This is a genomic window from Bordetella tumbae (genome assembly GCF_054780995.1).
In genome coordinates this window covers 1-57,671 of the sequence record NZ_BAAGVG010000006.1, presented here as the reverse complement: position 1 = coordinate 57,671, position 57,671 = coordinate 1, and the positions used below count along the sequence as shown (strand labels likewise).

Annotated in this window: 49 protein-coding genes (1 of these 49 running past the window's edge); 36 read left to right on the top strand and 13 right to left on the bottom strand. The window is 60.2% G+C overall.

Translation table 11 applies throughout. From position 1 onward, the window contains the following. The 3 genes from ACYVI2_RS05345 to ACYVI2_RS05335 all read left to right on the top strand — a co-directional run. Nucleotides 1–741 carry the 3' portion of a D-alanyl-D-alanine carboxypeptidase family protein gene (locus ACYVI2_RS05345; protein WP_415820585.1) on the top strand. It extends 423 nt beyond the left edge of the window, so 741 of the gene's 1,164 nt are visible here — the last part of the coding sequence; its start codon lies off the left edge, out of view; the stop codon is at nt 739–741. Between the two features lie 106 nt (nt 742–847). Next, nucleotides 848–1,396, top strand: a complete 549-nt coding sequence (locus ACYVI2_RS05340; protein ID WP_415820586.1) for a hemerythrin domain-containing protein — start codon at nt 848–850, stop codon at nt 1,394–1,396. Between the two features lie 237 nt (nt 1,397–1,633). Continuing rightward, nucleotides 1,634–3,436, top strand: coding sequence for a SulP family inorganic anion transporter (locus ACYVI2_RS05335; protein ID WP_415820587.1), 1,803 nt, complete (start codon nt 1,634–1,636; stop codon nt 3,434–3,436). A gap of 140 nt (nt 3,437–3,576) precedes the next feature. On the opposite strand, the gene rpmG is transcribed toward ACYVI2_RS05335, so the two are convergent. From rpmG to ACYVI2_RS05320, 3 genes are all read right to left on the bottom strand, one after another. After that, complete coding sequence (gene rpmG / locus ACYVI2_RS05330) at nt 3,577–3,744, bottom strand: 50S ribosomal protein L33 (protein WP_003810296.1); 168 nt, start codon at nt 3,742–3,744, stop codon at nt 3,577–3,579. 30 nt (nt 3,745–3,774) lie between these two features. Continuing rightward, nucleotides 3,775–4,011 (bottom strand): 50S ribosomal protein L28, encoded by a 237-nt coding sequence (rpmB, locus tag ACYVI2_RS05325; protein ID WP_012250213.1) that lies wholly within the window; start codon nt 4,009–4,011, stop codon nt 3,775–3,777. 303 nt (nt 4,012–4,314) lie between these two features. Continuing rightward, complete coding sequence (locus ACYVI2_RS05320) at nt 4,315–5,493, bottom strand: Bcr/CflA family multidrug efflux MFS transporter (RefSeq protein WP_415820588.1); 1,179 nt, start codon at nt 5,491–5,493, stop codon at nt 4,315–4,317. A 214-nt stretch (nt 5,494–5,707) separates the two neighbouring features. Between ACYVI2_RS05320 and ACYVI2_RS05315 the strand changes: the two genes are divergently transcribed. The 4 genes from ACYVI2_RS05315 to ACYVI2_RS05300 all read left to right on the top strand — a co-directional run bounded on the left by ACYVI2_RS05315 (nt 5,708) and on the right by ACYVI2_RS05300 (nt 11,212). Then, nucleotides 5,708–6,967, top strand: coding sequence for a class I SAM-dependent methyltransferase (locus ACYVI2_RS05315; protein WP_415820589.1), 1,260 nt, complete (start codon nt 5,708–5,710; stop codon nt 6,965–6,967). 573 nt (nt 6,968–7,540) lie between these two features. After that, nucleotides 7,541–8,539, top strand: a complete 999-nt coding sequence (locus ACYVI2_RS05310) for an ABC transporter substrate-binding protein (protein WP_415820590.1) — start codon at nt 7,541–7,543, stop codon at nt 8,537–8,539. A 559-nt stretch (nt 8,540–9,098) separates the two neighbouring features. Next, nucleotides 9,099–9,956, top strand: coding sequence for an ABC transporter permease (locus ACYVI2_RS05305; RefSeq protein ID WP_415820591.1), 858 nt, complete (start codon nt 9,099–9,101; stop codon nt 9,954–9,956). Continuing rightward, complete coding sequence (locus tag ACYVI2_RS05300) at nt 9,953–11,212, top strand: quaternary amine ABC transporter ATP-binding protein (protein ID WP_415820592.1); 1,260 nt, start codon at nt 9,953–9,955, stop codon at nt 11,210–11,212. Before ACYVI2_RS05305 ends, ACYVI2_RS05300 begins: the two co-directional genes overlap by 4 nt. A gap of 206 nt (nt 11,213–11,418) precedes the next feature. On the opposite strand, the gene ACYVI2_RS05295 is transcribed toward ACYVI2_RS05300, so the two are convergent. The 3 genes from ACYVI2_RS05295 to ACYVI2_RS05285 all read right to left on the bottom strand — a co-directional run bounded on the left by ACYVI2_RS05295 (nt 11,419) and on the right by ACYVI2_RS05285 (nt 14,261). Further along, entirely contained in the window at nt 11,419–12,390 is a 972-nt protein-coding gene (locus ACYVI2_RS05295; protein ID WP_415820593.1) for a Bug family tripartite tricarboxylate transporter substrate binding protein, read from the bottom strand. Between the two features lie 150 nt (nt 12,391–12,540). After that, nucleotides 12,541–13,011: a MaoC family dehydratase gene (locus tag ACYVI2_RS05290; RefSeq protein ID WP_415820594.1), complete on the bottom strand. Its 471-nt coding sequence runs from the start codon at nt 13,009–13,011 to the stop codon at nt 12,541–12,543. Further along, nucleotides 13,008–14,261: a CaiB/BaiF CoA transferase family protein gene (locus ACYVI2_RS05285; protein WP_415820595.1), complete on the bottom strand. Its 1,254-nt coding sequence runs from the start codon at nt 14,259–14,261 to the stop codon at nt 13,008–13,010. The genes ACYVI2_RS05290 and ACYVI2_RS05285 overlap by 4 nt, the downstream gene beginning before the upstream one ends. 102 nt (nt 14,262–14,363) lie before the next feature. Between ACYVI2_RS05285 and ACYVI2_RS05280 the strand changes: the two genes are divergently transcribed. Continuing rightward, nucleotides 14,364–15,257, top strand: coding sequence for a LysR family transcriptional regulator (locus tag ACYVI2_RS05280; protein WP_415820596.1), 894 nt, complete (start codon nt 14,364–14,366; stop codon nt 15,255–15,257). 38 nt (nt 15,258–15,295) lie between these two features. Here the strand turns inward: ACYVI2_RS05280 and ACYVI2_RS05275 are convergent, their stop codons facing one another. The 3 genes from ACYVI2_RS05275 to ACYVI2_RS05265 form a co-directional block, all read right to left on the bottom strand. After that, complete coding sequence (locus ACYVI2_RS05275; protein WP_415820597.1) at nt 15,296–15,670, bottom strand: tautomerase family protein; 375 nt, start codon at nt 15,668–15,670, stop codon at nt 15,296–15,298. A gap of 87 nt (nt 15,671–15,757) precedes the next feature. Continuing rightward, entirely contained in the window at nt 15,758–16,771 is a 1,014-nt protein-coding gene (locus tag ACYVI2_RS05270; protein WP_415820598.1) for an acyl-CoA dehydrogenase family protein, read from the bottom strand. Nucleotides 16,772–16,841: 70 nt separating this feature from the next. Next, nucleotides 16,842–17,999, bottom strand: a complete 1,158-nt coding sequence (locus ACYVI2_RS05265) for an acyl-CoA dehydrogenase family protein (RefSeq protein ID WP_415820599.1) — start codon at nt 17,997–17,999, stop codon at nt 16,842–16,844. Between the two features lie 188 nt (nt 18,000–18,187). Here ACYVI2_RS05265 and bktB point away from each other — a divergent pair, with 188 nt between their 5' ends. Both bktB and ACYVI2_RS05255 read left to right on the top strand, forming a co-directional pair. Next, nucleotides 18,188–19,369 carry a beta-ketothiolase BktB gene (bktB, locus tag ACYVI2_RS05260; RefSeq protein ID WP_415820600.1) on the top strand — a complete coding sequence of 394 codons (1,182 nt, stop codon included), beginning with the start codon at nt 18,188–18,190 and terminating at the stop codon, nt 19,367–19,369. A 65-nt stretch (nt 19,370–19,434) separates the two neighbouring features. After that, the gene (locus ACYVI2_RS05255; protein WP_415820601.1) at nt 19,435–20,205 is read left to right on the top strand and encodes a spermine/spermidine synthase domain-containing protein; all 771 of its coding nucleotides are present in this window, start codon (nt 19,435–19,437) and stop codon (nt 20,203–20,205) included. A gap of 47 nt (nt 20,206–20,252) precedes the next feature. Here ACYVI2_RS05255 and ACYVI2_RS05250 read toward each other — a convergent pair whose 3' ends face one another. Next, nucleotides 20,253–20,960, bottom strand: a complete 708-nt coding sequence (locus ACYVI2_RS05250) for a VIT1/CCC1 transporter family protein (protein WP_415820602.1) — start codon at nt 20,958–20,960, stop codon at nt 20,253–20,255. Nucleotides 20,961–21,176: 216 nt separating this feature from the next. Here ACYVI2_RS05250 and ACYVI2_RS05245 point away from each other — a divergent pair, with 216 nt between their 5' ends. The 8 genes from ACYVI2_RS05245 (at nt 21,177) to ACYVI2_RS05210 (ending at nt 29,869) form a co-directional block, all read left to right on the top strand. Further along, complete coding sequence (locus tag ACYVI2_RS05245) at nt 21,177–21,959, top strand: GntR family transcriptional regulator (protein ID WP_415820603.1); 783 nt, start codon at nt 21,177–21,179, stop codon at nt 21,957–21,959. Continuing rightward, nucleotides 21,910–23,208 carry a malonyl-CoA decarboxylase domain-containing protein gene (locus ACYVI2_RS05240; RefSeq protein WP_415820604.1) on the top strand — a complete coding sequence of 433 codons (1,299 nt, stop codon included), beginning with the start codon at nt 21,910–21,912 and terminating at the stop codon, nt 23,206–23,208. Before ACYVI2_RS05245 ends, ACYVI2_RS05240 begins: the two co-directional genes overlap by 50 nt. A 15-nt stretch (nt 23,209–23,223) precedes the next feature. Further along, complete coding sequence (locus ACYVI2_RS05235) at nt 23,224–24,036, top strand: enoyl-CoA hydratase/isomerase family protein (RefSeq protein ID WP_415820605.1); 813 nt, start codon at nt 23,224–23,226, stop codon at nt 24,034–24,036. 5 nt (nt 24,037–24,041) lie between these two features. After that, nucleotides 24,042–25,583 carry a malonate--CoA ligase gene (locus ACYVI2_RS05230; protein ID WP_415820606.1) on the top strand — a complete coding sequence of 514 codons (1,542 nt, stop codon included), beginning with the start codon at nt 24,042–24,044 and terminating at the stop codon, nt 25,581–25,583. 237 nt (nt 25,584–25,820) lie between these two features. Next, the gene (locus tag ACYVI2_RS05225) at nt 25,821–26,804 is read left to right on the top strand and encodes a Bug family tripartite tricarboxylate transporter substrate binding protein (protein WP_415820607.1); all 984 of its coding nucleotides are present in this window, start codon (nt 25,821–25,823) and stop codon (nt 26,802–26,804) included. Nucleotides 26,805–27,099: 295 nt separating this feature from the next. Next, nucleotides 27,100–28,077, top strand: coding sequence for an ABC transporter substrate-binding protein (locus ACYVI2_RS05220; protein ID WP_415820608.1), 978 nt, complete (start codon nt 27,100–27,102; stop codon nt 28,075–28,077). A 104-nt stretch (nt 28,078–28,181) separates the two neighbouring features. Continuing rightward, entirely contained in the window at nt 28,182–29,072 is an 891-nt protein-coding gene (locus ACYVI2_RS05215; RefSeq protein WP_415820609.1) for an ABC transporter permease, read from the top strand. A gap of 2 nt (nt 29,073–29,074) precedes the next feature. After that, a complete protein-coding gene (locus ACYVI2_RS05210; RefSeq protein ID WP_415820610.1) occupies nt 29,075–29,869 on the top strand; it encodes an ABC transporter ATP-binding protein in 795 nt (264 codons plus the stop codon). Between the two features lie 370 nt (nt 29,870–30,239). On the opposite strand, the gene ACYVI2_RS05205 is transcribed toward ACYVI2_RS05210, so the two are convergent. Next, nucleotides 30,240–31,046, bottom strand: coding sequence for a TOBE domain-containing protein (locus tag ACYVI2_RS05205; protein WP_415820611.1), 807 nt, complete (start codon nt 31,044–31,046; stop codon nt 30,240–30,242). A gap of 164 nt (nt 31,047–31,210) precedes the next feature. Between ACYVI2_RS05205 and ACYVI2_RS05200 the strand changes: the two genes are divergently transcribed. From ACYVI2_RS05200 to ACYVI2_RS05150, 11 genes are all read left to right on the top strand, one after another. Beyond that, a complete protein-coding gene (locus ACYVI2_RS05200; RefSeq protein WP_415820612.1) occupies nt 31,211–31,807 on the top strand; it encodes a DUF4136 domain-containing protein in 597 nt (198 codons plus the stop codon). Further along, nucleotides 31,804–32,991, top strand: coding sequence for a DUF3734 domain-containing protein (locus ACYVI2_RS05195; protein ID WP_415820613.1), 1,188 nt, complete (start codon nt 31,804–31,806; stop codon nt 32,989–32,991). Before ACYVI2_RS05200 ends, ACYVI2_RS05195 begins: the two co-directional genes overlap by 4 nt. Before the next feature lie 182 nt (nt 32,992–33,173). Continuing rightward, nucleotides 33,174–34,394 (top strand): efflux RND transporter periplasmic adaptor subunit, encoded by a 1,221-nt coding sequence (locus ACYVI2_RS05190; protein WP_415820614.1) that lies wholly within the window; start codon nt 33,174–33,176, stop codon nt 34,392–34,394. Nucleotides 34,395–34,456: 62 nt separating this feature from the next. After that, the gene (locus ACYVI2_RS05185; protein ID WP_415820616.1) at nt 34,457–37,687 is read left to right on the top strand and encodes a multidrug efflux RND transporter permease subunit; all 3,231 of its coding nucleotides are present in this window, start codon (nt 34,457–34,459) and stop codon (nt 37,685–37,687) included. A 44-nt stretch (nt 37,688–37,731) separates the two neighbouring features. Further along, nucleotides 37,732–39,321, top strand: a complete 1,590-nt coding sequence (locus ACYVI2_RS05180) for an efflux transporter outer membrane subunit (protein WP_415820633.1) — start codon at nt 37,732–37,734, stop codon at nt 39,319–39,321. Between the two features lie 88 nt (nt 39,322–39,409). Then, a complete protein-coding gene (gene pdxJ / locus ACYVI2_RS05175; protein ID WP_415820617.1) occupies nt 39,410–40,150 on the top strand; it encodes a pyridoxine 5'-phosphate synthase in 741 nt (246 codons plus the stop codon). Nucleotides 40,151–40,160: 10 nt separating this feature from the next. Then, entirely contained in the window at nt 40,161–40,595 is a 435-nt protein-coding gene (gene acpS, locus ACYVI2_RS05170) for a holo-ACP synthase (RefSeq protein WP_415820619.1), read from the top strand. Nucleotides 40,596–40,640: 45 nt separating this feature from the next. After that, a complete protein-coding gene (nagZ, locus tag ACYVI2_RS05165) occupies nt 40,641–41,696 on the top strand; it encodes a beta-N-acetylhexosaminidase (RefSeq protein WP_415820620.1) in 1,056 nt (351 codons plus the stop codon). Continuing rightward, nucleotides 41,659–43,488 (top strand): excinuclease ABC subunit UvrC, encoded by a 1,830-nt coding sequence (gene uvrC / locus ACYVI2_RS05160; RefSeq protein ID WP_415820621.1) that lies wholly within the window; start codon nt 41,659–41,661, stop codon nt 43,486–43,488. The genes nagZ and uvrC overlap by 38 nt, the downstream gene beginning before the upstream one ends. An 81-nt stretch (nt 43,489–43,569) precedes the next feature. After that, nucleotides 43,570–44,142, top strand: a complete 573-nt coding sequence (gene pgsA / locus ACYVI2_RS05155; protein ID WP_415820622.1) for a CDP-diacylglycerol--glycerol-3-phosphate 3-phosphatidyltransferase — start codon at nt 43,570–43,572, stop codon at nt 44,140–44,142. Between the two features lie 144 nt (nt 44,143–44,286). Further along, on the top strand, nt 44,287–45,573 hold the full coding sequence (locus ACYVI2_RS05150) for an MFS transporter (protein WP_415820623.1): 1,287 nt from the start codon (nt 44,287–44,289) through the stop codon (nt 45,571–45,573). Between the two features lie 18 nt (nt 45,574–45,591). Here ACYVI2_RS05150 and ACYVI2_RS05145 read toward each other — a convergent pair whose 3' ends face one another. Then, nucleotides 45,592–46,515, bottom strand: coding sequence for a LysR substrate-binding domain-containing protein (locus tag ACYVI2_RS05145; protein WP_415820624.1), 924 nt, complete (start codon nt 46,513–46,515; stop codon nt 45,592–45,594). A gap of 108 nt (nt 46,516–46,623) precedes the next feature. Here ACYVI2_RS05145 and ACYVI2_RS05140 point away from each other — a divergent pair, with 108 nt between their 5' ends. The 6 genes from ACYVI2_RS05140 (at nt 46,624) to ACYVI2_RS05115 (ending at nt 54,570) form a co-directional block, all read left to right on the top strand. Beyond that, on the top strand, nt 46,624–47,211 hold the full coding sequence (locus tag ACYVI2_RS05140) for a cysteine dioxygenase family protein (protein ID WP_415820625.1): 588 nt from the start codon (nt 46,624–46,626) through the stop codon (nt 47,209–47,211). A gap of 42 nt (nt 47,212–47,253) precedes the next feature. Beyond that, the gene (locus ACYVI2_RS05135) at nt 47,254–48,831 is read left to right on the top strand and encodes a rhodanese-like domain-containing protein (protein ID WP_415820626.1); all 1,578 of its coding nucleotides are present in this window, start codon (nt 47,254–47,256) and stop codon (nt 48,829–48,831) included. A gap of 41 nt (nt 48,832–48,872) precedes the next feature. After that, the gene (gene metC / locus ACYVI2_RS05130; protein ID WP_415820627.1) at nt 48,873–50,087 is read left to right on the top strand and encodes a cystathionine beta-lyase; all 1,215 of its coding nucleotides are present in this window, start codon (nt 48,873–48,875) and stop codon (nt 50,085–50,087) included. Next, complete coding sequence (locus ACYVI2_RS05125) at nt 50,084–51,118, top strand: M14 family metallopeptidase (RefSeq protein ID WP_460490272.1); 1,035 nt, start codon at nt 50,084–50,086, stop codon at nt 51,116–51,118. The genes metC and ACYVI2_RS05125 overlap by 4 nt, the downstream gene beginning before the upstream one ends. Nucleotides 51,119–51,181: 63 nt before the next feature. Next, nucleotides 51,182–52,177 carry a tripartite tricarboxylate transporter substrate binding protein gene (locus tag ACYVI2_RS05120; protein WP_415820629.1) on the top strand — a complete coding sequence of 332 codons (996 nt, stop codon included), beginning with the start codon at nt 51,182–51,184 and terminating at the stop codon, nt 52,175–52,177. Between the two features lie 59 nt (nt 52,178–52,236). Next, on the top strand, nt 52,237–54,570 hold the full coding sequence (locus tag ACYVI2_RS05115; RefSeq protein ID WP_415820630.1) for a molybdopterin guanine dinucleotide-containing S/N-oxide reductase: 2,334 nt from the start codon (nt 52,237–52,239) through the stop codon (nt 54,568–54,570). A gap of 131 nt (nt 54,571–54,701) precedes the next feature. On the opposite strand, the gene queF is transcribed toward ACYVI2_RS05115, so the two are convergent. Continuing rightward, nucleotides 54,702–55,523, bottom strand: coding sequence for an NADPH-dependent 7-cyano-7-deazaguanine reductase QueF (queF, locus tag ACYVI2_RS05110; RefSeq protein WP_415820631.1), 822 nt, complete (start codon nt 55,521–55,523; stop codon nt 54,702–54,704). 426 nt (nt 55,524–55,949) lie between these two features. Here queF and aceA point away from each other — a divergent pair, with 426 nt between their 5' ends. After that, on the top strand, nt 55,950–57,278 hold the full coding sequence (gene aceA / locus ACYVI2_RS05105; protein ID WP_415820632.1) for an isocitrate lyase: 1,329 nt from the start codon (nt 55,950–55,952) through the stop codon (nt 57,276–57,278). The last annotated feature ends 393 nt before the right edge of the window (nt 57,279–57,671 follow it).

Here is a 57,671-nt window from a genome sequence, read left to right as displayed (position 1 = left end):
GTGCAGCGGATGAACGAGCAGGCCGGGAAAATGGGCCTGCATGGGACGCGTTTTGCGAGTCCGCACGGCTTGCCCGATCCGAACACCTACTCGACGGCGCGCGATCTGTCGGTGTTGGCACAGCGTCTGGTCAGCGATTTTCCCGATCTGTATAGGACCTATGATTCGGTGCGGACGTTTACCTATAACAATATTTCGCAGTCGAATCGCAACCGCCTGCTGTGGTTGGATCCGAGTGTAGATGGCTTGAAAACCGGCCACACGGATTCGGCGGGATATTGTTTGATAGCCTCGGCGGAGCGCCCCGATGGCCAGATGCGCCGGCGTTTGATCAGCGTGGTGCTGGGCACAGGGTCTGACAAGCTGCGTACCCAGGACAGCCAGGTGTTGCTGAACTGGGGGTTCCAGAGCTTCAAGACCGTCAAGCTGTATGCTAAAGGGGAGGCTGTAGACACCCCGCAGGTCTGGAAAGGCGAGCAGGATGCCGTGCGTATCGGACTGGCGCGCGATGCTTACGTGACGGTTCCACGGGCCTCGGAGGTCAAGCCGGTCGTGACTCAGCAGCAACCCTTGGTCGCACCTATCGCCGCTCAGGCCGAGGTAGGGTCGTTGCAAGTATTGGTTGATGGTCGGCCTGCGGGACAGTGGCCGGTCGTGGCACTGGATGCGGTGCCGCAGGCCGGGATCATGGCGCGGACCTGGGATACGGTGCGGCTGTGGTGGCGGCAGACCATGGGGTAGACGCGAGCGGTGCGGTTCGATGGTAGGAACGGCCGGGCTTGAGCGGTGCGGTGCAATGACGGAAAGGTCGTGAGCCGCACGGCGCAATAACAGGAAAGGAGTGATCATGACCGTCGATATTCCTGGATTTTCGTCGCCGGCCGTTGGGCTGGATACGCCGTTGGAACTGCTTTCCGCGTGTCATGATCGGATGGGCCGCCAATGCGCCACGCTGCGGCGGTTGGCTGCGCATGTGGCGCAGCATGGTTCCGATGCTGTCGCGCAGACGGCGGCCGCCAGCGTGCTGAAGTACTTCGATACGGCCGCCGTGCTGCATCACCGTGACGAAGAAGCCGATCTCTTTCCTGCGCTGATCGATTCCATGGCGGGTTCGGACGCGAGATGTCTGCATGAAATGGTGGACGGTTTGACGCAGGAACACCGCCAATTGGAGGCCTTGTGGCGCCGCCTGCATAGTCCCTTGGAGGCAGTCAGTGCGGGGCATCCTGTCGAGCTCGACGAGACCAGTGTCGAGCAGTTTTGCGCGCAGTATGCCGCCCATATTCAGCGCGAGGAGGATGAATTGTTGCCCATGGCTGCGCGATTGCTGGACGATCTGGCGCTGTCAGAGATGAGTCAGGCGATGCGGGCGAGGCGCGGTGGCGGGACGAGCTAGGTGCGGATATGCCGTGTCCTGCAAGGGAATCGGGCCGGTCATGGCATGGTAGCGGGCACCTGCTCATGAAAATGTCTCTGTGATTGCCATTGTGCATTGCACGCATTAATGCATGGGATTACCCTATATGCCCGCTGGTTATAAGCGGTGCGTTGTCGCTGGTCTATCGCCTGCCCATTAATATGAACTCGTGGCGCTGAATCGAGCCTGGCCGACAATCCTCATCACAATAGGAAGATGCAGCGCGTGGTTAAGTTGGCAAATCGCATATTTGGTGCATGGATTCATGATGTCGGGCCTGCCTCGCTGCGGGCCGATGCGTTTGCCGGGCTGCTGGGGGCGTTGTTGGTGCTGCCGCAAGGGGTGGCATTTGCCACCTTGGCAGGCTTGCCTCCCGAGTATGGGTTGTATTCGGCCATCGTGCCCTGTGTGGTCGCGGCGTTGTTTGGTTCCAGCCGCCATGTGATGTCGGGGCCGACGAACGCCAACTCGCTGGCGTTGTATGCCGTGCTGGCGCCGTTGGCGATGGCCGGCAGTCATGACTATATCCAGATGGCGCTGGCGGTCACGATCCTGGTGGGGATTTTGCAATCATTGGTCGGCGTGCTCCGATTGGGCGCGTTGGCAAATTTCATTTCGCCGTCAGCCTTGTTCGGTTTTACCAGCGGCGCAGCCTTGTTGATCGCGGTACATGCATTGAAAGATGCGTTGGGCCTGGATGGTATTCACGCGCATGGCGCGGGGGCGGTACTGCTGGGCGTGGCGAGAGGGCTGAGCGAGTTGCATTGGGGGGCGCTGCTGGTGGCGCTGGTCACAATAGGGGTGTCGTTACTGGCGCGCCGTTGGGATCGTCGCAAGCCGCATATGCTGATCGGCCTCGCAGCGGGAACCGCGATAGCTGCCGCACTGAATGCCTGGGTGTTTTCTGAGCCCGGCAGCAGCATTCGAGTGTTGGGCAAGCTGTCTCAGCCTGTGCCGCCGTTTCATGTGCCCGAGGTCCCGTGGAGTTCGCTACCGGATCTGCTGGGTCTGGCCTTTGCATTATCCATTGTGGCGCTGGCGCAATCGATTTCGATTGCCAAGGTCGTGGCGTCGCGGTCGGGGCAAACGATCGACGCCAATCGTGAATTCATGGGGCAGGGGCTGTCGAATATCGTGGGCGGGTTTTTCTCGTCCTATTTGTCTTGCGGCTCGCTGAATCGCTCGATTCCCAATTTCGAATCAGGGGCGCGCACCCCCATGGCGGCGGTATTCGCCGCGGTGTTGTTGATGCTGCTGGTGACGGTGAGCTCGCCTTTGTTGGCGCAGATTCCGTATGCGGCGATTGCCGGGCTGCTGCTGCTGGTGGCATGGAATCTGTTGGAGTTGCCGCACTGGCGGCGTATCGCGGGTGTGCAGCGCAACGAGTTCTTGATTGCGCTGGCGACCATGGTGGCGACGGTGACGATCCGTATGGAGATCGCTATTTTGCTGGGGACGTTGCTGTCGCTCATGACATATTTGCATCGCACCTCGCATCCCGCCATGCGCACGATGGGATTCAGGGCGAGCGATCCTGATCGTCATTTCGCCGTGCTCGAAGGGAACTCGGATGAGTTGCCCGAATGTCCGCAGTTGAAATTACTGCGCATGGAGGGCTCGGTCTATTTTGGTGCCGTGGCTCATGTCGCGGATCGGCTGCAGGCGCTGCGCAGCCAATCCAATGCGCCGCGTCATCTGCTGGTGATGACGAAAAGCATGAATTTCATCGATCATGCGGGGGCGCTGGTGTGGGAATACGAGCTGCGCAAGCGGCGCGAAATGGGCGGCGATCTGTATTTTCATCGGCCCCGGCCCGAGGTGATGCAAATGTGGCGCCGCATGGGGTTCGTCGACTATCTGGGCGAAGACCATATCTTTCCAGACAAAGCCTCCGCGATTTCGCAGATTTTCCAGCGCTTGAATCCCGATATCTGCGCAGGCTGTACGGCGCGTATTTTCCGCGAGTGCAATCAACGGCCGTTTCGGCCCAATAACGAAGCCGGCGATGACGATTCGTGATCCGCAATGAAAAAAAGCCCCCACGCTGCGCCTTCGGCTTGCTGCCCCCCCGAGGGGGCGTTTTTGTTTTGGGGCGGCCCGGCAACAAAAAAGCCTCGCAATATTGCGAGGCCTTTTTGCTACGTCGAGAACCGGCTGGATTACTTCAGCTTGGTTTCTTTGTAGTCAACGTGCTTGCGAGCGACGGGATCAAATTTCTTGATCAGCATCTTTTCGGGCATGTTGCGCTTGTTTTTGGTGGTCGTGTAAAAGTGGCCCGTGCCGGCAGTCGACTCGAGCTTGATCTTTTCGCGGATACCTTTGGCCATGTCTTGCTCCTAGATTGTGATGGGGCCGGATCAGGCCAGTTCGCCGCGGGCGCGCAGGTCTGCCAGAACAGCGTCGATGCCGTTCTTGTCGATGATGCGGATGGCCTTGGCAGAAACACGCAGGCGAACCCAGCGGTTTTCGCTCTCGACCCAGAACCGGCGCGATTGCAGGTTGGGCAGGAAGCGACGCTTGGTCTTGTTGTTAGCGTGCGAAACGTTGTTGCCCGTCATCGGGCCTTTGCCAGTTACTTGGCATACGCGTGCCATGATTTTACCTCTAAGTATTCTGGCCGCGTATGGCGAAGCTGGGGAAGGAAAGACAGGTAGATAGGCTTTACGCCTGTGCTTATACCCGCTACCCGCCGCCCGCTGTACCTATACACGGGGTGCTGGTCGAAAGTGGTAGCTACAAAGCATAGTAGGCTACTCACGGGAAAACTTCATACGAAGCTCGCTATTCTAATACGAAAAGGCGAGAAAAATCAATAACTAGGCTGATGAGTGTTGGTCAAAGGGGAAAACATCCCATTTTCCCAGCGCGCAGGGCAGGGCGTTGCGCGCTGGTTTGCCCTATAGCGAGAGGGGTGGACCCCGTCGGGCGATGCGGCCAGACAGCCAGGACAGGGTAGCGCAACAGGCCAGGACAGTGGCCAGCGGCAACGGGCCGTCTGCCTGCCAAATACTCACGACGAAGCCGGCGAGCGCGCCGCACGACATTTGCAGCGTGCCGAGCAAAGCCGATGCGGCCCCCAGGCGCATGCCTTGTTCCGATAAGGCCAGCGCGGCCGAGTTGGGATTGACGAACCCCTGGCTGAACATATAGCCGACCAGGCACGCCATCAGCAGCGGTAATGTCATCCAGCCGGTCACGGCCAGAACCAGGGCCACGAGGCTCGCGACAGCCAAGGCATTTTGGGCGACGCGCTGCAATTGCACGGGGGAACGTTTGCGCAGCAGCCGGGCGCTGATCTGCGAACCGATGATAAGCCCGGCGGCATTGGCGCCGAACAGCAGTCCGTAGTGCTCGGGCGCGATGCCGTAGTACTCGATAAATACCCGAGGCGAACAAATGATGTAGGCAAACATGCCGGCGGAGCCCAGGCCGCCGGCCAAACTGTGTGCGATAAAGCGGCGGTGCCGGATCAGGGCCAGATAATTCTCAGCGATGACGCGGGCGCGTAACGGTTGTACGCGTGCCGGGGGCAGGGATTCCTTCATGATCAACGTGGTGGCAATGATCATGGCGAGCGAGACAGCCGCCATCAGCCAAAACAAGCTGCGCCAGCCGACGAAGAAAAGCAATTGCCCGCCGGCCAGTGGCGCCAGGATCGGTGCCAGGCCCATGATCAGCATCAGCATGGACATGGCGCGTGCCGCGTCCTGGGTTTCGTAGTGATCGCGAATCACCGCGCGAGGAATAACAATGCCGGCCGCGCTGCCCAAGGCTTGCAGTACCCGGCACAGCGTCAGCATCTCGATGTCGCTGGCCAGCGCGCAGCCCAGCGACGCGACGGTGTATATGCTCAGTCCCGCCAGCATGGGGAGTTTGCGGCCGTAGCGGTCGGCGAGGGGGCCGTAGACAATTTGGGCCAGGGCCAATCCGATCAGATAGGCTGCCAACGTGCGCTCGACGTCGCCGCGCGGGACCTGCAGCCCGGCGGAGATTGCCGGAAAAGCCGGCAAATACATATCAACGGAGAATGGCCCGATGGCGGTGAGTACGCCCATCAAGATGAGCCAGCCGGGCATGCGGCGAGGTAAAGACTGCGATGGCATGAATGCGTGGGGAGGGGCTGGGCTACTGATAATGCGCGTGCCGCACAGAAACACGGCGCATGGAGAGGGAAGTTGACGTCTCGCTGAATTAGATAGCAAGCTAACTATTCTAGCACGCTGCCGGGGCTGGCAAGGAGTGGGGATTTTCGGATAGAGTTGCTCAGTTCTTTCATGTAGGGGAGAAGCTGTGAATCCTATGCTGTCTGCTGTAGAACGCAAGTTGCACGCATTGCCAGTCACCGTACAGTTAGAGTTGCCCGACGGCACTGTCGTGGGACCTGCCGATCCAAAGGTTCGGTTCGTTGCTCGGGATAAATCGGCGTTGGCTCACTTGGCCGAAGGGGCGGTCGGGGTGTTGGGCCAGGACTACGTCGAGGGCCGCATTGATATCCAAGGCAATATGCGCGATGTCATGGCCGCGGCGGCGGCGCTGTTGCCGGGATCTCCGGTCGATGCAGCTCGGGGGGGCTGGTTGACCGATCTGGTGCGCAAGGTGATCTCGGTGTGGCGCCACTCTGTCGAGCGTGACGCCAAGCAGATTGAGTTTCACTATGACTTATCCGACGAGTTTTATGCGATGTGGCTGGATCCGCGCCGTGTTTATTCCTGCGCGTATTACCGTACGCCCGAGATGAATCTGGCGCAGGCTCAAGAGGCCAAGCTGGACCACATTTGCCGCAAGCTGCGTTTGCAGACGGGTGAGCGTTTTCTGGACGTGGGAGCAGGCTGGGGCGGATTGCTGCTGTGGGCTGCGGAGAACTACGGTGTGGATGCGACAGGGATCACGCTGTCGCGCAATCAGCATGCCTATGTCAATAAACTGATCCAGGAAAAGGGCCTGTCGGGCCGGGTACGGATGGAGTTGCTGGACTACCGCAAACTCGACGAGTCCCAGCCGTACGACAAATTGGCGTCGGTCGGCATGTTCGAACACGTGGGCCGTGCGCAACTGCCAGGGTATTTTGCCAAGCTGCGCCGCCTGGTCAAGCCGGGTGGGTTGATCATGAACCACGGCATTACCGCGGCCGGTTTATACAACGGCGAGCTGGGCAGCGGGATGGGCGAGTTCATTGAAAAATATATCTTTCCGGGCGGCGAGCTGACCCACATCAGCAGCGTGATGGAGGCGATGACCAACGGCGGCCTGGAAGGTGTGGATGTGGAGAATCTGCGTCCTCATTATGCGCGAACCTTGTGGGCATGGAGCGATGCCCTGGAGGCACGTTTGCCCGAGGCAATCCAGCTCTTGCAGGGCGAGCAGGGGGCGCGTTCGCTGCGAGCATACCGGTTGTATTTGGCCGGTTGCGCGATGGCGTTCGAGCATGGCTGGATCGCGTTGCACCAGGTGCTGGCCACGATGCCGGCGACGGGGCGGCCCGACGAGCTGGATAACCCGGCCGATCTGGCCTATCCATGGCGGCGATCCTATATGTATACCGAAGCGTGAGGTGGATGCCTGTCCGTTTGTCTCAGGAGTTGCTGATACGGACGGACAGGCAATACGAGCCGGCCAGGATGGCGGCCTCGATACCTGGTTGATGAAAATTCAGTGCGTGAAATTGTCCGAAAGGCAGCAATGAGCGGCTGATTGCTGGCTCAATAATAACTGTTAGAAACTCAAAGAAACTGAATGTGTCGTTTCTATATTGCAGTGCAGCACCGCGTGGATACGGGCTTTGGGCTTGATCGATGAGTAGTTTCCCTAGCCAATTTCAGGCTATTTGTATCTAAATGATTCTGATTGGGTGTTGGTCGCATGGTCAAAATCGGCTAAGATGCTGGCTTCTTCATTTAGTTGTATTCAAAATTCTGTCATCCCGACAGGGGCTTTTTTCATAGGGCTACTGTTTGGGTTTGCTGTCTGATGAGACTGCTGCCCCTTGCGGCACCACGTCTCGCTGCTAGTGTCGGTTTGTATTGGCGGTTCTGCCCGTCTTCCGCACAACCCCCTTAGCTCCACGGCATCACGCAACCTGGTTTGGTTGGCGGGGTGTCCTTGAACCTATGGAGGCAAAAGCCAATGCGTTTCAATCCTGTAAAAACCCTGTCTGCTGCAGCGGTGTTCCTTGCGTTTGCCGGTACTGCTCAAGCGGCTGACGCGCAATGCGAAATCGACCGTCCGGTCAAGTTTGGCGGCATGAACTGGGAGTCCAATCTGGTCCTGGTCGATGTCCAACGATTCATCATGGAAAAGGGCTTTGGTTGCAAGACCGAAACTCTGCCCACGGAAACGCTGCCGGCGTTGGCCGCGCTGGAGCGCGGTGATCTGGATATCAATACCGAGATCTGGCTAAACAGCGTCGCCGAGCCTTGGGAAAAGGCCGAGAAGACCGGCAAGGTCAAGCGCATCGGTGATGTGTATATGGGCGGCGAAGCCTGGTTTATCCCGCGCTATACGGCTGAACGTCTGCCCGAGCTGAAGTCGGCGGCGGATCTGCCCAAGTTCAAGGATGAGTTCAAAGATCCGGAAGAGCCCTCCAAAGGCCGCTTCTACGGCTGCCCGGCAGGGTGGGGTTGCGAGGTTGTCAGCACGAATCTGTTCCATGCGCTGAAGCTCGATGACTCGTTCACGCTGTATTCGCCGGGGACAGGCGCCGCACAGAAGGCCGCGCTGACTTCTGCCTATAAGCGTAAGCAGAATGTGGTGTTTTATTACTGGTATCCCACGCCGCTGGTGGGGGCGCTGGATCTGGTGAAGCTGGAATTGCCGCCGTATGACGCAGAAAAGCATAAGTGCCTGACGTCGCCGCAGTGCAAGGATCCTCAGCCTAGCGCTTATCCGGAGAACCCCGTCTTTACGGCTGTGAATTCTGGTTTTGCGGAGAAAGCACCGAAGTTGACCGAGTTCTTGTCCAAGGTTTCCGTGCCGCTGCCTGAGATGGATGCGACGTTGGCCCATATGGAAGAGTCGGGAGACGAGTCGTCTGATGTCGCCCAATGGTTCCTGAAGAATAAGTCTGATGTGTGGAGCAAGTGGGTGCCTGCTGAGGTCGCGACGCGGGTCAAGGCGGCGTTGTAAGCGTCGCTTGTTGGGGCGCTAGCCTCTCGCCTTGCTGAGGCGAGGGGGCCGTGTTTCTTTCGTGAGCGTGGCTCCGCTGTTTAGCGTTGTTTTCGTGCGGTGGGGCTCTTGTTCAGTGCGGCGGGTTTCTCTGCTTGGGCGTCCCTGCTGGGTGCCGGGCAGTTGCCCGCCGGCCCTATCGCCGCGACTCGGCCCGTGAGCAGGGGCCTCGGCCTCGCTGCGCGAGGCTACATCGCGGCTCTACGGGCCGGCGGGCAACTGCCCGGCACCCAGCAGGGACTCGCAGTAGTGGCTGGCCGCGGCATTGATTGTGTTTTTCTGTGGTTCTCGTAGCTGACGTGTGCCGGGCGATATGTGCGTGCGGCGCGTGCCACGTCGGACGTGAGCGTGAAGCATGTTGTGTGAATGTTCGTACGGCATGTTCATGTGACCTAGGCCGAAGGCGATTGTGGCCGTTGGCTTGGTACGGGAGGCACGTTGCGTGATTAGGGTCATGCAGCTGATTGCTCTGTCTATTTATCGGCTGCATCGCTCTACGGCATGCCCGTAAGGAGGGTTTATGTTTCCAGAAATTATTCCGCCACGCGCTGTGCGTGGCGCTATTGATTCGTTCGTCGATCACTTGGTGACGCAGTATGCGGACACGTTGGAGTCGATGTCGCAGCCGTTCCTGAGCGCGTTGGTGTGGCTGGAGCAGGTCTTGCGCAGCACGCCATGGTGGCTGGTGGTGTTGGTCACGATCGCGATTGCTTGGGGCGTCAGCCGCCGTATTGGTCTGAGCATTGCCATGGGCGCGCTGCTGTGCGTGATCGGGTTGCTGGGGCTGTGGGATGCCGGGATGCAGACGCTGGCGCTGATGATCATGGCGGCCGGGCTGTCGGTGATTATCGGTATTCCGGTGGGCGTGCTGATGGCGCGGATTAATTGGTTGCGGTCCATCATGCTGCCGCTGTTGGACATCATGCAGACGATGCCGAGTTTTGTCTATCTGATTCCGGTGGTGATGCTGTTTGGCCTGGGCAAGATTCCCGCGATTATTGCTACAGTGATTTATGCAGTGCCGCCGCTGATTCGTTTGACTGACTTGGGTATCCGTCTGGTTGACCGCGAGGTGCTCGAGGCGTCGCGTGCGTTTGGCGCGAATGCGCGCCAACAGTTGTTCGGTGTGCAACTGCCACTGGCGCTGCCAAATATCATGGCTGGTATCAACCAGACCACGATGATGGCGCTGTCGATGGTGGTGATTGCGTCGATGATCGGCGCGCGCGGCCTGGGTTATGAAGTGCTGTTGGGTATCAATCGTCTGGAGGTCGGCCGTGGCCTGCTGGCAGGCCTGGGGATTGTGGTGCTGGCGGTGTTGTTTGACCGCATTACGCAATCTTATGGACACCGTGTACGTAAAGGAGGCCACCGATGAGCAAGATTGAAGTCAAAAACATTTATAAGGTCTTTGGCCCGCATCCGGAAAAATGGTTGTCTGCCGCACAGAGCGGCATGAGCAAGGAAGATCTGCTGGCCAAGAGTGGTCATACGCTGGGGTTGCGTGACATCAGCCTGTCGATCGAAGAAGGCAGTATCTACGTCATCATGGGTCTGTCGGGCTCGGGTAAATCGACGTTGATCCGCCATTTCAATCGTTTGATCGAGCCTAGCGCCGGCCATATTCTGGTCGATGGCGTGGACGTGGTCAGCCTGGGCAAGCGTGAGCTGGAGACGTTTCGCCAAAAGAAAATGAGCATGGTGTTCCAGCGCTTTGGTCTGTTTCCCCATCGTACGGTGCTGGATAACGCGGCGTACGGCCTGACTGTGCAAGGTGTGTCCAAGGCAGAGCGCGAAGAGCGTGCGCGGCATTGGCTGGATCAGGTGGGCCTGAATGGGTTTGAGGCGCAGTATCCGCATCAGTTGTCAGGCGGAATGCAGCAGCGTGTGGGCTTGGCTCGCGCCTTGGCGACCGATGCCGAGATTCTGTTGATGGATGAGGCGTTTTCGGCGCTGGATCCGCTGATCCGCCGTGAAATGCAGGATCATCTGTTGCAGTTGCAGGCCAAGCTGAACAAGACCATCGTGTTCATTACGCACGATCTGGACGAGGCGCTGCGTCTGGGTAACCGCATTGCGATTCTGAAGGACGGCGAGCTGGTGCAGGAAGGCACGCCGGAAGACATCTTGCTGAATCCGGCGAATGACTATGTGCAAGCGTTCCTGCAGGACGTCAACCGTACGAAGGTCCTCAATGCTGCGCATGCGGTGAATCCGCCGCGACTGACGTTGACCATGCGTTCCCGTCCGGCGCATGCCTTGGACCGTATGCATGCGTTGAGTTTCGAGTATGCGCCCGTGCTTGACGGTAAGCGGTTGGCAGGCGTGCTCACGAGCGAGGCTGCGCAGCGTGCCGTCGAAGCGGGTGTGCGCGATGTGTCAGCGTATGTCGAGGATCTGGCCTCGGTGCCTGCCACGGCTGGTTTGGATGAGGTGTTGGCTCGTCTGGTGCACAGTGATCAACCGGTCGCCGTGACGGGCGAGGATGACGAGTTCATCGGTATGTTGTCCCGCAAGAAGGTCGTGGATCTGGTCACGCCAGCATTGCAGGAGGCTGCCTCTGAGGCGACTGCATCGTCAACGGCTGACGACGAACCGAATCAGAATGCGGTCAAGACGACCGAGTCGGTTTAGCGCGGTGTGAGCCTTTGGGTGTTCCGGAATGATTCCTGAGCACCTTGCGAGTTTGGCATTAGGGGGCGGCTTGGATCGCCCCCTAATGCATCTGGTCATGTCGAGGCAACGCATCGAGGCCCATCGCTCAATGCCTGGACCTCTGCGTTTCAACATTCGACATTCACTGCGCGGATAGCTGCACGCTGAGTCGGAGTCAAAAATACTCAGTCGAGCCGTACGTTGGCGGCTTTGACGACTTCGTGCCAACGCTGGATCTCGTCGCGGATGTATTGTTTGTATTCCTGTGGTGAGGCACCCAGTGGTTGCGCGCCTTGAGCGGCTAGCTGTTTCAGGACGTCGGGCGATTGCAGGGCTTTGCGGATCTGTGCGTTGAGGCTGTTGATGATCGCTGGCGGCGTGCCTGCCGGGACGACGACGCCTTGCCATGCACCCATTTCAAAGTCGGGAACGACCGTTTCGGCCAAAGTGGGGGTATCGGGTAATTGAGGACTGCGCGTTTTGCTGCTGACGGCCAGGGCGCGTAGTTTTCCTTCGCGGATAAAACCCAATGAGTCATTCAGAGTGTTGGTCATGAACTGCACTTGGCCGCCTACCAAGTCTGTCATGGCGGGCGCACTGCCGCGATAAGGGATATGGGCGGCGTCTATGTCTACCGAGCGCAAGAATAGCAGCGCGCCCAGATGGGTGACATTGCCCGCGCCTGCTGAGGCATAAGACAGTTTGCCTGGATGGGATTTGGCATAGTCGACGAATTCCTTGACGTTGTGGACAGGCACTGAGGGATGCGTCAGCAACACGAGAGGGATCACTGCTGTCGACGAGACTGCATCGAAATCTTTGACGGGATCGAACGACAGGTTGCGGTATAGATTGGGGCTTAACGCAATGGACGAGGTGTTGTACAGCACGGTGTAGCCATCAGGTTTCGCTGCTGCCGCGTACTGCATGCCTATGTTGCCGTTGGCGCCGCCTTTGTTTTCGACGACGAAGGTCTGGCCCGTTTGATCGGATAGCTGCTTGGCCAATACCCGGGCGACCAGGTCTGTAGGGCCGCCTGGTGGAAACGGCACCACCATGGTGACTGGGCGTTCGGGCCAGGCGGCCAGTGCCGACGAGGCAAGGCCGATGCCCGCCAGAGTCATTATCGCAGTGAGTAGGCGGTGAATGCGTTTCATGCGTTTGTCTCCTTGTGTTGTTGTGGCTTTTGTTTGGCAGCGCGAACGGTGGTGTGTTGTTGTTCCTTTTGCGGCAAGACGTTGTTGTACGCGCCGCCTTGCGTTTAACGGTCACTGTTGTCCCGACGCACCTGGATGCGCCGGGGCGGTTCAATCAGGCTTGCCGGCGAGCAGTCGCGTCGCGGTGTAAGTCATCACGGGCTGCCCGTGTTGATTGCGGACTTCGATCGATGAGTTCACTACGGCGCGATTGTTTTTGGAGGTGGGGCGTATGCCCGTGACTTCCACTTCTGCCCAGACGGTGTCGCCAGCGACGACCGGGGCCAGCATTTTCTTGTGTACCTCCAGGAGCGCGAGACCCGTACCCTGGACCATGCCTTGCATCAGCAGACCCTCGATCAGGCCGTAGGTCAATGCGCCCGGGGCGGGGCGGCCGCGGATGGCGCCGTGTTCGTACGTGGCATCGATAAAGATGGTCTCCAGCATGCCGGTCACGCTGACGAAATTGACGATATCCGTTTCGGTGATGGTGCGGCGGAATGTGTGAAAGCGTTGGCCGACTTGCAGGTCTTGCCAGTAGTAGCCGCGTCCTAGCAGGGCAGGGGGTTGGGGAGTTGTCATTGCTCGACCTCGGGTGGAATGGAAAGGGAAATGGAATGGCTGCTGTCGCGAGCACTGCCGCTCGCCAGCAACTGCTCGATACGTTCGGTTGACAGTCCTGCCTGTTGCAGCACCTGACGGGTGTGTTCGCCCAGTCGAGGCGGCATGGCCGGTGGTACATGAGAGCGCTGTAGGCGGACAGGGTTGCGTGTAAAGCGATAGTGATGACCGGCAGCGCTGGTCAGTGGCACAAAGAAATCTACGCTGCGCAGATGCGGGTCTTGCTCCAGGTCTTCCAGGCGATTGACGGGCGCAGCCGGGATTTCCAGGCGCTGGCACAAGGCGAGCCAGTGGGCTGTGGGGTGGTCTGCGACGATGCGGCCCACCAGCGCATAGAGGTCCTCGATATGCTGAGTGCGTGCTGCGATGTCCGTAAAGCGTGGGTCATCGGCCAGCGCGCCATGGCCGGTTTCGTTAAAGAAGCGGCGCCAATGGGCGTCGGTGTAGGGCATCATGCACAAATAGCCATCGGTGGTCTGATAGGGACGGCGCCACGGAGCCAAGACGCGCGGATAGCCGGCGGCGCCCGGGCTGTCTTGCAGGTGGCGGCCGTAGAAGTGCTCCACCAGCAGATACGACGCCATGGATTCGAACATCGGGACTTCGAGTTGCTGTCCCAGGCCTGTGCGTTCGCGTTGAAACAGGGCTGCCAGAATGGCGTGGGCCGCCACCAGACCGCAGGTTTTGTCGGCGGCTATGGTGGGCAGATAGCGCGGTTCGCCGCTTTGCCGTTGTGTGATGTCAGCGATGCCCGTCAGGCCCTGCACGATGTCGTCATAGGCGGGTTGATCGGCATAGGCGCCGCCTGCGCCAAAGCCATACAGGCCAGCATAGATCAGCCGTGGGTTACGGGCGCACAGCGTTTGCGGGTCCAGGCCCAGCCGCGCCATTTTCGCTGGGCGCATGCTGTGCATGAGAACATCGGCACTGTCGACCAGGGTCAGCAGGGCCTCGCGCGCCTCGGCTTGTTTCAGATCCAGTACGACACTGCGCTTGTTGCGGTTGATGCCCAGGAAAATGGCGGCGAGGTCGTCTTCCTGTTTAGGCCCGGTGCGGCGGGTCGAGTCGCCCTCGGGCGGTTCGATCTTGACGACATCCGCGCCGTAGTCGGCCAGGATCTGCGAGGCATAAGGACCGAATACCACGGCAGTCAGGTCCAGGATGCGTATGCCGGCCAGGGCGCTGCGCTCAGTGGGGTTCTTTGTCGTCATGAATTGCTGCTCTGCGATAGGGACATCTGATGCATGCCATCCTAATCACCGCGCAGATAACCGTCTAATATGGCGTTGGTATGACGCGATATGGAATTTGTTATGGCTGTGGACCTGAGGCAGTTACGCCAGTTCGTCACGATCGCCGAGCTCGGCAGCTATCGGCGTGCCGCCGAGGCGCTGCATATTGCCCAGCCTGCGCTATCGGTATCGATACAAAAGCTGGAGCACAGCGTAGGCGTGTTGTTGTTGGAGCGTGGCGCAAAAGGGGTGTCATTGACCCCTGCCGGGCAGGCGTTGATGGCCGATGCCCAACGTGCCTTGTTTCATGCCGACCAGGCACGGCAGTCCGCACGGCGTGTGGCGTTGGGCGAGCTCGGGCGATTGCGTCTGGGTTTTGTCGGCTCGGCCACGTACATGCTATTGCCGCGTTGTTTGCCTGAGTTCCGGCGCCGTTATCCTGACGTCGCGTTGGAGTTGCGCGAAGACAGCACGAAGCGCTTGGCGGAAATGTTGCGTGCCAATGAGATCGATGCGGGTCTGGTGCGTGGCCCATTGGCCGAAGATGCGTCGTTATCGACGTGGGTAGTCGAGCGCGATAGCTTGATTCTGGCGTTGCCCGCTATGCATCCGTTGGCCCATGATGGGCCTGTCACGCTGCAAGCATTGCGGGCAGAGCCGTTTGTGATGTACGCGCCCGACAAGGTCCCGGGCCTGCATGGCGTTGCTCAAGCACTGTGCCACAAAGCCGGTTTTTCGCCGCTGATCAGCCAGGAGGCGATTCAGGTGCAGACGCTCGTCAGTCTGGTGGCCAGCGGTTTGGGAGTAGCCCTGGTGCCTGGCGTGACACGCGCTTATTCCACACCGCATGTGAAATTCGTGGATTTGCTGGACGCCGATGCACATGACGCGCTGGCATTGTCGTTGGTGGCGCACCGAGATACCTCGTGTGCGCCGGTATTGCGGCTGCGCGACTCCATGCTGTCGGCGCAATGATGTGCCATTGCAAACGATGGAGAGGCAGCGAGGCGGGATCAGCGTCCCGCAGCCAGGGCGCTGATCCCGCCCGCGACGCCCATGTCGGTCTTGGGCACATCGTTGACGATGACGCGCACGTCTTGTTCTGAAATATCGAGGCTGTGGTGGACGGCGCGGCTGACGGCAGCGATGAGTGCGGCTTTTTTCTCGGGAGTGCGGCCCTCGATGAGGCGTGCGATGACCAGCGCCATGGGCTTGCCGATTTCTCCTGCGACGATGACATGCTCGGCGGCGACTTCTTCCAGCACGATACGGATGGAGGGCAGGGGCGCAGCGATGCTGTCGACGACGGCTTGCGAGCAGTTCTGCAACAGTTGCGCTTTTTGAGCGGTGCTATGGCCTTGCATGATTTGCATATTCAGGACGGGCATGGCGATTCCTGGCGGGTCACGCGAGCCTTCGGCTCGCTGGGGTTGAGATGAGTCGCATCATAGCAATCTTGGCAGGCGAGGATACGATCACTCGATCACGGCAAAGAGATGCTGGCGCACATAGTCCAGCGTTGTCATAGGGCTAGACAGCGCGTCAGCGCCTATGCGGGCGTTCCAATACGCCTCGCCACCCGCTGCCCGGCGCCATTCGCGCAATCGGCGCGTGCCATACTGCAATTCGTACTCGGCGGTTACGCCGATTGCGCCATGCACGGCATGCGCTATGTCTGCAGCTCGAGTCACGGCGGCGCTGGCTCGCGCTTTGCCTAGTGCAGCCAACAAGGGAGCAGGGCGCCAGTCAGGGCTCTGATACGCTAGCTGCGCCGCCGTCCGTACTGCCCAGACCTGCTCGGCCAAGACGCTGATTTGTTGCTGCACTGCTTGAAAACGCCCGATAGGTTTACCAAACTGCGTACGTTGGTTGGCATAGTCTATGGTCAGCGCCAGGATCCGTTCCAGCGCGCCAGCGATAAGACCGGCGTAGGTCACAGCCGCCAAATCGGCCAAGCTGACGTCGGCGACGTTCAGCAAGGGGCTGTCAGACAGTACGGCGGATGGCCAATGTAAATCCGCATCGAGGCTGCCGTGGCCTCCAGAGGGGGTGACGTCGGCCTGTGCGATGGGCAGCAGGCGGACCCCTTCCGTCGTCGCCGCTAAAACCCATTGTGCAACTCGTGCGGCGCTGACGGCATGGGCCTGGATGCCGGATGCCGTAGCGTGTACTTGAAAGGGAGCCAAGGCAATGGGGCCTGACGGTGGTTGCTGGCCGGCGTGATGCAGCCAGACGCGTGCCAGTAGCGTTTGAATCACTGGCGCACCCACGGCGTGCCACCCTGCCGATTGGGCCAATGGCACGATGTCGGCCAGGCGCAGGCCGGCCCCGTTGGCGTCCTCGGGTAATAGCGCATCCAGAAAACCGGAGTCTTCCACTGCTTGCCAGGCTGCATCGGCGGATGCGCCGTGCTCGATGGCATACAGAACCTCTGTGGAATAGGCTTGTGCAAACAAGCGCTGGGCGGCGTCGCCGAATAAGGTATCCATCGTCAGTCGCTTCGAAATGCCTCGGCATCGATGCCGAGATAAAAAGAGATGCTGCAGCAAGACTGCAACGTTAATTTGACCTGAGCCCCAGCCCTCGCGCGATGATGCCGCGCAGGATCTCGCGCGTACCGCCACGCAGCGAATAGGTCGGGCTGACTTGCTCTACGTAAGCCAATGTGCGCAGCAGTTCTGGAGGTATTGCGTGGTCAGGCGTTTGGCTCAAGGTTAGTGCCAGCAGGTCGGGAATGCGCTGCTCCAGTTCTGTACCCAGGTCTTTGACCAAAGCAGCCTCGATGCTGGGGCTGCGGCCACTGGCGAGTTGCCCGGCGACGGCCAGCGACATGGCGCGTAGTGTGGCGAGCTGCGTCAGGATTTCACCGAGCGCGGCGGCGGTATGGGTGTCGTCGATCTGCATGGCACGGCAATGGGACAGCCAGCACTGCACCAGCGCCATGCTGGAATAGATGCGTTCGGGGCCGCTGCGTTCAAACGCCAGTTCTGCATTGACCTGCTGCCATCCATCGCCCTCTGTGCCGATCAGTGCTGACGCATCGAGTGCCACGTTGTCGAAGAACACTTCGGAAAAATGTGCGTCTCCCGCTAGGTCTTCGATAGGGCGTATGGTGATGCCCGGCAGCGACAGGTCGACGATCAGTTGCGACAGCCCCTGGTGCCGATCGCTTGCTGTGCCGGAGGTGCGTACCAGCGCGATCATGTAATGGGACCGATGGGCGTTGGTGGTCCAGATCTTGCTGCCATTGAGCAGCCAGCCGCCCTCTTTGGGCTCGGCTCGCGTGCGGATGCTGGCGAGATCCGAGCCTGAGTTCGGTTCGCTCATGCCGATGCAGAAAAACGCTTCGGCGCGGCAGATGCGGGGCAGATAAAACTGGCGCTGCGCTTCTGTGCCGTACTTCAGAATCAACGGGGCGCTTTGGCGATCGGCGATCCAATGGGCCGATACCGGTGCACCGGCGCACAGCAGCTCCTCGGACAGGACGAATCGCGCAAAATGCCCACGGGCGGCGCCGCCGTATTCGCGGGGCAAGGTCATGCCCAGCCAGCCGCGGGCAGCCAAGGCTTGGCTGAATGCAGCATCAAAGCCCATCCAGGATCGAGCGCGCTGATCGGCCGGCATATCCGCCAACGCGTCGGTCAGAAAGGCGCGTATGTCTGTACGCAGGGATTCGTCTTCGGTGGGAATGGTGGTCAGTTCAAGCGTGTCTATCATGTTGTGGATTAGCGGCTCCTTGGCGTTGGACTATCCCTCTGGAGGCCGATCCTTGTCTAATATTTTTTTATGGCCGCCCGATACATATTTCGTATCGGACGGCGCCAGACCTGTTTTGCCGCAGCGCAGTATGATGAGGGAGTTGCTGCCGGTATGGTGCCGGCATGTCGTGCTCCTGGAGATATTGCATGAATGAAGTCATCATTGCCGCAGCCGCCCGTACCGCTATTGGCGATTTCGGCGGTGCGTTGAAAGATGTGGCGCCCATCGATCTGGGCGCGACTGTCATCAAAGAGGCATTGGCCCGCGCGGGCGTCGGCGGCGACGAGGTGGGACATGTCGCCGTCGGGCATGTGATCAACACCGAGCCGCGCGATATGTATCTGTCGCGTGTGGCGGCCATGAATGCCGGCATCGCCAAAGAGACGCCCGCCTTTAACGTCAACCGCCTGTGCGGTTCCGGGCTGCAGGCCATTGTGTCGGCCGCGCAGACCATTCTGCTGGGCGATGCCGATATCGCCATCGGCGCGGGTGCGGAAAGCATGAGCCGTGCTCCCTATATCGCGCCAGCGCAACGCTGGGGCGCGCGGATGGGCGATGCAGCCTTGCTGGACATGATGACCGGCGCGCTGTCGGATCCGTTTGAGCGCATCCACATGGGGGTGACGGCTGAAAACGTAGCGGCGAAATTCGGCATCAACCGCGCCGACCAGGACGCGTTGGCGGCAGAATCGCACCGCCGCGCGGCGGCTGCGATCGACGCGGGCTATTTCCGCGACCAGATCGTGCCCATCGTCCAGAAAACCCGTAAAGGCGAAGTCGTGTTCGATACCGACGAGCACGTGCGGCGCGACGTGACGGTCGAAGGGTTGGCCGGGCTCAAGACCGTGTTCAAGAAAGAAAACGGGACCGTGACGGCGGGTAATGCCTCGGGCCTGAACGACGGTGCCGCTGCTGTCGTGCTGATGAACGCCTCAGTCGCGGAAAAGCGCGGTGTCAAACCGTTGGCTCGGCTCGTGGCCTATGCGCATGCAGGTGTCGATCCCTCCATCATGGGCATCGGGCCCGTGCCGGCGACTCAGGCCGTGCTCAAGCGTGCCGGCCTGACGGTGGATCAGCTGGACGTCATCGAGGCCAACGAGGCCTTTGCCGCACAGGCGTGCGCGGTATCGCGCGAGTTGGGCCTGGATCCGGCCAAGGTGAACCCGAACGGCAGCGGGATCGGCCTGGGCCATCCGATCGGCGCGACGGGCGCCATCATCACGGTCAAGGCGCTGTATGAACTGCAACGCATCCAAGGCCGCTATGCGCTGGTGACGATGTGCATTGGCGGTGGACAAGGGATTGCCGCGATATTCGAGCGCGTGTAATCCTGCGCCAACACGTCCCGGGGAAGGCTCGCTACAATCACGCGATTATTCGCTGAGACTTTCCGATGCCTGCCCGTACTCGCCCCGCTGCTGCCGATCAGCCCACGCTTTCCGAATCCGAGGGCATCCGTTATCTGCATTTCGGTACGGAATGGATCCAGGGCGCCATGCGCATCAAGGCGCCTGCGGAACTGGTGTTGGAATACACCTCGCAGATGTTGGCCTGGTTGTTGTTTCTGGAGCCGCCCAAAGAGGAATCGATCGGCCTGTTGGGACTGGGGGCGGGCTCTCTGACGCGGTTTTGCCTGAAACACACGCGCAGCCCGCTGACGGTCGTGGAATGGAATCCTCAGGTCACGGCGGTGTGCCAGATGTTTTTCCGCCTGCCGGCATCGCCGCGCCTGACGGTGCATCACGAGGATGCCGCCGTGTGGGTGGCGGACGCGCAGCATGCGGGGAATTGCCCGGTGCTGATGGTGGACTTGTACGATGCCGAGGCTCGCGGGCCGGTACGGGACTCTATTTCGTTTTATCGTGCCTGCCGCCGCGTGCTGGGCGAGGTGGGCGTTTTGTCGGTCAATCTATTCGGCCAGCACGAGAGCTTTGACCGCAATATCGAAAATATACGCCAGGCGTTTGACGACCGCATTGTGCTGTTGCCCGAGATCGACGCAGGGAATCAGATCGTGCTGGCGTTCAGCGGCCCATCGTTGGCCATTACCCCGGCGCAATTGCTAGCCCGGGCGGAAATCGTGGAAAGCCAATATGGGTTACCGGCCCGGCGCTGGGCCCGGGCGTTGACTAGGCACGCCGTTGACGGAGTGCTGTACTTTTAAGGCGGGGCTGGTATGTGGCCCCACCTTCGGTATCAAGCCCGCAAGCGTTAGGGCGGGCTGCCAAACAAGGCGCCGATGCCCGCTGTCACGGCCATGGCCAATGTGCCCCAGAAGGCCACACGCAGCGTGCTTCTGACGACGGATGCGCCACCGATCATGGCGGCAATAGCGCCGAGCAACGCCAAAAAGAAAATGCTGGTGGCCACCGTCCATGGCAGCAATGACTGTGCCGGGGCCAGCACCACCACGGCCAATGGCAGCGCCGCGCCCACCGCAAAGCTGGCGGCTGAAGCCACCGCTGCCTGCAGCGGGCGGGCGCGCAGCGTTTCCGTGATGCCAATCTCGTCGCGGGCGTGAGAGCCCAGCGCATCATGTTCCATCAATTGCGTCGCGACTTCGGCCGCCAGTTGAGGATCCAGTCCACGCCGCACGTAAATCCCTGTCAGTTCCCGGTGCTCGCCCGCCGGATTAGCCAACAATTCCCGGCGTTCTTGCGCGAGGTCGGCTTTTTCGGTATCCGCCTGCGAATAGACGGATACGAACTCGCCCGCGGCCATCGACATGGAGCCGGCGGCCAGCGCGGCGATGGCGGTGGTCAGGATGCTGGCGTGGCTGACGTTGGCCGCCGCGACCCCTGCAATCAGGCTGGCAGTGGAAATGATGCCGTCATTGGCGCCGAGCACTGAGGCACGCAGCCATCCAATACGTCCCGTACGATGGGGTTCAGCGTGAGCGCGGTAGTGAGGATGGGGCACAGGGAAGAGAAGCTTATGTGAGTTGAGGTGTAGTCTGCTTCTGGAAAGGATACGCGAAATTTCCTGACAGGATGTTGCGGGCCGCGCTGGCGGACGGGGCCGAATTCGCATGGCAAGGGATTACCCCAGGAGGAAGGGGGCTATCGCTTCAGCGCCGGAATGGCTATGATCAAGATTCCTATAATTATGAATTACAGGACTCCAAACAGGCTCGCCATGACTGCACCTATTGTTCGTCAAGCGCTGTATCTCGAGGTCGCCGACCGGTTGCGCGACATGATTCGCTCGCGGGCGCTGGCCAGCGGCGAATGGATCGACGAGGTGTACCTGACGGGCGTCCTCGGCATTTCCCGCACGCCCTTGCGCGAGGCGCTGAAGGTCTTGGCGACCGAAGGGCTGGTGCGGCTGGAGCCGCGCCGCGGGTGTTTCGTCAACGAGCTGTCGTTGCAGGACCTGGAAGACATCTTTCCCCTGATGGCCATGCTGGAGGGGCGCTGTGCGCATGAGGCGGCATTGAAAGCCTCCGATGATGAGCTCGCCGGGCTGGAATCGCTGCATCGGGCACTGCAAACGCATGCCGCGGCGGGCGAGGTCGATGCGTATTACGACACCAATGCGCAGATCCACGAGGCCGTCCAGGCGCTGGCGAACAATCGCTGGCTGTCGGACATGGTGGGGAATTTACGCAAGGTGCTGAGCCTGTTTCGCCACAAGAGCCTGACGGTGCCCGGGCGAATCACCGAGTCCTGCGCCGAACACATGGCCATCTTTGCCGCCCTGAAAGCCCGTGACCCTGAGGCAGCCGAGGCGCTGGCCCGCAAACATTTGCTGCGTCAACTGGACGCCTTGCGTCTGCTGGCCCAGCGGGCCGAGGCCGCGGCCGTGACGACAGCTGTTCATTCATCATCCCCTTCATCCTCAAATACGTCTGCTATCCAGGAGGTTCCCCATGACAGCCCTAGACTCCAGTCCGCTCGCACGCGGCGCTCGGCCGCCTGAGGGCGATACCGTGTCAGATGAAAAGGCGGTTGCAGAGAGCGCAGGGCTGATGGCCCGGCTGGGACGTCTGTGGGACAGAGACCGTCCTCCTAGCACTGCAGAAATTTTGCCGCTGTTCCAGGCACGGTTGACCGACGTCGCCGCGAACAAGTTGGCGCGCACCTGGTGCGCTGCGTATACCGCGGCGGACGGTAAGCGCCGGCGCGAATTGTTGACGGGCCTGGCGCAAGTCGATGCCGGTTTACAGCCGCGTGGCGACCGCGGGCTGGCGTTTTTCAAGCGTCTGAATGCGTTGCCCGATGGCTTGCGTTTCCTGGTGGCATTGCGTGCCGATATGCTGCGTTGGCGCAAACAGGTGGCAGGCCTGCAGGCGTTGGACAAGGATCTGGAAAGCCTGCTGTCGGCCTGGTTTGACGTGGGGTTGCTGGAGCTGCGCCCCTTGACCTGGGACTCGCCGGCATCGTTGTTGGAAAAACTGATCATCTATGAGGCCGTGCACGAGATCCGGTCATGGGATGATCTGCGCCATCGCGTCGCGCCGGATCGGCGTTGCTATGCCTATTTCCATCCGCAAATGCCGGATGTGCCGTTGATCTTTGTCGAGGTGGCTTTTGCCACGCAGATGGCCGACAACGTACAGGTCGTGCTGGATACGACCGCGCCGCCAGCGGATCTGGACAAGGCCCGCTGGGCGATTTTCTATTCCATCTCGAATACGCAGCCGGGATTGCGCGGGATCAGTTTTGGTAATTTTCTGCTCAAGCGTGTGATTGAGCGACTCGTCGAGGAACTGCCCAAGCTGCGTTTCTTTGCCACCTTGTCGCCGATTCCTGGGCTGGTCGACTGGCTGTCGCGTTTGAGTGCGGCGGAAGTCGAGAAAATTGTGCGCGACAAGGGCCGCACGAGGGCCGGCGCGCCCGATGGCGCCCGCTGGGCGGCCAGGCTGTCCAAGGCTGCGACAGGCAAACCGTCTGAGGTGGTGCAGCGTGCCGGCATGAAGCTGGTAGCGCAATATTTATTGACGATGAAAAACAATCAGCCCATTGATCCCGTCGCGCGTTTTCACCTGGGCAACGGTGCGCGTATCGAGCGGCTGAATTGGGCGGCGGATACGTCGGCCAAGGGACTGGGCCAATCCTGCGGCATGATGGTGAATTATCTGTATGACTTGGATGACCTGGACAGCAATCTCGAGCAATTGGGGCAGGGCAAACCGCGTGTGAGCCGTGGTATTGCGCGGATTGCATAGTGAATGGGCAAAACAATGAATAAGCATGACGCATCATCTGTAGAGCTTGCGCCGGACAGCGTACAGCTGACGCGCGAGGGCGGTTTGGCCTGGGTGACGTTATCGCACCCCGGACGGTTGAACGCCATTACCGTGTCGATGTGGAATCAGTTGCGCGTGGTATTCGACACGCTGTCCGCAGACGATTCTGTGCGCTGCGTGATCGTCCGTGGCGAGGGCGGTCAGTTTGCTGCGGGGGCGGACATTCGCGAGTTTCCCGCGGTACGGGGTGACTTGTCCCAAGTGCGCCACTATCACCAGCATATTCTCGCGCCGGCGCTACAGGCGGTGGCGGATTGTCCACATCCCGTCGTCGCACAGCTAGAGGGCGTCTGTGTGGGGGGCGGGCTGGAAATCGCCTGTCAGGCCGACCTGCGGATCGCGGGGGCATCGACGCGCTTCGGGGTGCCGATCAACAAATTGGGGTTCCCGATGGCGCCCGACGAAATGCGGGGCTTGCTGGCGTTGGTCGGCCGCGCGACGACCATGGCGATTCTGCTCGAGGGGCGCGTATTCGATGCCGGCGAAGCGCTTTCGCTGGGGCTATTGACCCGTGTCGTGCCGGATGCCGAGCTCGCCGATCAGACCCGTGCCTGTGCCGAGCGTATTATGCGTGGCGCGCCGTTGGCCGCACGTATCAACAAGCGGCAGTCGCGCCATTTGCAGCAAGGCGCACCGCTGGACGAATCCCATTATCAAGACTTTTTTTCTTATGCCGACAGTCACGACCATCGCGAAGGCGTCGACGCCTTTCTGGCTGGCCGGACACCGGTATTCACTGGAGACTAAATAAGGTGAGCAACGCCAATCTGTACACTGTGCTGGCTAGCGGCTTTCCCGCAGATCGCAGTCAAATCGCCCTGGAAACGCCTGAGCTGCTTTACACCTGGGACGATATCGATCACGCCAGTGCGTGCCTGGCTAATTTGTTGACCTCGTTGAATTTACCCGAGGGGTCGCGCGTCGCGGTACAAGTTGAAAAATCCCCCGAAGCGCTGTTGCTTTATCTGGCCACGTTGCGGGCCGGGCTGGTGTATTTGCCTTTGAATACGGCCTATCGCGAGTCGGAAATTTCGTATTTCCTGGGCGATGCGGAGCCTGCGGTGGTGGTGTGCTCCAGCAAAAATCTGAGCTGGGTCAGCAAGGCCGCCGCGCAGGCCGGTACCGCTCATGTCTATACGCTCGATGAGGATCGCACGGGCACCCTGCTGCATGCGGCCGCAGGCCAGAGCCGGTCGTTCAAGGACGTCGTGCGTAAGGCGGATGATTTGGCCGCGATCCTGTACACGTCGGGGACCACGGGCCGCAGCAAGGGGGCGATGTTGTCGCACGGCAACCTGGCCTCCAATGCGCAGGTGTTGCATCGGTATTGGGGCTGGCGTTCGGACGACGTGCTGCTGCATATGCTGCCGATCTTTCACGTGCACGGCTTGTTTGTGGCCTCTCACGGCGCGCTGTTGGCCGGTGCCCGCATGATTTGGCTGCCCAAGCTCGACGTCGAACAAGCATTGCATTACCTGCCGCGTTGCACGGTGATGATGGGCGTGCCGACCTATTACGTCCGTCTGTTGGCCGAGGCGCGCTTCAATCGCAAGGTATGCGCGCGCATGCGTTTGTTCATTTCCGGCTCGGCGCCGCTGTTGATGGAGACCTTCAACGATTTCCGCGAGCGCACGGGGCAGTCCATTCTCGAACGCTACGGCATGAGCGAGACGGTGATGCTGACCTCCAATCCCTACGATGCGGCCGATGGCGAACGCCGTGGCGGTACCGTGGGCAAAGCCTTGCCGGGCGTGCAGGTCCGCGTCGTCGATGACAATGGCGTCGAGCAGGGCGCGGGCGATATTGGCAATGTGCAGGTGCGTGGTCCGAATGTGTTCTCGGGCTACTGGCGCATGCCGGAAAAAACGCGCGAAGAGTTCACCTCGGACGGTTGGTTCCGTACCGGCGATGTGGGCCGTTGGGGCGGCGAATCCGGTGGTGCAGCGGTGCCCGACGATTACTTGTCTATTGTCGGCCGCAGCAAAGACCTGATCATCTCCGGCGGCTACAACGTCTATCCCAAAGAAATCGAACTGATCATTGACGAAATGCCCGGCGTGATGGAGTCGGCCGTCATCGGCGTACCCCATCCGGATTTTGGCGAAGCCGTGGTTGCCGTCGTCGTCGCACGCGAGGGTGCTGCTCTGGACGTCGCTGCGATGCAGGCCGAGCTGAAAAGCCGGATCGCCAATTTCAAAGTGCCCAAGCAATTGCATCTGATCGATCAGTTGCCGCGCAACACGATGGGCAAAGTTCAAAAGAACGTTCTGCGCGAGTCATATAAGACTGCGTGACCTTCGATTAACCGCGCCAGACAGGAGGCTCGCTCACCAGCTCATTCTTATTGGATCCGTCGTGCTGGCAGACTCACAGGCCTGGACCGGGCTCGATCCTGGTCTGCGAGGCGACGGAAATCCGAGACAGTCTCGCGGTCTTTGGAGAGAGGCGCAGGCTGTCCGGCGACACACTGATGCATTCATATAAAACCAATACGGGCAGCATTTCCGTGCTGTTTCAATCGAGGAGACGAAATGAAGCATTCCATGATTCGTGCATTGAGCTTGGCAGCCGCGCTGGGGGCCAGCGCGGCTTTGGCACCGACCGCCGCCTTGGCCGATTGGCCTGAGCATCCTATCAATTTGATCGTGCCGTTTCCCGCTGGTGGCGGCACTGACACGTTTGCACGGCCGTTGGCTCAGCAACTGAGCACACAGCTGGGGCAGACCGTCGTGGTCGATAACAAAGGCGGCGCTGGCGGAACCGTCGGCGCCTCCGTGGCCGCAAAAGCGAAAGGCGACGGCTACACATTTTTTATGGGCGGTGCGCATCATGTCGTGGCACCTGCGCTCTACAAGAACCTGACCTACAACATCCAAAAGGATTTCATCCCGGTGGCGCTGTTGGCGCAGCCGCCTCAGGTGGTCGTGATCAACACATCCAGGTTGCCCGTGAAGACCTTGCAGGAGTTCATCGAGTATGCGCGCAAACGCCCCGGCGAAATCAATTTCGGCACGGCGGGTAAGGGCAGCACGCACCATTTGGCCGGCGAACTGTTTGCCATGCAGACGGGGATCAAGCTCGTCGATGTGCCGTATCAGGGCGCGGGCCCGATGTTGTCGGCGTTGATCGGTGGACAGGTGGACCTGGCTTTTGACGGTTTAGGTTCGTCGGCAGGTCATATTCGATCCGGTACTATCAAGCCACTGGCCGTCGCTGCGGTCCAGCGATCGCCGTCGTTCCCTGATGTGCCGACCGCCGCCGAGGCAGGCGTGCCGAACTATGAAGTATCGACCTGGTACGCCTTGTGGGCACCGGCAGGTACGCCCAAGCCCATCGTCGACAAGATGATCGCCGAGGTGAGCAAAGCCTTGAATACTCCCAAGATCAAGGAAACGTGGGCAGGCAACGGTTCGGCCACGCCGGATCTCACTGGCGAAAAATTCGGCGCCTTTGTCGATAGTGAAATCGTCCGATGGGGCAAGGTCGTCAAAGATTCGGGAGTGACGCTGGATTGACGAAAGGTAAACCGCTCGCGGCACACTAGTCGTGATGCAGCGGTTTATCGGGCCTTGTGGCGAGCCGCTGCACTGACTGGATGAGTCGCGTAATAACCGGTGTCAGCGGTGTTTGGGGCATGACGTGAGGCGAACTGTCGTGGCGACAGCATTTTTCAGGGATTACCCCCGCCACCAAGTCCGCCGCGACACGTTAGACTTAGCGGTTTCACAGGCGTGTGAGCTTGGCGGTCAGTTGCCAGGCTCACACGCTGATAAGTAAACCAACACCCAAACGGTGCAAGGAGTAGACCCGATGCTGATCGGAAAAAAACATTTTCTGACGGTGGGCGCAGTGGCGGTGGCGTTGGCTATCCACGCTGTTCCTGCTGTTGCGGCGCAACAAAAATCGGTGGCCGTGACGGCTATCGTCGAGCATCCCGCCCTGGATGCCGTACGTGATGGCGTCCAGGACGCCCTGAAAAAAGCCGGCTACGAGCCCGGCAAGAATCTCAAATGGCAATATCAGAGCGCGCAGGGCAATACCGGCACGGCCGCACAGATCGCCCGCAAGTTCGTCGGCGACCGTCCTGACGCCATTGTGGCCATCGCGACGCCGTCGGCCCAGTCGGTCGTCGCTGCGACCAAGGACGTGCCAGTGGTGTACTCGGCAGTGACGGACCCTGTGGCTGCGCAACTCGTGCCCAGCATGGAGCCTTCAGGTACCAACGTGACCGGTGTGTCCGATCTGCTGGCCTTGGACAAACAGGTCGAGTTGATCAAAAAGGTCGTGCCCAACGCCAAACGCGTTGGCATGGTCTACAACCCCGGCGAGGCCAACTCGGTGGTGGTGGTCAAACGATTGCAGGAACTGCTGCCCAAGGCCGGCTTGACGCTGGTCGAGGCCGCCGCGCCTCGCACCGTTGACGTCGCCTCAGCCGCGCGCAGCCTGATCGGCAAGGTCGATGTGATCTACACCAATACCGACAATAACGTGGTGTCGGCCTACGAGGCTCTGGTGAAAGTCGGCAACGACGCCAAGATTCCCCTGGTGGCCTCGGACACCGATAGCGTAAAGCGCGGTGCCATCGCGGCGCTGGGGATCGACTATCACGATCTGGGCGTGCAAACGGGCAAGATCGTGGTGCGTATTCTCAAGGGCGAAAAACCGGGCGCGATCGCCTCGGAAACCAGTTCGAACCTCCGCCTGTTTGTGAACCCGGGCGCGGCCACCAAACAAGGTGTTACGCTGTCGGATGCGTTGGTGAAGTCGGCGGCAGAGATCATCAAATAATTCCGCCACTGCTGGCCCGACGGGCCAGCAGTTTGTTTTTAACTGAACATAATTCAAGGTAATGCCAGCTGGGTTCACGAGACCTGGCGGGTCAGATTCTATTCATGTCCTTATTCTCTTTGCTGGGCGCACTGGAAATTGGCCTGATTTTCAGCTTGGTCGCGCTAGGCGTCTTTATTTCCTTTCGGCTGCTGCGTTTTCCCGATCTGACCGTGGATGGCAGCTTTCCCTTAGGCGGCGCAGTCGCCGCGACATTGATTTCCGGGGGCGTGGATCCCTTTACCGCTACGTTGGCCGCCACAGCGGCTGGGGCCGTGGCCGGGCTCATCACCGGTTGGCTGAACGTCAAACTGCGCATCATGGATCTGCTGGCCAGCATCCTGATGATGATCGCCTTGTACTCCGTGAACCTGCGCATCATGGGCAAGCCCAATGTGCCACTCATCACCGAGCCGACCGTCTTTACTATCTTGCAGCCCGAATGGCTAAGCGATTATGTAGCGCGTCCGCTGATCCTGGTCGGCGTCGTCCTGATCGTCAAGCTGCTGCTCGACTGGTTCCTGTCCACCCAATCGGGCCTGGCCATGCGCGCGACTGGCTCCAACGGCCGCATGGCGCGCGCCCAGGGGGTGAACACCGGCGGCATGATCCTGGCCGGCATGGCCCTGTCCAACGCCCTCGTCGGCCTGGCCGGCGCCTTGTTCGCGCAAACACAAGGAGGCTCGGATATCTCTATGGGGATCGGGACCATCGTGATCGGCTTGGCGGCCGTGATTGTCGGCGAAAGCATCCTGCCGTCTCGCAAACTCGTATTGGCCACCTTGGCGGTCATCATCGGCGCGTTGGTGTACCGGCTCTTTATCGCTTTGGCGCTGAATAGCGATTTCATTGGCCTGCAGGCCCAAGACCTGAATCTCGTCACTGCCGTATTGGTCACCATTGCTCTGGTGATCCCGATGTTGAAGCGCCGCTTGATCGGCAAGAAAGGAGCCTGATCATGTTGCGTGCACAAGATTTGAAAATGACTTTCAACGCGGGAACGCCGATTGAAACACGCGCGTTGCGTGGATTGTCGCTGGAGATTCCCAGTGGCCAGTTCGTGACCGTCATCGGTTCAAACGGGGCGGGCAAGTCGACGTTCCTGAATGCCGTTTCTGGCGATTTGCCCGTCGATTCCGGCCGGATCGAAATCAACGGCGAAGACGTGACCCGCAAGCCCGTCTGGGAACGCGCAGGCCGTGTCGCACGCGTATTCCAGGACCCGATGGCAGGTACTTGCGAGGATCTGAGCATCGAGGAAAATATGGCGCTGGCTCAAATGCGAGGCGCTCGCCGGGGCTTTGGCCGCGCCGTCAAAGTCAGCATGCGAGATGGGTTCCGGGAACGGCTCGCTACATTGGGGCTAGGGCTGGAAAACCGCTTGACCGATCGCATCGGTCTGCTCTCGGGCGGGCAGCGTCAGGCAGTCAGCTTGTTGATGGCGGCGTTGCAGCCGTCCCGGATTCTGTTGCTGGATGAGCATACGGCCGCGTTGGATCCGCGTACGGCGGATTTTGTTCTGCAATTGACCGCTCGTATCGTGGCGGAGAGCAAGCTCACGACAATGATGGTGACTCACAGCATGCGGCAGGCGCTCGATGTGGGAGATCGTACCGTCATGCTGCATCAAGGGCAGGTCGTGCTGGATGTTTCCGGTGATGAGCGCAAAGGGATGGATGTGCCGGACTTGCTGGCGATGTTTGAGCGGGTTCGGGGAGAGAAACTCTCGGACGACGCGCTGCTGCTGGGGTAGTACGCGTTTCTTTGTATTTTCGTAATAGCAGTTATTGTTGTGACGCCCTCCCCATAGCATCCGCCAATAATAGACATTGTGAGCCGGGGGCCGTCATGTAAAGGCTGCGCTGGCCCGTTGAGTCCGCCGAGCCACCCTCGTCAGGCGGGGGGCAGTCGGCTGGGCATGTTTGAGCGCAGCGCAGCGGAGCGAGTTTGCCCAGCCGCCCCGCCTGGCGAGGGTGGTGAAGGGCAGTCTGGCCGCGCAGGCGGCCAGACCGGACGATAGGGCCAGTGCAGCCTTTACATGACGGCCCCCGGCGGCTAAAGAACTCATCTATTTGCGAGCAGATTCCGCCCACGCAGATAAACACCTGCATCAATCCTGACGCCTAAGCAACAACCCCCAATATCACATTAGACGCATCAAACACTGCCACCACCCGCACCCCACGCGCCAATTCCAACGCCTGCGCACTTTCCTGCGTAATGATGGCCGCAAGGCTAGCCCCATTGCCAATATCGACGATGATCTCGCTATTGACTGCACCCGGCCGAATGTCTGCCACCGTACCCGCTAACTGATTACGAGCCGAGAGGCGCAATCCCTTGCCAGGCATAGCGATCATGACGGAAGGAGCTTTGATGAGTGCGATGGCTTCGCTGCCGACAGCCAGGCCGAGATCCGCCGTGCTTTCGCGAGTGATGGTGGCAACGACATCATGCCCGCCCGCGATACGCAGCGTGACTTCGTCATTGACTGCGCCCGTCCGGATCGCGCTGACGGTACCCAGGAGTTTGTTGCGCGCACTGGTCTTCAACATGATTCGCTTCATTAAATTCAGGTCATTCGGCGCGTTCAGATTCGTTTGAGCCAGATGCTCCATCACGCGCCGATGTTCCGCCTCCAGGGTCTGAAAGGTTGCGATGAGCTGTTCGGCACGGGCCGTGAGATGTGCGCCGCCGCCGCCTTTGCCTCCCGTTGCCCGCAACACCAGTTCCTCGCCAGCCAGATTGTTCATGGCGTCGATCGCATCCCAGGCCCCTTTGTAGCTCATGCCGACCGCGCGCGCTGCCGCACTGATCGAGCCCGTGAGTCCGATTTGAGTCAGCAGGTCGATACGGCTTTTGCCGCCCAATGTCTGGCTGCCGGCGCGTAGCCAGATGGATCCATCAAGCTCCAGCGGGGAAGTGGTCATGGCGTAGTCGGAGGGGGTAGAGAGTGTTGTCGACAGGGTATGGACGTGGCAGCATAGACGAAGGAAGACATGATGTCGCCATTGCTGAACGCGAATGAGATTCCATTGCAAGTTTACAAACTTCAGGGCATGATGTTTGCGCACTTATTGCGGAGAATGTCGTTATGAAACGCGTTGCGCTTGTCCCGGCTCTGGCTATGGTTGGATTGTTGGCTGCCTGCTCGTCCGGCCCCACGATCCGCAGTGATTATGATCACAGCGCCAATTTTGCCCAGTATCGCAGTTTTGGTTTTATGTCGCCGCTGGGCACCGATAAGGCAGGGTACAGCACACTGCTGACGGAGCGCCTGAAATCCGCCACGCGCAGCCAGATGGAAATGCGCGGCTACGTCTATGCCGAGCAGTCTCCCGATCTATTGATCAACTTCAACGCAAAATTGCAGCAGAAAACCCAGGTGACTCCTGCAGCGCCGATGGGCCCATACTATGGCTACCGCGCGGGGTTCTACGGCGGTTGGCCGGGTTACGCTTGGGGCAATGACGTGTATCAGTACACCGAAGGCACATTGAATATCGATCTGATCGACGCGCGCCGCAAGCAATTGGTCTGGGAGGGCGTCAGCGTCGGCGTCATCGATGATCAGGCAACGGCCTCCTCCGCACAAAATGTCGACGCCAATGTGGCGCAGATATTCCAACGCTACCCGTTCCGTGAGGGCAGCGGTGCGCCGCAAACGCCTCAATCGACCAAGGCTCAATGAGTGTGACGCTGTCCGATCCATGTGCGTGTCCGTCAGAGACTGACGGCTACCAGACCATCGCCTTGGTCTTACAAGGCGGCGGCGCGCTGGGCTCTTATCAAGCCGGGGTCTATCAAGGCCTGCACGAGGCCGGCATCCGTCCGAATTGGATAGCCGGAATTTCGATCGGCTCGATCAATGCCGCGATTATTGCGGGTTCGCCGCCCGATGAGCGTGTGGAGCGTCTGCGCGGATTTTGGGAAACCATTTGCCGGCCTACCGGGTTTTCTGCCTTGCCATGGGGTGAGGCTTGGGCCCGGTTGTTTCAGGGCGTTCCCTTTGGCTTTGGATCTCCCGCCATGAACGGTCAATTGGCGGCTTTTCACGCATTGACATCGGGCCAGCCGGGTTTTTTCAAGCTGCGCTATCCGCCTCCCTATTTGATGCATAACGGTCCGCAAGCAACCAGCTTCTATGACACGTCGCCATTAGTGGAGACACTCAATCGGTACGTGGATTTTGACTTGCTCAACCGCGGAGACGTACGCGCCAGTTTTGGGGCCGTGAATGTGCGGACTGGCAATTTTGCGTATTTCGATAGCACCACGACGCGGTTGCGGGCCGAGCACATCATGGCGTCCGGGGCGTTGCCGCCAGGGTTCCCTGCGGTAGAGATCGACGGCGAGTATTACTGGGATGGTGGCGTGGTGTCGAATACGCCGCTGTCTCAAGTGTTGTCTGTGCATCCGATGCCGGACACACTGGCTTTTCAGGTGGATCTCTGGCCCGCCAGAGGGGCATTGCCTACCAATCTCGAAGAAGTCGCGGAGCGTCAGAAGGACATTCAATACTCCAGTCGCACCCGCACAGTGACGAATATTTATCAACGCATCTTGAAATTGCGCCGCGGATTGCAGCGTGTGTTGGAGCGCTTGCCCGAGGACGAGCGCTGCAGTGCGGAATTGGCGGACATTCGCGAGCTGGCATGCACGCCCGCGGTGAATGTCGTCAATTTGATCTACGAAGCCAAGCACTACGAACGCAATTCAAAGGACTATGAATTTGGATCTGAGGCCATGCGTGAACACTGGCAAAGCGGCCTGACGGATATTCAACAAACCTTGGCCATGCCCAAAGTGCTGGACCGTCCGCCTGTGGATCAGAGCTTTGTTACGCATGACATACACCGCTCGGCCAAGCGCTGAGCGCGGCGGTCAATGGGGCGTCACTTTACCGGCGTATCGTAATATTACGGGGCATTTGATGCCAAATTCGGTAGTTTTGCGACAAAAATAAGGTTACATTAACGGGCTTGCCGGACGTGATTATTCAGTTTGGCACCGCGTGTGCGGGTTCGCGCGCCTTGGCTCTACTCCGTGAGGAATTCATGCGTTTTTCGCACCATCGTGTCTCTGGATTCGGTGTCGTTGCGCTTGTTGCTTTGGCATTGGCAGGCTGCAAAGAACACCCTCAAATGAACCCCGGAATGCCGCAAGTCAGCGTCATTACGGTTCAACCTCAACCCGCATCGATCGTGTCCGATTTGCCGGGCCGCGTGGACGCTGTTCGCGATGCGGAAATCCGTGCGCGCGTCACGGGCATTGTGCAAAAGATCGAGTTCGAACAAGGCGGCGAGGTCAAAGAAGGGCAACTGCTCTTCAAGATCGATCCTGCTCCCTATAAGGCAACGCGCGATCAAGCTGCCGCCCAGCTCAAACAGTCGCAGGCCGATCTGTATAGCGCCAAAGCGCTCGCAGACCGCTATGCGCCGCTGGTCAAGGCCAATGCCGTCAGCAAACAGGAATATGACAACGCTGTGGCCAGCTATCGTCAGGCCGAGGCTGCTGTCGCGGCTGCCAAGGCCAACCTGGACGCGGCTGCAATCAATCTGGGGTACACGGATGTCACCTCGCCGATTACAGGAATCATCGGCAAGGCCCTGGTTACCGAGGGTGCTCTGGTCGAAGGGACCTCGGCCACGCAGATGGCCCTGGTCCAGCAGCTCGATCCGATCTACGTCGATTTCACTCAGAGCACTGCGGATCTGGCCCAGTTGCGCCAGGCGTTTGCCAGCGGCCAGATCGAGCGCATCGGCAAAGACGCCGCACGCGTGAGCGTCGTTCAGGAGGACGGCTCCGTCTACGAACATCCCGGCAAGCTTCTGTTTACCGGCATTACGGTGGACCCGACGACCGGACAGGTCAACCTGCGTGCCGAGGTACCCAACCCGGATGGCCTCTTGCTGCCCGGCATGTACGTGCGCGTCCGTCTGGACCAAGGGACCAATCAGCAGGCGTTGATGGTGCCTCAACAGTCCCTGCAGCGTACGGCCGATGGTTTGCAGAGCTTGATGCTTGTGAAAGACAACAAGATCGAGCAGATCGCCGTGACGACCGGTGGGGTAATCAAAGGACAATGGCTGGTGACCAGTGGCCTGAAAGCCGGCGACGTGGTAGTTGTCGAAGGCTTCCAGAAAATCCGCCCTGGCGCGCCTGCGCAGGCCTCCCCCTGGAACCCCGGTGGACCAAGCAAAGCCGCACCGCCCACGCAAGGCAAGCCCGAAGGCGCCGCGCCACCTGCGCAGCCCGCTTCGGAGCAAAAATCCTAAAACGGTACGCGGCGCGATGCGCCGCGTGCCTGTTTTCGTGAGCACTTTCCGAGTTAGCCCACATGCCGCAATTTTTTATCGATCGACCAATTTTCGCCTGGGTAGTTGCCCTGTTCGTCTTGCTGGCGGGCATATTGGCCATTCCCAATATGCCGGTCGCGCAGTACCCCGACGTGGCGCCTCCTGCCATTACGATTACTGCTACCTATCCTGGCGCCTCGTCCAAAGAGGTCGCCGAGTCGGTGACCAGTATCATCGAGGATCAGCTCAACGGCGCCAAGGGGCTGCTGTATTACGAGTCCGTCAGTGACAACAACGGCCAGTCCACGATCACCGCGACGTTCTCGCCGGGAACCGATCCCGACCTGGCGCAGGTGGACGTGCAAAACCGCGTGTCGAACGTGACGGCGCAGTTGCCGACGGCTGTCACGCAGCAGGGCATCCAGTACGAGCAGACCAGTGCCGGCTTTCTGATGATCGTGACGCTGTCCTCGACCGACGGCACGTTGGACCAGACGGCATTGGCCGACTACATCACACGCAACATTCAGAACCCCGTATCGCGGGTGCCTGGGGTAGGGCAGTTTCAGTTGTTCGCCGCACCGCGTGCCATGCGGGTCTGGATCGATCCCGACAAGCTCGTTGGTTATAACCTCAGCGCATCGGATGTCAATGCTGCCATCAGCCAGCAAAACGTGCTGATTTCGGCGGGCAGCCTGGGGGCGCCTCCCAATCCGGAAAGCCAGCGCTACACGGCGACGGTCGTGGTCAATGGCCAGCTTTCGACGGTCGAAGCATTCGGCAACATCGTGCTGCGCGCCAATACCGACGGTTCGTCAGTGCGTCTGCGTGACGTAGCCCGCATCGAGGTGGGCGCTGACAACTATCAGTTTGGTGCCCGCCTCAATGGCAAGCCCACGGCAGCCTTTGCCATCGTGTTGTCTCCGGACGCCAACGCCCTGGCCACAGCACAGGGTGTACGCGACCAGATGGAGTCGTTGTCGCAGTATTTCCCGGGCAACATCAAATTCGACATTCCCTACGACACGGCGCCGTACGTCAAGGTCTCGATCGAGCAGGTGGTCCATACCCTGGTCGAAGCCATGGTGCTGGTGTTCCTGGTGATGTTCCTGTTCCTGCAGAACGTGCGCTATACCCTCATTCCGGCGTTGGTGGTGCCGGTGGCGATGATGGGGGCATTCGCAGTGATGCTGGGGTTGGGCTTTTCCATTAACGTCTTGACCATGTTCGCCATGGTGCTCGCCATCGGTATTCTGGTGGACGACGCTATTGTGGTGGTGGAGAACGTCGAGCGCATCATGGCGGCCGAGGGCTTGTCTCCCAAAGAGGCGACCAAGAAAGCCATGCCGCAGATCAGCGGCGCTATCGTGGGTATCACGCTGGTGCTGGTGACAGTGTTCCTGCCATTGGCCTTCATGAGCGGCTCGGTGGGCGTGATCTACCGGCAGTTCTCGGTGGCAATGGCTGTGTCGATTTTCTTCTCGGCCTTTTTGGCGCTGAGTTTCACGCCGGCCTTGTGCGCCACGATTCTCAAGCCCATCCCGAAAGGGCACCACGAGGAAAAGAAAGGCTTTTTCGGGTGGTTCAATCGCAAATTCGACGCGACGACGCATAGTTACCAAAGCTGGGTGGCCCGTATCCTGCATCGCGGCGGCCGCATGATGCTGCTGTTCCTGTTGCTGGTGATACTGCTGGGCTGGCTGTATTTGCGCTTGCCATCCTCGTTCCTGCCCGAAGAAGACCAAGGTTACGTGGTCAGCAACATCGAGCTGCCTACCGGGGCCAGCGCCAACCGTACAGTCGATGTGCTCGAGCAGGTCGAAGACTACTTCATGCACCTGCCGGCCGTCGAAAACGTCATTACCGTTCAGGGCTACAGCTTTAACGGTAACGGCCTGAATGCGGCGATCGCCTTCTCGACGCTCAAAGATTTCTCCGAACGCAAGGATCCCAAAGATTCGGCAGGTGCCATTGCGTTTGCAGCATTCGAAAAGCAGCTGATGGGCATCCATGATGCACAGGTGTTTACACTGGTGCCGCCCGCCATTTCATCATTGGGTAACGCGACCGGTTTCGACCTGCGCCTGCAAGACCGCGGCAACGGTGGTACGGCTGCATTGGCGCAAGCGACGGCTCAGTTGATGGAAATGGCGTCCAAGAGCCCCATTCTGTCCCAAGTGCGTATCACCGGGCTGCAGCCTGGTCCGCAACTGACCTTGAAGATCGACCGTGAGAAGGCCGCGGCCCAAGGGGTGGATTTCCAAGCCGCCGCTACGCTGATTGCAACGTCGCTAGGGTCCAGCTACATCGACAAGTTCCCCAACATGGGGCGCATGCAGAACATCTGGGTACAGGCCGAGGCCAGCCACCGTATGCAGGCGGACGAGATTCTCAAGATGAACGTCGCCAATAGCCAGGGCCAGATGGTGCCCTTGTCCACGTTTGTGTCGTACGACTGGACGCAAGGTCCGGTGCAGGTCGTGCGCTACAACAGCTATGACTCTATGCGTATAGGCGGCGATGCTGCGCCGGGCTACACCACGGGTGAAGCCATGGCCGAGATGGAGCGCCTGGTTGGGCAACTGCCCTCGGGCTTTGGCTACGAATGGAACGGCTTGTCGTACCAGGAACGTCAGGCTGGTAACCAGGCTCCCATCCTGATGGGGCTGGCGCTGCTGGTGGTGTTCCTGGTGCTGGCCGCACTGTACGAGAGCTGGGCAATTCCTTTGTCGGTCATGCTGGTGGTGCCGCTGGGGATGTTGGGCGCGGTCGGGTTGGTGTCTCTGCTGGGCATGTCCAATGACGTGTATTTCCAGGTGGGGATGGTGACCGTGATCGGTCTGGCGGCCAAGAACGCCATTCTGATCGTGGAATTTGCCAAGGACCAATACGCCCGCGGCATGGGCCTGTACGAGGCCACGGTCGAGGCGGCGCGTCTGCGTTTCCGCCCGATTCTGATGACCTCTCTGGCTTTCATTCTGGGCGTGGTCCCGCTGGCTTTGGCGAGCGGTGCGGGCGCTGCCAGCCAAAAGGCGGTGGGTATCGGCGTGTTGGGCGGCATGTTGGCGGCGACACCTTTTGCCGTGATTTTCGTGCCCACGTTCTTTGTGGTGATGCTCAGCCTTTTCAAGACCAAGCCTCGCTTGTTGGGTAATGAGCTCAAGGCCTTTGAGGCCGAACAAGCCGAAAAACGCGCTCGCGAAGCCGCCGAGGGCTCCTCCGCTGACGGCACTACGCCTCGCCCGGCAGACGATCAGGAGAGCAAGCAATGAGTGCTCTGATGTCTAAACGAGATAAGTCATCTATACGGCGCGACATGTTGCAGCCTTCTTCGAAATATCAACGCGCCACGCTGTCGCTATGCTTGGCCGCGCTGCTGGGGGGCTGCTCGCTGGCGCCCGATTATCATCGCCCCGAGTCTCCTGTCCCAGGCGATTGGCCGACGCAACCCAAAGTGCAATTCGGTTCGGCCGCCGGCCAGGTTTCGTTGTCTGAGCAGCCGGCTTCGGCCGTGGCGCCTGCGTCGACAGTGCCGGCAGCCGATCTCGGCTGGCGCGAGTTTTTCCGCGATCCGCGCCTGCAGGCCTTGATCGAGCTGGCGTTGGCCAATAACCGCGATCTGCGCGTCGCGGTCGAAAGCGTCGAAGAAGCGCGCGCCCAATACGGGGTGCAGCGTGGCGCGCAATGGCCCAGCATCGGTGCCGGTATCGAAGGCACGCGCCAACGCATGCCGCCCAATATGCGGGTAGGTGGCGAGGATTCACCTTCGGTGTCCAGCAGTTATCAGGCCGGCGTCGGGATGACGTCGTTCGAGATCGATCTGTTCGGCCGCTTGCGCAGTCTGTCCGAAGCCGCCTATCAGACCTATCTCGCCAGCGAGCAATCGCAACGCAGCGTTCACATCACGCTGGTCGGCGCGGTGGCTCAAGCCTACTTCAACATGCGCGCGGCCGATGTCCAACTGGATCTCACCCGCAAGACGCTGGCCGCCCGCCAAGAGTCCTACAACCTCGTCAAACGTCGTTTCGACGGCGGCGTGGCGTCAGAGATGGAGTTGAATCAGTCCAAGAGCCTGCTGGATTCGGCCTCGGCCGATCTGGCGCAATTGGCCCGGTTGCGCGCGCAGTCCGTCAACGCATTGACCGTGCTGGTCGGCGTGCCATTGCCGGACAACCTGCCGGCGCCGGCGGAGTTCGGCCGGGATCAATTGCTGGCCACCGTTCCGGGCGGGTTGCCTTCCGATTTGCTCGAGCGTCGCCCCGACATCATGGCGGCGGAGAACAATCTGAAATCGGCCAATGCCAACATCGGCGCAGCCCGGGCGGCGTTCTTCCCCACGATTTCTCTGACCGGGATGCTGGGGGTGGCCAGCCCGTCCTTGGGTACCTTGTTCCATGGTGGACAGGGGGCATGGAGCTTTTCGCCGTCCATCACGACGCCGATATTTGCCGGTGGCAGCATCCGCGAGGGCTTGAACCTGGCCAATGCGCGTAACAACATTGCCGTGGCGCAGTACGAGCAGACCATCCAACAGGCTTTCCAGGAGGTCTCGGACGCCCTGGCGGGAGAGGCCACTTATGGGGCTCAAGTCGAATCGTTGAGTTCCTTGCAGAACTCGACGGCGCGCACCCTGGAGCTCTCGAATCTGCGCTATGTGAATGGCATCGACAGCTACCTGCAGGTGCAGTCTGCCCAGGTTGATTATTTCAACGCTCAGCTGAGCCTGGTCCAGGCTGGCCTGGCCGCGTTGAACAACCGCGTGGCGCTGTACAAGGCCCTGGGCGGCGGCTGGTCAGAGGTGACTCCTACGGCCAGCAACGCAAATGGCGCGGCGTCAGGCGGCAATCCGGCGGGTACGGGTGCTACTACGCCGGGGGCATCGACGACGCAACCATCCGGCTCCTGATCTGAGAGTTACACTTGAGGGCGGCATCCGATATCCTGATATTCAGGATGTTCGGGGCCGCCCTTTCAGATTCATCCACGACAGCATCATGATAGAACTTGGCGTCAACATCGATCACGTGGCGACGCTGCGCCAGCAGCGCCACACGACTTATCCCGACCCGATCCAGGCCGCTTTGCGTGCAGAGGACGCCGGTGCGGATCTGATTACCTTGCATTTGCGCGAAGATCGCCGCCATATTCAGGACGCAGACGTGCATGCCATCCGGCCGCTGCTGCGCACCCGCATGAATCTGGAATGCGCGATCACGCCCGAAATGCTCGAGATCGCATGCCAGGTTCGTCCCAGCGATGTATGCCTGGTGCCCGAAAAACGCACTGAGCTGACGACCGAGGGCGGTTTGGATGTCGCGGGCGCCTTGCCTGCCGTCACCAACGCCGTGGCTCGCCTGCAGCAGGCGGGCATTCGGGTGTCGTTGTTTATCGATCCCGATCCCGCGCAGATTCAGGCTGCCGTTCAGGCAGGTGCTCCGGTGATCGAGCTGCATACGGGAGCCTATGCCGAGGCAGAGGGCGATCAGGCTCGCCTGGAGCTCGACCGAGTGCGAGCAGGGGTGGCCGAAGGCCTGCGGCACGGATTGCGCGTCAATGCCGGCCATGGGTTGCACTATGGCAACGTGGCGCCTATCGCGGCGCTCGACGGTATCTCTGAACTCAATATCGGTCATGCCATTGTGGCGCAGGCTGTGTTCGACGGCTGGGACAAAGCCGTACGCGACATGAAGGCGCTCATGGTGCAGGCGCGCCTGCAGGCCGTGCGGGGCCGCTGAGGCTCGTCTCATGTCTGAAGCCCCCTCCCATTCGACGCCGCCGGCCAGCAGTATTGCTGGCATCGGCATGGACTTGCTGCGTATCGACCGTATCGAGCGTGCGTTGGCGCGTCATGGGGATCGATTTGCCGAGAAAATCCTCGGCGCAGAGGAACTGCAGAAATTTCATGCTCGACGTGCCCGGGACGCCGCTCGCGGCGTGCGTTTCCTGGCCACGCGCTTCGCCGCCAAAGAGGCATTCTCCAAGGCCATCGGCCTGGGAATGCGCATGCCGATGACCTGGACGCGCGTACAAGTTCTCAATGCGCCCAGCGGACGTCCGGTCCTGGTTATCGCACCGAGCCTGCTGGAGTGGTACACGCCGCGTTTTGGTGTGGCGCATGTCTCCATTACCGATGAATCCGATATGGCCGCTGCGTACGTCATCGTCGAGCGCAAGGCGTAATGCCTGCCGGATTCCTCTTTTTCTCTCATCAAAGGACCAGACCGTATGGCCAAGAAACATAAAACCTTGTTGCCCCCCGGCCCCGTCATGGTGGATGTGGCAGGCACCACATTGACCAAAGCAGAGAAAGCACGCCTGCGCCACCCTCTGGTGGGCGGGGTGATCTTGTTCGCCCGAAATTTCGAGAGCCGCAAACAATTGTGCGAGCTGACACGCCAGATCCATCGTGCGCGCCATGAGCCGCTGATGATCGCGGTCGATCACGAGGGCGGGCGAGTGCAACGGTTCCGTGAAGACGGTTTTACCGTGTTGCCGGCCATGCGCGATTTGGGGGTACTGTGGGACCGCGACCCCTTGACCGCCATGCGATTGGCCACCGAGGCGGGCTACGTGCTGGCTGCCGAGTTGCGCGCCTGTGGCGTGGATCTCAGCTTCACTCCGGTGCTGGACCTGGATTACGGCGTGAGCAAGGTCATCGGCACGCGCGCTTTTCACCGCGATCCTCGCGTGGTCGCCATGCTGGCGCGCGCGGTGGCTCAGGGCTTGGCTCAGGCCGGGATGGCCGCGTGCGGCAAGCATTTCCCGGGACATGGTTTCGTGGGCGCGGATTCGCATCACGAGATGCCGGTCGACCCGCGCCCGCTGGAGCGTATCCTCGGTGAAGACGCCGCACCGTATGCCTGGCTGGGCGATGCCGTCATTCCGGCCGTCATGCCTGCGCACGTGATTTATCCCAAGGTCGATAAACAACCCGCGGGCTTCTCTCGCCGTTGGGTGCAAGACATTTTGCGTGAGCGCCTGGGCTACGGGGGTGTGGTGTTCTCGGACGACCTGACCATGGAGGGGGCCACGGTGGCGGGCGATATTCTCGCGCGCGCTCAAGCCGCCTTGGGCGCCGGTTGCGATATGGTGTTGGTGTGCAATCGTCCAGATCTGGCCGATGACTTGCTGTCCCGCCTGGACGTGACGCACGCGCCCGAATCGGTCGAGCGCATTCGCCGACTGATGCCCCGTTTTGCCGCTCCCTCCTGGAAGGCCCTGCAAGCCGAAACTCGCTACCAGCATGCCCGACGACTTCAATCTCAAATCGTTTCTGGCTGATCTGCCGCACCTGCCCGGCGTCTATCGACACTTGGACGCCGAGGGTGTGGTGATGTATGTGGGCAAGGCGCGTGATCTGAAAAAACGCGTCTCCTCGTATTTCCAGAAAAATCTGGCCAGCCCGCGAATTGCCCAGATGGTTGCCAAGGTCGCGCGTGTCGAGGTCACGGTCACGCGTTCCGAGGCCGAAGCATTGCTCTTGGAGAACAATCTCATCAAGAGCCTGCGGCCGCGCTACAACATCCTGTTTCGCGATGACAAGTCGTACCCGTATCTATGGATCACGGGGCACGAATGGCCTCGCGTGGCCTACTATCGCGGCGCGACAAACAAACGTGGACAGTATTTTGGTCCGTTTCCCAATGCCTGGGCCGTGCGCGAGACCATCCAGATCCTGCAAAAGGTCTTTCGCTTGCGGACTTGCGAGGATACGGTCTTTGCCAACCGCTCGCGTCCTTGCCTGCTGCATCAAATCGGCCGCTGCTCGGCGCCCTGTGTCGATGCGATCTCGGCCGAGGATTATGCCAGCGATGTGAATCGCGCCGCGCGTTTCCTCAACGGCGAGGCGCGCGAGGTGATGGATGAGATCGAACAGCGCATGCTGCAGGCATCGACCGAGCTGCGATTCGAAGAGGCCGCCGCCTTGCGTGACCAGATGGGATCGCTGGCGCGCGTGCTGCATCAGCAAACCATGGAGGACGTGGGCGGCGAGGATACTGATGTCATCGTTGTCGCCTCTGCAGGCGGCAAGGTCTGTGTGAACCTGGCCATGGTGCGCGCCGGCCGGCATTTGGGCGACAAGCCGTTCTTTCCCGTGCATGTCGACGGCCAAGAGGCGCCCCAGGTGCTCGAGGCTTTCATCGCGCAACATTACACTGATAATCCCCTGCCTCCTGTGCTGGTTTGTTCGCACGCCTTGCCCGATAGCGGCTTGATGACATTGTTGGCCGAACAGGCACAGGTCCGTCCTGCGAGGGTACTGACGCGTCCTCAAGGTGTGCGCCGCGCCTGGCTGGAGCAGGCCGTCAAAAACGCCGAAATGGCCCTGGCCCGAGCGCTCACCGAATCCGGTGCGCGCGCTGCACGGACGCTGGCGCTTGCCGAAGTGCTGGATCTGGACACCGACGAGGCCGCGCTGGATGCATTGCGTATCGAGTGTTTCGATATCAGCCATACGGCAGGCGAGGCGACGCAGGCGTCCTGTGTCGTGTTCTTGCATCACGACATGCAGCCTTCTCAATATCGCCGCTACAACATCGCGGGGATCACGCCGGGCGACGACTATGCCGCGATGCGCCAGGTATTGACCCGGCGTTTTGGCAAGGTCGCCGATGGCGAGGCACCGATGCCCGGGCTGGTCTTGATCGACGGCGGCAAGGGGCAGGTCGAGATTGCGCGCCAGGTCTTTGCTGAATTGGGGCTGGACATACAAACCCTGGTTGGCGTCGCCAAAGGGGAAGGGCGCAAGGTCGGGCTGGAAACGCTGGTGTTTGCCGACGGCCGCCCGCCGGTGGCATTGGGTGGGGAATCGGCTGCGCTGATGCTCATCGCCCAGGTCCGCGACGAGGCCCACCGTTTTGCAATCACCGGTATGCGCGCTCGCCGCGCCAAGGCTCGCAATGTCTCGCGTCTCGAGGAAATCGAGGGCGTCGGAGCGCGCCGCCGCCAGCGGCTGCTGGCCCGTTTTGGCGGGTTTTCCGGCGTGTCCTCTGCCAGCATCGAGGACTTGGCCTCAGTGGACGGCATTTCGCACGATCTGGCCGAGCGTATCTACGAGGCTTTGCATGGATAAACGGCCTGCCGCCGGCTATTTCCCCACCATGGCGTGTCCTGCCAAGAGTTTTTCACGCTGGTGATGTAGCATACGTTCATTATGCCAATCAATGTGCCGATTATCCTGACGTGGCTGCGCATCGCCATGATCCCGCTGGTAGTGGGGCTGTTTTATCTGCCCAGTAGCTGGATGGCTGAGCCTGCCCGCGACACCCTGGCCGCCTGGGCCTTTATCGTTGCTGCCTTGACCGACTGGTTTGACGGTTGGCTGGCCCGCCGCTGGAACCAGACCTCGGCGTTTGGCGCATTTCTGGACCCCGTGGCGGACAAGCTCATGGTCTGCGCCGCGCTCATCGTCCTGCTCGATCTCGGCAGGGTAGACGCCTTTATTTCGCTGATCATCATCGGACGGGAAATCACGATTTCGGCGTTGCGGGAATGGATGGCCAAGATCGGCGCCAGCGCCAGCGTCGCCGTGCACCGCCTGGGCAAATTCAAGACCGCTGCGCAGATGGTCGCTATCCCGTGCCTGCTCTACGATCAACCGTTGTTTGGGATGTCCAGCCGGCTCCTGGGCGATATATTGATTGTGATCGCGGCCGTGTTGACGGTGTGGTCGATGTTTTATTACTTGCAACGCGCTTGGCCCGCCATCCGTGAAAAGTCTCAATAGACGGGCCGGGTTCTAAGGAGCGTTGAGATTCCGGCATCGCGGCGAATTCAATAACCCGATATCGCGTCCGAGATCTCGACAATGATATTTACGCAGTGGCGCTGCGCGAGCCGCGCTTTTGCGTTGAGATGAGTTTTGCTAGCCATGCATTCCGCCGCAGATACCGTTACGCTGGATTCTCCTGATCTTCGCCGCCGTGATTGGCTGACCATCCTGTTGATCGGTGTCGTGCATGCATCGTCGCATTTCTTTCAGCTGGTGCTGCCCTCGCTGTATGTATCCTTGGGCACGGCGTTTGATCTGGATTTTGCCCGGTTGGGGCTGCTGGTCTCGACCTTCTATGTCGTGTCGGGCATTGGTCAGGCATCGTCCGGCTTCGTGGTGGATCGGATCGGCGCCCGACCTGTGCTGTGGTTCGGGCTGACGTGCTTTGTCTTGGCGGGCGTCTTGATCGGTTCGGCCAACGGTTATCTCATGCTGCTGATAGCGGCGGTGATCGGCGGCATCGGCAACTCGGTATTCCACCCGGCAGACTATTCCATCATCAATCATCGCGTCAGTCCGGCACGATTGGGCCATGCCTTTAGCACACATGGTTTGACGGGCAATCTCGGGTGGGCGCTGACGCCGGTCTTCATTACCTCGATTACCCTGTTGGCCGATTGGCGCGTGGCGGCGTTCAGTGCAGCAGCCTTGGTGGCTGTGGTGTTGCTGCTGGCGATCGTGGGGCGCGACCTGTTGGGAGGCAACCATCCTGTATCCGATACGGTCCAGGCCAAAGCAACGGTGAGCACGCCTGCCGCTCAAGAAAGTGTATTGACCACTTTGACGGCCTTGCTGGCCAAGCCGGCATTGTGGGGCGCCTTTCTGTTTTTCGCCTTTACCTCGATTGCGCTGTCGTCAGTTCAGAACTACACAATCCCGCTCTTGGGCGAGTTGTATAACTTGTCCAAAGTCGTCGCCAGCTCGGCATTGTCCGGGTACATGGTGGCGTCGGCGCTGGGAATGGCGGCAGGGGGCTTTCTCGTATCCGCCAACCCGCGTACCGAGTTGACTGTCACCGTGGCGCTGATCTTGGCTGGCGTTACCTTGGTGATCCTGGCTTTGGGAATGGTGCCTCCTGGTTGGGCGGCATTAGTCGTGGGCCTGGCGGGTTTTTGTTCGGGCGTTGCAGCCCCGTCGCGAGATATGCTGATCCGGCGCGTCACGCCCAAGGGCGCGACAGGTTCCGTGTACGGCCTGGTCTACTCTGGCATGGACGTGGGCTCGGCGCTGGGCCCGTTGGGATTCGGCCTGCTGCTGGATGCCGGGATGAGTCACGGCCCCTGGATCGGAGCGGGCATCGCATTTGCCGTGGCAGCCTTGCTGGCACAGTGGATTGCCGTGCAAGCGCGCAAGGCGAGCGCGCCACTGGCGACCGCGGCGCGTTAATTGGGAATCAGGGCCTGGTCAGACCGCAAAGCGGACATGATTTCCGCCGCCGAGTACGTCCCCCGGGCGATTCTCTCGATCAGCGCTGCGCAACAACCGCATATTGCTCTTGAGCATGTCAAAGACCCGCCGAGTCAGCGGGCGCACGACGTTATTGCGCACGAATAGGTAGTACTCGACGTCGGGCAGACGCGGCATGCCGTCGTTTTCTCCCAATACGCGGAAATCCGTACCAATCAGCTCGATGCCGCGGGCGGTCACGCCCAACCCTGCCCGGAGCGCGGCTTTGATTCCTATCAGGCTGGATGATGTATAGCTGGGCGACCAACGAATGCCCGCGTCGTCCAGCGCCTCTTGCGCCAGGCGCCGGAACAGGCTCGGGCCGTCGGCCAGGACGAGCGGGATAGGCTTGCTGGTGTCCAGCACATAGCTGGACGAGCAGACCCACACCGTGGGGGAGGTACGTAGTACGACACCCTCCAACGTAGGATCGTGACGATTGGAAATCGTCATGTCGATCTCGCCGCGATGTAGAGATTCCATCAGAAACGGGCTGCGCCCCACGTGGATATCGATTTGCAGCAACGGCGAATGACGGGCGATTTGTGCGAGCAGCGGAGGAAGCATGTTATCGGCCACATCGTGCGGTGCGCCGATGCGCAGCACGCCCTCCAGGCTGCCTTGCTGCAGGTTGCGCAAGGCTTCGTCGTTGACCGATAGCAGGTGCCGCGCGTAGTCCAGCAGCCGCTCGCCGTGCGGGGTCAGGCGCTTTTGCCGACCGCGCCGCTCAAAGATGGCGCGGCCGAGCTGGCTTTCGAGCCGCTGCATCTGTTGCGACACGGCGGACTGTGTTCGGCCCAGATGAATGGCCGCCGCAGCAAAGCCGCCCTGTTCCTGGATGACAGTCAGCGTTCTCAGGGTGTCGAGGTCTAGTGTTTGCATATATCAGTTTTACTAATCGATTTCGACTCGATTCTAGATTGTTTCGTCTTGCGTCTGTGCCTATATTTTCAATCAACGTAGTTTGAAAATTTTTTAAGGGGTGAAAGCATGAGCGTATCGACAGAGCGTACCGAGGCAGTACAGAGCGCCATTGAGCAAGTCAAGCAGATCGCACTGGCGGGTGAGCTCAGCCGAGCTGGGCTCGACGGCATTCTGGCGCAACTGAATCGATTAGCCGCGCGTAGGGAATTGTGGAGTGAGCAGGCGTTTGCTGCACCGCAGGATGGTGAGTTGCAGGCGCGCTATTTGATCTCTGAAGAGCCGGATCAAAGTTACGCCTTGTATCTCAACGTCATGCGTCCAGGTAAACGCATCGTGCCGCACAACCATACGACCTGGGCTTGTATCAGCGCCGTCGAAGGGGTGGAGCTCAACCGTGTCTATGAGCGCCTGGACGACGGCAGCGTGCCGGGACGTGCCCAGTTGCGAGAGTCCGGCCAGGTCCGGGTCGAGCCTGGTACGGGGATCGCGCTGATGCCCGAGGACATCCATTCGGTGGAGATTCTGCCGGGGCAGGTCATCCGTCATTTGCATCTGTATGGACGTGCATTGGAAACGTTGACCCAGCGTACGGGCTATGACCTGGAAAACGGGACCTGCGAAACGATGTCGATCGGCGTGCAGACGCGCCGTTGATCAAGCCTTGCCTTTCATTCATTCATCTTTTCGTTGCGGAACATGCATTTAATTAACGCGCAAACCCTGAAGTCCTGGTTGCATGACGGCGCTGAGATTGCGCTTTTTGATGTACGGGAGCATGGGCAATATGGTGAGTCTCACTTGTTCTATGGCATCACGTTGCCGTACAGCCGATTGGAGCTGGACGTGCAGCGTCTGGCACCGCGCAAACAAGTGCGCACTGTGGTCTACGATGATGGACACGGCGTCGCCCAGGCTGCGGCGCAGCGACTGACCGAACTGGGTTATTCGAACGTACATGTGCTCGACGGCGGGACGGCGGGTTGGCAGGCAGCGGGCTATACCTTGTTTGCCGGCGTGAACGTGCCATCCAAGGCATTCGGCGAGTTGGTCGAGCAGATTTACGAGACGCCGCATGTGACTGCCACCGAGTTGCATGCCATGTTGCAGGCGGGCGAGGATGTTGTCGTGCTGGATGGTCGGCCCTATGCGGAATATCGCAAGATGTCGATCCCGACCGCGACGAGTTGCCCGAACGGTGAGTTGGCCTATCGCGTGCGGCGTATTGTGCCCAACGACAAAACGCATATCGTGGTCAATTGTGCCGGCCGTACGCGCAGCATCATCGGCGCGCAGACCTTGATTAACCTGGGTTTGCCCAACCGAGTTTCGGCATTGCAAAGTGGTACGCAGGGGTGGATGTTGGACGATCTGGTGCTGGACCATGGCGCGAGCCGGCGCTATGGCGAGCCGAGCGATGATCTGCCGGCTATCAGACGGTCTGCCGAGGAACTGGCGAAACGTTATGAGGTGCCGACCGTTGATGCGCCGACCGTACAGCGTTGGAATGCGGATACGCAGCGATCGCTTTTCTTGTGCGATGTCCGCACGCCTGAAGAGTACGCCGCCGGCACCTTGGCCGGCGCGGTGCATACGCCTGGCGGTCAGTTGATCCAGGCCACTGATCAGTACATCGGTGTACGTCGCGCGCGGCTGGTGTTATTCGATGACGACGGCGTACGAGCCCTTGTTGTCGCCAGTTGGTTAAAGCAGTTGGGACACGATGTTTACGTGTTGGACGGCGGACTGGCGAGTGGTTTGACACTGGCCGCGCTTGCGCCACCTGCGATACCGCAGCCCACCCTGATCGATGCAGCGGCGTTGGCTGAGCAATTGCGTCAAGCTGCACCTCCCATTGTCATCGATGTGGGCGCCAGTATGCGTTTTCGCCAGACGCATATTCCGGGGTCGCGTTGGTCGATACGGCCGCGTTTGGCTGCCGATCTGAAAGGCATCGATGCGTACATTGTGCTGGTGGCCGATGAACCTGGCGTTGCTGCATGCGCAGCGATCGAACTGGATCGGCTGGGCATGTCAGTAAGGGTATTGGCAGGCGGATTGCAGGCTTGGGTCGATGCGGGTTTGCCGGTGCAGTCCAGTCCACAGTCGCCCGCTGACGACGAATGCATCGACTACTTGTTCTTTGTCCATGATCGTCACAGCGGCAACAAGGCTGCGGCACGCCAATATCTGGAATGGGAAATCAACCTGATCTCGCAACTCGATGAGTTCGAGAAGGCCGAGTTTCGCTTGCCATCGTTTCAGGCTGATGCCTGATCGATATCTGTCCTCATCTCGTTATGAACAGGAAAGACATCATGTCGCAACGGCAATTACAGACACGCATGTTGCACGCGGGCAAAACGCCCGCCTATGAAGGGGGATCGCCCGTCAACCCTCCTGTGGTGCGTGCCAGCACTGTCGTGTTTGACAATGTTGCTCAACAGCGGGACTTGCGTGCGCGGCGTTCGGGGGAACGCGTGTTCACCTATGGCGCACGGGGTAATCCCACCGGCTTCGCCCTGGAAGACGCGGTGAGCGAACTCGAGGGGGCTTATCGCACCAAGCTGTTTCCCACCGGTCTTGCTGCCATCGCCATGACGCTGCTTGCGTATCTCAAGCCCGGAGACCATCTATTGATGTCCGATGCGGTGTATGAGCCTGCGCGCAAATTGGCCGAGTCGTTTCTGGCGCCGTATCAGATCCGTTGCACGTTCTTCGCCGCCGACGGTTCGGATGTCGAGGACAAAATCGAGCCGGCAACACGGATGATTTATGCCGAATGTCCCGGCTCATTGGTCTACGAGATGTGCGACTTGCCGAGGCTGGCCGACATTGCGCATCGTCATGATGCACTGCTGGTCTGCGATAACACCTGGGGCTCGGGCTGTCAGTATCGCCCTCTCGCATTGGGCGCCGATGTATCCGTCATGGCGGCGACCAAGTATCTCAGCGGCCATTCCGACGTGATGATGGGGACTGTCGCGACCACCGAGGCAGCGTGGCCCGCGCTGTCGGCGCGCAGTGACGCATTCGGCATGACGGTGAGTCCCGATGACGCCTATCTGGTCTTGCGTGGCATTCGCAGCCTGACCGCGCGCCTGGCCATGCACGAGCAGCATGCACTGCGAGTGGCGAGCTATCTGCAAAGCTGTCCTGATGTCCGCTCGGTGTTTTGCCCGGCATTGCCGGAACACCCGGGACATGACATCTGGAAACGCGATTGCACGGGTACGAACGGCCTGCTGTCGTTCGAGTTTCAGCCGCAGGTGACACGCGCCGCCGCAGATCAATGGATCGATAGTCTGGAGTTGTTTGGGCTCGGCGCATCTTGGGGCGGCTACGAAAGCCTGGTGACGTCCGCGGATTTGCCCAACGCGCGCAGCGTGACCGATTGGTCTGCGCACGGTTGCATTGTGCGTCTGCATATCGGTCTGGAAAGCCCGGACGATTTGATTGCCGATCTGGGACAAGCGTTTGACGCCATTAGTCCTGAGCGATCCACCTACGGAATTTCAAGGAGCAAAGCGTGAGCAGCATTGGTCAGTGGTTAGCAAACAATGAAGGTGGCGCACGACGCAGCGGCAAGCTGCGTGTCGGGTCGATGGCATCAGGCGTGGATGTGTCACTGCCGTATATCGCCGTACGAGGTGCGCGTCCAGGACGCACGCTGTGGTTGCACGGGCAGGTGCATGGTGACGAAATCAACGGCATGGTAGCGGCGCTGCGCTTTGCCAACAGCCTGGATCCGTCGACCATGTCGGGCAATCTCGTCGTGACGCCCACGGGCAATCCGCAGGCGCTGGATGCGCGCCGCAAACGCAATCCGTACGACGAACTGGATCTGGATCAAACGTATCCAGGCAAGGCGGACGGCATGATTACCGAGCGAGTTGCACACGCACTGATGCAGGAGATACGCGGGGTCGCAGACGTCCTGATCAATCTGCACACGATGAATCCGCTATTCGATTCGCGTCCCTACACCGTGTACAAAACGCCTCCCAATGACCAGGTCAAAGAAGACGACCTGCTCGCAGCGATGGCGCCTTTCTTTCCTGTATTGGCTTGCCGGCAAGATGTCAGCGGCAAGGGCGAATTACCGGGCAATATTGCCGGCGGTCTCGATTACCAGTGCCTGAGTGCGGGGATCTGCGCCTTTATGCTGGAACTGGGGGCAGGCAATCGTTATCAGCCTGACAATATCGAACGCGCCGAGGTCGGTTTTCGTACGCTGGCACGCAGCATGGGCATTTTGCCTGGCGCACCGGCACCGGCCGATTCTGCACAATCTCTGAGGTTGGTGTCGCAGCGCGGTTGGATTACGGCAGACGAGGGCGGTCTCTTTGTCCCGCGCTTTTGCGCGGGTGACCGGGTATCCCAAGGAGAATCCCTGGGCGACGTCATCGCGCTCGATGGCACCGTAACGCCGGTGGCGCCCATGCCACGCGAAGGCATCCTGATCGGTTTGCGATCGGATCCTGTCGTGCATACCGGCGAGCGTCTCGCATTTGTAGCCTGGGAGTGGCGAGAGGGGACAACACCCGTCCCATCCTGGCACTGACAGGTGCAAGTCTGGCGCGATCCACGACATCGCGTCAGTTCTATATATCAAGGGGAATTTCCAATGAATAGCCTAGTGACTATCACTGGCCGCATGATGCTGGCCGCAACAATCGTATCAACCGCATTGGCTGCCGTTGCCTCCGGCGCGCAAGCGGCTGGTTTTCCGGCCGAAGGCCGTCCTGTACGCATCGTCGTCGGGTTTCCGCCGGGCGGCGGGGCGGACGTGCTGGCGCGCTCTGTGGCGCCGGGGCTGGCGGCTAAATTGTCGGCCAACGTGATCGTAGAAAATCGTCCTGGGGCAGGCGGCCTGACAGCAACCGAGTATGTCGCCAAGTCCGCGCCGGATGGCTATACCTTGTACATCGCCACGCCGGGTTCGTTCACCATCTGGCCGAACTTGCGTAAATTGAATTATGACCCCAGCAAGGATTTCGCGCCGATCAGCACATTGGTGACGATGCCGAATCTGCTGGTGGTCTCGCCGAGTGCGCCTTACAAGACCGTTCAGGACCTGATTGACGCGGCAAAAAAACCGGACGCGCAAATCAACTATGCCTCGGGTGGCGTGGCAACAATCGGTCAGATCGCAAGCGAGCAGTTCAAGATGATGGCGGGTCTGAAGATGATGCACGTGCCGTACAAGGGCACGACGCCCGCCTTGACGGATGTGATGGCGGGGCTGGTGCCGTTGACCTTCTGCGACCCGACAGCCAAGGGGATGATCGACTCGGGCAAACTGCGCCTGCTGGCCGTCACGACATCGAAACGCTCGCCGCTATTTCCCCAAACGCCGACGATGGCCGAGGCCGGAGTCCCGGGCTACGATCTGATGAATTGGTACGGTATTGTGGCTCCTGCGGGCACACCTGCGCCGATCATCAAGCAGCTCAACGAGGCATTGGTCGAGGCCATGGCTCAACCCGACGTCCGTGACCGGCTTGCCGCCGCGGGCATGGAGGCGACCTCGAGTACGCCCGACGGGTTCGGCCAGTTGATGGCAACGGAGCGCGCAAAATGGGGGAAATTGGTTCAACAAGCTGACATGCGTGCAGAATAGATGCGCCGCACAGCCAGCCCGATGGGCTGGCTTGTCTTTCTTTTCAGGTATATCGCGTCATGGTGTCCGTTCCCCATTCCCGTTCCGTTGCTCCTGGCGCCGCCGAAGGCTCACATAGTTCTCACTGGGGGACGTTTTTTGCGAGCTTCGACGGCCATCATGTAAAGGTGCGTCCGCATCCGGGCGATCCGGATCCCAGTCCGCTGATCAATAACTTCACCAACGCATTGCGCCATCCGGCCAGAGTCACGGCGCCCATGGTGCGGCGGGGCTGGTTGACACGCGGCCCGGGTGCGGATCGCGCGCGCGGCAACGACACATACGTGCAGGTGTCGTGGGACGAGGCGTCGGATCTGGTCGCACGCGAGTTGCAACGCCAGCGCGACACGTATGGATTGGAAAGTATCTTTGGCGGCTCGTACGGTTGGTCCAGCGCCGGGCGATTCCATCATGCACAAAGCCAAGTACATCGATTCCTGAATACGGCGCTGGGCGGTTATGTCCGTTCCGTCAACAACTATAGCGCCGGTGCATCGGCGGTCATCATGCCGCACGTATTGGGACCGCTGGATGCGGTTGCCCGCCGCAATGTGACGTGGGATCAGATCGTCGAGCATAGCGACGTTGTGCTGGCATTCGGCGGCATGGCAGTACGCAACACCCAAGTGGCCAGCGGCGGGATCAGCCGCCACATCGAGCGCGATGCGATGGGCAGCGCCGCGCGCCGCGGCTGCCGTTTCATTTGCGTCAGTCCATTGCGTGAAGATTTGCCCGACGAGGCGCAGGCCCGTTGGCTCCCTGTGCGGCCAGGCACGGATACGGCGCTGATGCTGGGGCTGTTGCACGTATTGGTCAGCGAGGACCTGCATGACCAAGAGTTTCTCTCGCGTTATTGCGACGGTTGGGAAAATTTTCAGGCGTATCTGTCAGGGCAGATAGATGGCCAGCCCAAGGATGCTGCCTGGGCCGCTGGCGTGACGGGCCTTGTCGAGACGGACATTATTGCGCTGGCTCGCTCTCTGGTATCCAAGCGGGTACTGGTGGTGGTGTCTCATTCCCTGCAGCGTGCCGAGCATGGTGAGCAACCCGTCTGGCTAGGGGTGGTGCTGGCAGCGGCGCTAGGGCAGCTGGGTTTGCCAGGAGGGGGATACAACTACGCGCTGGGTACGCTGGCTCATTACGGCAAACGCAACAATGCTGTACCGATCGCGGCGTTCCCTCAGGGGCGCAATAGCGTGGACGCCTATATTCCGGTGGCGCGTATTGCCGATATGCTGCTCCATCCCGGCGGGACGTTCGACTATAACGGCCAGCGTTTGAGATATCCCCACGTGCGCCTGGCGTATTGGGCCGGCGGCAACCCGTTTCACCATCACCAGGATCTGACGCGTCTGCGCGAGGCATTTCGCACGCTCGACACGTTCATCGTGCACGAATGTGTCTGGACCGCGACCGCTCGGCATGCCGATATTGTCTTGCCATGCACGATGACGCTGGAACGCGAGGATATCGGCGCCACGCCGACGGATCCGTTGATGGTGGCGATGCACCGTATCGCACCGCCAGTGGGGCAGGCGCGGGATGATTATGAGATTTTTGCCGATCTGGCGGAGCGGCTCGGGCGGCGCGAGGCTTTTACAGAAGGGCGCAGCAGCCGTGAGTGGCTGCGCCATATCTATGAAACGACGCGTGCCGCATTGGCCGAACGCGGCGCGGATGCGCCGGATTTCGATGCTTTCTGGCAGCGCGGTGAGGTGATTCTGCCGCAGTCGCCGGATGACGGTGGAATGCTGCGTGCGTTTCGCCAGGATCCGGATCAGCATCCTCTGCCTACACCCAGCGGCAAGGTCCAGATCAGCTCGCCGGCCGTGGCGTCGTTTGGTTACCGTGACTGCCCTGGATATCCGGCCTGGATCGAGCCTACGGATGCGCCCGATAGTGCGCATCCTCTCTATCTCGTGGCCAATCAACCTGCGACCCGGCTGCATAGCCAATTGGATTTTGGTGCGCACAGCGCGTCGTCCAAACGCCATGGCCGCGAAGTGTGCCGTGTGCATCCGGCCGATGCCCAGAGCCGCCGGATCGCCGACGGCGACATCGTGCGTTTGTTTAACGCGCGCGGTGCGTGTCTGGCGGCCGCGCATGTCACCGACAGCATTATGCCGGGCGTGGTGCAATTGCCGACGGGGGCATGGTTTGATCCAGAGGATCCGGCCGACGACCGCCCGATGTGTGTGCACGGCAATCCTAATGTGCTGACGCGAGACGTTGGCACGTCGTCATTGGCGCAAGGGTGTACCGGGCAGCTGACGGCCGTACAACTCGAGCGCTACGATGGGCCGGTGCCGCCGATACGGGCGTATGAGCCGCCAGAGCTGGGGGCGTATCCATGACGTATGCATTCGTCAGGGGTTTAGGGCGTTGATGCGCTTATGGGCATTGACGTACTTTCGGACGTCGAGCCGAGGCAATCGGGCCGCTTGGACGTCCAATAGAACGGCTTGGCGCACGTACGCCTAGCCCGTTACTGCCGGGCCATCCGCACATCCTGAGGCGCAGACTCTCCTGTATTGCTGCGCCACGGATTGATATCCAGCCCCCCACGCCGCGTATAGCGCGCATACACCGTCAACTGCTCGGGCCGGCAAGCGGCCATGATGTCGGTGAAAATCCGTTCCACACAATGTTCGTGAAACTCCGCATGATTGCGAAACGACACGATATAGCGCAGTAGCGCGGCGCGATCCAGCGGCTGGCCGCGGTAGCGGATTTGGACGCTGGCCCAATCGGGTTGACCGGTGACAGGGCAGTTGGACTTCAACAGGCGCGAGGTCAATGTTTCGGACACAGCGGGGCCGTCGGCGCAGCGCAAGAGCGCAGCGTCAGGCGTATAGGTGTCAATCTCGATATCGAGCGCATCCAGATTCTCGCCTTCGAGTTCGCTGATGGTCAGCGCGGCGAAGCGCTCGGGCAGGATCAAATCCACGCCGACATCGCCACCCGCTGCAGCAGACAAATCGCGCACCAGGTGATCCCGCAATTGTTGAGTGCTATCCAGGCGGGTCTGATTGAACGAATTCAAATACAGCTTGAACGACTTGGATTCGATGATGTTCGGGCTGTCGGCGGGCACGGTGAACGTGGCCATGCCGATCTGGGGCTTGCCCTTGTGATCCAGCCACGAGAGTTCATAGGCATTCCAGATATCCACGCCGGCAAAGGGCAGCGTTGCGGGCAGATTCAGGCTGGCGCGATTGTGCGAGCGCGCAATAGGAAAGAGCAGGTTGGCGTTGTATTGCGCCGGGTAGTCGACATGGTGGCCCAGCGGGGCATTGGCTAAAGACATGGAGCAGTGATCAAGAGCAACGTTGAAGACAACGTTCGGAACCTGCATTTTAGGCCCTTCGAAAGACCCTTTTTTTCATATAGTGAAAAGTAATCTGCGCCATATGAAAGTGGTTGGTGCATAGCAGCGACGAGACATTTCATAGATGGCAAAGTCTTTTCGTAATGCGAAATTAAAGTTTTAACTTTATGATTTAAAAGAAAAATATTTTTAGTCTTGTATAAGATTTAAAAGCGCCTTGCTCCGCAACATAGGCATAGACTTTTATCCAACGCGGCACTGAATGATCTGACGCAATACCGATGGCATCACCTCCAGGTTGATCCTCCGGTCTGTTGTTCAGGACGACCTTGGTGTCTGCCTCCGAATTCAAGTTTTTCTCTGTGTTTCTTCTCTTTTTGCCTTTTGTTTTTTCAGGAGCATGTCATGAGCAATCGCGAAACCGAAATCCGTAATCTGCAGAAAGACTGGGCGGAAAACACCCGGTGGCAGGGCATCAAGCGCAGCTATAGCGCCGAAGACGTGATCCGTCTGCGTGGCTCAGTGCCGGTCGCACACACGCTGGCCCACCGCGGCGCGACCCGTTTGTGGGAGCTCTTGCATAGCGAGCCCTTTGTGAACTCGCTGGGTGCGATGACGGGCAACCAAGCCATGCAACAGGTGAAGGCCGGTCTGAAGGCCATCTATCTGTCTGGCTGGCAGGTCGCCGGTGACGCGAACTTGGCGGGTGAGATGTATCCCGATCAATCGCTGTATCCCGTCAACTCGGTGCCGCAAGTGGTTCGCCGTATCAACAACGCCTTGTCGCGTTGTGATCAGATCCAATGGATGGAAGGCAAAAATCCGGGCGACGAGGGCTACATCGATTACTACGCGCCTATCGTGGCCGATGCCGAGGCAGGGTTTGGCGGCGTGCTCAATGCGTTTGAATTGATGAAATCCATGATCGATGCAGGCGCCGCCGGCGTGCACTTTGAGGATCAGCTGGCGTCGGTGAAAAAATGCGGCCACATGGGCGGCAAGGTTCTGGTGCCCACCCGTGAAGCCGTGTCCAAGCTGGTGTCGGCTCGTCTGGCTGCCGACGTCATGGGTACGCCGACGGTGGTGTTGGCGCGTACGGATGCGGACGCTGCCGATCTGGTGACGAGCGATGTGGACGAAAACGATCGTCCGTTCATCACTGGCGAACGCACGGTGGAGGGCTTCTTCCGCACCAAGGCCGGTATCGATCAAGCGATCTCCCGTGGCCTGGCCTATGCGGCGTACGCGGATCTGATCTGGTGCGAAACCTCGACGCCGAATCTGGAATATGCCCGTAAATTTGCCGAGGCCGTCCATCGCCAATTCCCGGGCAAGCTGTTGGCCTATAACTGCTCGCCGTCGTTCAACTGGAAAAAGAACCTGGACGACGCCACGGTGGCCAAGTTCCAGCGCGAACTCGGCGCCATGGGCTACAAGTTCCAGTTCATCACGCTGGCCGGTTTCCACGCCTTGAATTACGGCATGTTCGAGTTGGCGCATGGTTATGCCCGCCGCCAGATGAGCGCCTTTGTGGAGTTGCAGCAAAAGGAATTCGCCGCGGCCGAGCTGGGCTTTACCGCCGTCAAGCACCAACGCGAAGTCGGCACGGGCTATTTCGATGCGGTCACGCAAACCATCGAGAGCGGCAAGTCGTCGACGACGGCATTGACCGGCTCGACCGAAGAGGCGCAGTTCCATCATGACGAGCCCGTGACCCAAGTGCGTGCGGCTTGATCGGAGCGGGACCGTCGTCATGGCTAACCGTGACGACATGAATGACTGGTGCCGCTGAGGGGCGGTGCCAGCTGGTTTATCGGCATGACAACCTTGTTGCCGTGCCGAGATGCTTGAGTTTTAGTTTGCTGTAGTAGGGTGGTTGGGGATGCCTGCGGGCATCCCGTTTTTTTGTTGCCGGGCAGTAAGCCGAGGGCGCGGCGTGGGGGCTTTTCTTATGCCACGGTTGTAGTCTGTGGCATGCGTCGGTTGGAGTTCTTTTGGCGCAGGAGGTCGGCGTGTAAAAGCCCCGCCGGGCCTATCGCCGCGACTCGGCCCATGAGCTGTCCTGGTCCAGTTATTTTGGACACGAGGATAGGACTTTTTAAAGAGTGGCCATATTGGTCTTTTCGT

Excerpts from the sequence above, each read along its gene's own strand:
- ACYVI2_RS05140 (WP_415820625.1), top strand. The coding sequence starts at position 46,624 with ATGAGCGTATCGACAGAGCGTACCGAGGCAGTACAGAGCGCCATTGAG.
- ACYVI2_RS05295 (WP_415820593.1), bottom strand. The coding sequence starts at position 12,390 with ATGAAACGCATTCACCGCCTACTCACTGCGATAATGACTCTGGCGGGC.
- nagZ (WP_415820620.1), top strand. The coding sequence starts at position 40,641 with ATGGCCAAGAAACATAAAACCTTGTTGCCCCCCGGCCCCGTCATGGTG.
- metC (WP_415820627.1), top strand. The coding sequence starts at position 48,873 with ATGTCGCAACGGCAATTACAGACACGCATGTTGCACGCGGGCAAAACG.
- ACYVI2_RS05180 (WP_415820633.1), top strand. The coding sequence starts at position 37,732 with ATGTTGCAGCCTTCTTCGAAATATCAACGCGCCACGCTGTCGCTATGC.
- ACYVI2_RS05190 (WP_415820614.1), top strand. The coding sequence starts at position 33,174 with ATGCGTTTTTCGCACCATCGTGTCTCTGGATTCGGTGTCGTTGCGCTT.
- aceA (WP_415820632.1), top strand. The coding sequence starts at position 55,950 with ATGAGCAATCGCGAAACCGAAATCCGTAATCTGCAGAAAGACTGGGCG.
- ACYVI2_RS05200 (WP_415820612.1), top strand. The coding sequence starts at position 31,211 with ATGAAACGCGTTGCGCTTGTCCCGGCTCTGGCTATGGTTGGATTGTTG.
- ACYVI2_RS05305 (WP_415820591.1), top strand. The coding sequence starts at position 9,099 with ATGTTTCCAGAAATTATTCCGCCACGCGCTGTGCGTGGCGCTATTGAT.
- ACYVI2_RS05115 (WP_415820630.1), top strand. The coding sequence starts at position 52,237 with ATGGTGTCCGTTCCCCATTCCCGTTCCGTTGCTCCTGGCGCCGCCGAA.
- ACYVI2_RS05280 (WP_415820596.1), top strand. The coding sequence starts at position 14,364 with ATGGCTGTGGACCTGAGGCAGTTACGCCAGTTCGTCACGATCGCCGAG.
- ACYVI2_RS05255 (WP_415820601.1), top strand. The coding sequence starts at position 19,435 with ATGCCTGCCCGTACTCGCCCCGCTGCTGCCGATCAGCCCACGCTTTCC.
- ACYVI2_RS05120 (WP_415820629.1), top strand. The coding sequence starts at position 51,182 with ATGAATAGCCTAGTGACTATCACTGGCCGCATGATGCTGGCCGCAACA.
- ACYVI2_RS05195 (WP_415820613.1), top strand. The coding sequence starts at position 31,804 with ATGAGTGTGACGCTGTCCGATCCATGTGCGTGTCCGTCAGAGACTGAC.
- ACYVI2_RS05240 (WP_415820604.1), top strand. The coding sequence starts at position 21,910 with ATGACAGCCCTAGACTCCAGTCCGCTCGCACGCGGCGCTCGGCCGCCT.
- ACYVI2_RS05270 (WP_415820598.1), bottom strand. The coding sequence starts at position 16,771 with ATGGATACCTTATTCGGCGACGCCGCCCAGCGCTTGTTTGCACAAGCC.
- ACYVI2_RS05290 (WP_415820594.1), bottom strand. The coding sequence starts at position 13,011 with ATGACAACTCCCCAACCCCCTGCCCTGCTAGGACGCGGCTACTACTGG.
- ACYVI2_RS05320 (WP_415820588.1), bottom strand. The coding sequence starts at position 5,493 with ATGCCCGGCTGGCTCATCTTGATGGGCGTACTCACCGCCATCGGGCCA.
- pdxJ (WP_415820617.1), top strand. The coding sequence starts at position 39,410 with ATGATAGAACTTGGCGTCAACATCGATCACGTGGCGACGCTGCGCCAG.
- uvrC (WP_415820621.1), top strand. The coding sequence starts at position 41,659 with ATGCCCGACGACTTCAATCTCAAATCGTTTCTGGCTGATCTGCCGCAC.
- ACYVI2_RS05285 (WP_415820595.1), bottom strand. The coding sequence starts at position 14,261 with ATGACGACAAAGAACCCCACTGAGCGCAGCGCCCTGGCCGGCATACGC.
- ACYVI2_RS05335 (WP_415820587.1), top strand. The coding sequence starts at position 1,634 with ATGCAGCGCGTGGTTAAGTTGGCAAATCGCATATTTGGTGCATGGATT.
- pgsA (WP_415820622.1), top strand. The coding sequence starts at position 43,570 with ATGCCAATCAATGTGCCGATTATCCTGACGTGGCTGCGCATCGCCATG.
- ACYVI2_RS05135 (WP_415820626.1), top strand. The coding sequence starts at position 47,254 with ATGCATTTAATTAACGCGCAAACCCTGAAGTCCTGGTTGCATGACGGC.
- ACYVI2_RS05225 (WP_415820607.1), top strand. The coding sequence starts at position 25,821 with ATGAAGCATTCCATGATTCGTGCATTGAGCTTGGCAGCCGCGCTGGGG.
- ACYVI2_RS05235 (WP_415820605.1), top strand. The coding sequence starts at position 23,224 with ATGAATAAGCATGACGCATCATCTGTAGAGCTTGCGCCGGACAGCGTA.
- ACYVI2_RS05300 (WP_415820592.1), top strand. The coding sequence starts at position 9,953 with ATGAGCAAGATTGAAGTCAAAAACATTTATAAGGTCTTTGGCCCGCAT.
- ACYVI2_RS05340 (WP_415820586.1), top strand. The coding sequence starts at position 848 with ATGACCGTCGATATTCCTGGATTTTCGTCGCCGGCCGTTGGGCTGGAT.
- rpmB (WP_012250213.1), bottom strand. The coding sequence starts at position 4,011 with ATGGCACGCGTATGCCAAGTAACTGGCAAAGGCCCGATGACGGGCAAC.
- ACYVI2_RS05245 (WP_415820603.1), top strand. The coding sequence starts at position 21,177 with ATGACTGCACCTATTGTTCGTCAAGCGCTGTATCTCGAGGTCGCCGAC.
- ACYVI2_RS05210 (WP_415820610.1), top strand. The coding sequence starts at position 29,075 with ATGTTGCGTGCACAAGATTTGAAAATGACTTTCAACGCGGGAACGCCG.
- ACYVI2_RS05275 (WP_415820597.1), bottom strand. The coding sequence starts at position 15,670 with ATGCCCGTCCTGAATATGCAAATCATGCAAGGCCATAGCACCGCTCAA.
- ACYVI2_RS05220 (WP_415820608.1), top strand. The coding sequence starts at position 27,100 with ATGCTGATCGGAAAAAAACATTTTCTGACGGTGGGCGCAGTGGCGGTG.
- ACYVI2_RS05265 (WP_415820599.1), bottom strand. The coding sequence starts at position 17,999 with ATGATAGACACGCTTGAACTGACCACCATTCCCACCGAAGACGAATCC.
- ACYVI2_RS05215 (WP_415820609.1), top strand. The coding sequence starts at position 28,182 with ATGTCCTTATTCTCTTTGCTGGGCGCACTGGAAATTGGCCTGATTTTC.
- bktB (WP_415820600.1), top strand. The coding sequence starts at position 18,188 with ATGAATGAAGTCATCATTGCCGCAGCCGCCCGTACCGCTATTGGCGAT.
- ACYVI2_RS05310 (WP_415820590.1), top strand. The coding sequence starts at position 7,541 with ATGCGTTTCAATCCTGTAAAAACCCTGTCTGCTGCAGCGGTGTTCCTT.
- ACYVI2_RS05185 (WP_415820616.1), top strand. The coding sequence starts at position 34,457 with ATGCCGCAATTTTTTATCGATCGACCAATTTTCGCCTGGGTAGTTGCC.
- rpmG (WP_003810296.1), bottom strand. The coding sequence starts at position 3,744 with ATGGCCAAAGGTATCCGCGAAAAGATCAAGCTCGAGTCGACTGCCGGC.
- queF (WP_415820631.1), bottom strand. The coding sequence starts at position 55,523 with ATGTCTTTAGCCAATGCCCCGCTGGGCCACCATGTCGACTACCCGGCG.
- acpS (WP_415820619.1), top strand. The coding sequence starts at position 40,161 with ATGTCTGAAGCCCCCTCCCATTCGACGCCGCCGGCCAGCAGTATTGCT.
- ACYVI2_RS05145 (WP_415820624.1), bottom strand. The coding sequence starts at position 46,515 with ATGCAAACACTAGACCTCGACACCCTGAGAACGCTGACTGTCATCCAG.
- ACYVI2_RS05150 (WP_415820623.1), top strand. The coding sequence starts at position 44,287 with ATGCATTCCGCCGCAGATACCGTTACGCTGGATTCTCCTGATCTTCGC.
- ACYVI2_RS05205 (WP_415820611.1), bottom strand. The coding sequence starts at position 31,046 with ATGACCACTTCCCCGCTGGAGCTTGATGGATCCATCTGGCTACGCGCC.